53 protein-coding genes, 7 tRNA genes, 1 pseudogene and 1 riboswitch (1 of these 62 cut by a window edge) are annotated in these 54,635 nt (G+C 70.3%); of the genes and pseudogenes, 26 read left to right on the top strand and 35 right to left on the bottom strand.

The features are described 5' to 3' along the window. On the top strand, positions 1–652 hold the 3' portion of the coding sequence (locus FB561_RS27400; protein WP_170284776.1) for a phosphotransferase enzyme family protein. Its footprint begins 359 nt before the window's first position; only the last 652 of its 1,011 coding nucleotides appear in the window; its start codon lies off the left edge, out of view; the stop codon is at positions 650–652. A 4-nt stretch (positions 653–656) separates the two neighbouring features. Here the strand turns inward: FB561_RS27400 and FB561_RS27395 are convergent, their stop codons facing one another. Together FB561_RS27395 and FB561_RS38005 are read right to left on the bottom strand one after the other, a co-directional pair. Beyond that, positions 657–1,256 (bottom strand): TRM11 family SAM-dependent methyltransferase, encoded by a 600-nt coding sequence (locus FB561_RS27395; RefSeq protein WP_238335206.1) that lies wholly within the window; start codon positions 1,254–1,256, stop codon positions 657–659. Continuing rightward, entirely contained in the window at positions 1,253–1,648 is a 396-nt protein-coding gene (locus tag FB561_RS38005) for a hypothetical protein (protein ID WP_170284774.1), read from the bottom strand. The genes FB561_RS27395 and FB561_RS38005 overlap by 4 nt, the downstream gene beginning before the upstream one ends. A gap of 178 nt (positions 1,649–1,826) precedes the next feature. On the opposite strand from FB561_RS38005, the gene FB561_RS27385 reads away from it, so the two are divergent. Continuing rightward, positions 1,827–1,997 (top strand): hypothetical protein, encoded by a 171-nt coding sequence (locus tag FB561_RS27385; protein WP_202880750.1) that lies wholly within the window; start codon positions 1,827–1,829, stop codon positions 1,995–1,997. A 159-nt stretch (positions 1,998–2,156) separates the two neighbouring features. Here FB561_RS27385 and FB561_RS27380 read toward each other — a convergent pair whose 3' ends face one another. Both FB561_RS27380 and FB561_RS27375 read right to left on the bottom strand, forming a co-directional pair. Beyond that, positions 2,157–3,755: a hypothetical protein gene (locus FB561_RS27380; protein WP_145811544.1), complete on the bottom strand. Its 1,599-nt coding sequence runs from the start codon at positions 3,753–3,755 to the stop codon at positions 2,157–2,159. Between the two features lie 135 nt (positions 3,756–3,890). Next, positions 3,891–4,274, bottom strand: a complete 384-nt coding sequence (locus FB561_RS27375; protein WP_238335092.1) for a UTRA domain-containing protein — start codon at positions 4,272–4,274, stop codon at positions 3,891–3,893. Between FB561_RS27375 and FB561_RS38820 the strand changes: the two genes are divergently transcribed. Next, the gene (locus tag FB561_RS38820; protein WP_238335091.1) at positions 4,164–4,655 is read left to right on the top strand and encodes an FAD-dependent oxidoreductase; all 492 of its coding nucleotides are present in this window, start codon (positions 4,164–4,166) and stop codon (positions 4,653–4,655) included. The two genes, FB561_RS27375 and FB561_RS38820, sit on opposite strands and share 111 nt — an antisense overlap. 60 nt (positions 4,656–4,715) lie before the next feature. Here the strand turns inward: FB561_RS38820 and FB561_RS27365 are convergent, their stop codons facing one another. The 6 genes from FB561_RS27365 to FB561_RS27345 are packed head-to-tail and all read right to left on the bottom strand — an operon-like array spanning position 4,716 to position 10,218. Beyond that, a complete protein-coding gene (locus FB561_RS27365; RefSeq protein ID WP_145811537.1) occupies positions 4,716–5,498 on the bottom strand; it encodes a sirohydrochlorin chelatase in 783 nt (260 codons plus the stop codon). Then, positions 5,495–6,781 carry a sulfate adenylyltransferase subunit 1 gene (locus FB561_RS27360; protein WP_145811535.1) on the bottom strand — a complete coding sequence of 429 codons (1,287 nt, stop codon included), beginning with the start codon at positions 6,779–6,781 and terminating at the stop codon, positions 5,495–5,497. The genes FB561_RS27365 and FB561_RS27360 overlap by 4 nt, the downstream gene beginning before the upstream one ends. Then, positions 6,781–7,722 carry a sulfate adenylyltransferase subunit CysD gene (gene cysD, locus FB561_RS27355; protein ID WP_145811533.1) on the bottom strand — a complete coding sequence of 314 codons (942 nt, stop codon included), beginning with the start codon at positions 7,720–7,722 and terminating at the stop codon, positions 6,781–6,783. Before cysD ends, FB561_RS27360 begins: the two co-directional genes overlap by 1 nt. Further along, on the bottom strand, positions 7,704–8,390 hold the full coding sequence (locus FB561_RS27350) for a phosphoadenylyl-sulfate reductase (protein WP_145811531.1): 687 nt from the start codon (positions 8,388–8,390) through the stop codon (positions 7,704–7,706). The genes cysD and FB561_RS27350 overlap by 19 nt, the downstream gene beginning before the upstream one ends. Then, positions 8,387–8,536, bottom strand: coding sequence for a hypothetical protein (locus tag FB561_RS38000; RefSeq protein WP_170284773.1), 150 nt, complete (start codon positions 8,534–8,536; stop codon positions 8,387–8,389). Before FB561_RS38000 ends, FB561_RS27350 begins: the two co-directional genes overlap by 4 nt. Next, positions 8,533–10,218, bottom strand: a complete 1,686-nt coding sequence (locus FB561_RS27345; protein ID WP_145811529.1) for a nitrite/sulfite reductase — start codon at positions 10,216–10,218, stop codon at positions 8,533–8,535. The genes FB561_RS38000 and FB561_RS27345 overlap by 4 nt, the downstream gene beginning before the upstream one ends. A gap of 409 nt (positions 10,219–10,627) precedes the next feature. Between FB561_RS27345 and FB561_RS27340 the strand changes: the two genes are divergently transcribed. Then, positions 10,628–11,194, top strand: a complete 567-nt coding sequence (locus tag FB561_RS27340; protein ID WP_145811527.1) for an ArsR/SmtB family transcription factor — start codon at positions 10,628–10,630, stop codon at positions 11,192–11,194. Continuing rightward, on the top strand, positions 11,191–12,402 hold the full coding sequence (locus FB561_RS27335) for an MFS transporter (protein ID WP_145811525.1): 1,212 nt from the start codon (positions 11,191–11,193) through the stop codon (positions 12,400–12,402). The genes FB561_RS27340 and FB561_RS27335 overlap by 4 nt, the downstream gene beginning before the upstream one ends. 47 nt (positions 12,403–12,449) lie before the next feature. Here FB561_RS27335 and FB561_RS27330 read toward each other — a convergent pair whose 3' ends face one another. Both FB561_RS27330 and FB561_RS27325 read right to left on the bottom strand, forming a co-directional pair. Beyond that, positions 12,450–13,898: a glycine hydroxymethyltransferase gene (locus FB561_RS27330; protein WP_145811523.1), complete on the bottom strand. Its 1,449-nt coding sequence runs from the start codon at positions 13,896–13,898 to the stop codon at positions 12,450–12,452. 41 nt (positions 13,899–13,939) lie between these two features. Continuing rightward, a riboswitch (ZMP/ZTP riboswitch) is annotated at positions 13,940–14,021 on the bottom strand. Positions 14,022–14,033: 12 nt separating this feature from the next. Next, the gene (locus FB561_RS27325) at positions 14,034–15,659 is read right to left on the bottom strand and encodes an acyl-CoA dehydrogenase family protein (RefSeq protein WP_145811522.1); all 1,626 of its coding nucleotides are present in this window, start codon (positions 15,657–15,659) and stop codon (positions 14,034–14,036) included. A gap of 18 nt (positions 15,660–15,677) precedes the next feature. Here FB561_RS27325 and FB561_RS27320 point away from each other — a divergent pair, with 18 nt between their 5' ends. The 3 genes from FB561_RS27320 to FB561_RS27310 all read left to right on the top strand — a co-directional run bounded on the left by FB561_RS27320 (position 15,678) and on the right by FB561_RS27310 (position 19,063). After that, positions 15,678–17,039: a YihY/virulence factor BrkB family protein gene (locus FB561_RS27320; protein ID WP_145811520.1), complete on the top strand. Its 1,362-nt coding sequence runs from the start codon at positions 15,678–15,680 to the stop codon at positions 17,037–17,039. 155 nt (positions 17,040–17,194) lie between these two features. Then, positions 17,195–18,268 carry a ribosome small subunit-dependent GTPase A gene (gene rsgA, locus FB561_RS27315; RefSeq protein WP_145811518.1) on the top strand — a complete coding sequence of 358 codons (1,074 nt, stop codon included), beginning with the start codon at positions 17,195–17,197 and terminating at the stop codon, positions 18,266–18,268. 51 nt (positions 18,269–18,319) lie between these two features. Continuing rightward, positions 18,320–19,063, top strand: coding sequence for an SDR family NAD(P)-dependent oxidoreductase (locus FB561_RS27310; protein ID WP_145811516.1), 744 nt, complete (start codon positions 18,320–18,322; stop codon positions 19,061–19,063). Here FB561_RS27310 and FB561_RS27305 read toward each other — a convergent pair. From FB561_RS27305 to FB561_RS27290, 4 genes are all read right to left on the bottom strand, one after another. Continuing rightward, complete coding sequence (locus FB561_RS27305; protein WP_145811514.1) at positions 19,048–19,605, bottom strand: GNAT family N-acetyltransferase; 558 nt, start codon at positions 19,603–19,605, stop codon at positions 19,048–19,050. The two genes, FB561_RS27310 and FB561_RS27305, sit on opposite strands and share 16 nt — an antisense overlap. A gap of 334 nt (positions 19,606–19,939) precedes the next feature. Further along, positions 19,940–20,011, bottom strand: a tRNA-Val gene (locus FB561_RS27300). An 11-nt stretch (positions 20,012–20,022) separates the two neighbouring features. Further along, positions 20,023–20,093: transfer RNA gene (locus FB561_RS27295), tRNA-Cys, on the bottom strand. Positions 20,094–20,124: 31 nt separating this feature from the next. Next, a tRNA-Gly gene (locus FB561_RS27290) sits at positions 20,125–20,197 on the bottom strand. 215 nt (positions 20,198–20,412) lie between these two features. Here FB561_RS27290 and FB561_RS27285 point away from each other — a divergent pair. Continuing rightward, complete coding sequence (locus FB561_RS27285) at positions 20,413–20,850, top strand: pyridoxamine 5'-phosphate oxidase family protein (RefSeq protein ID WP_145811512.1); 438 nt, start codon at positions 20,413–20,415, stop codon at positions 20,848–20,850. A 321-nt stretch (positions 20,851–21,171) separates the two neighbouring features. On the opposite strand, the gene FB561_RS27280 is transcribed toward FB561_RS27285, so the two are convergent. The 3 genes from FB561_RS27280 to FB561_RS27270 all read right to left on the bottom strand — a co-directional run bounded on the left by FB561_RS27280 (position 21,172) and on the right by FB561_RS27270 (position 21,438). After that, positions 21,172–21,243, bottom strand: a tRNA-Val gene (locus FB561_RS27280). A 19-nt stretch (positions 21,244–21,262) separates the two neighbouring features. Beyond that, positions 21,263–21,333: transfer RNA gene (locus FB561_RS27275), tRNA-Cys, on the bottom strand. Positions 21,334–21,365: 32 nt separating this feature from the next. Beyond that, positions 21,366–21,438 (bottom strand) — tRNA-Gly (locus tag FB561_RS27270). A gap of 345 nt (positions 21,439–21,783) precedes the next feature. Between FB561_RS27270 and FB561_RS27265 the strand changes: the two genes are divergently transcribed. Beyond that, positions 21,784–22,608 carry an aminotransferase class IV gene (locus FB561_RS27265; RefSeq protein ID WP_145811510.1) on the top strand — a complete coding sequence of 275 codons (825 nt, stop codon included), beginning with the start codon at positions 21,784–21,786 and terminating at the stop codon, positions 22,606–22,608. Positions 22,609–22,724: 116 nt separating this feature from the next. Here the strand turns inward: FB561_RS27265 and FB561_RS27260 are convergent, their stop codons facing one another. After that, positions 22,725–23,291 carry a CGNR zinc finger domain-containing protein gene (locus tag FB561_RS27260; RefSeq protein WP_238335089.1) on the bottom strand — a complete coding sequence of 189 codons (567 nt, stop codon included), beginning with the start codon at positions 23,289–23,291 and terminating at the stop codon, positions 22,725–22,727. Between the two features lie 115 nt (positions 23,292–23,406). Between FB561_RS27260 and FB561_RS27255 the strand changes: the two genes are divergently transcribed. After that, positions 23,407–23,478: transfer RNA gene (locus tag FB561_RS27255), tRNA-Val, on the top strand. A gap of 165 nt (positions 23,479–23,643) precedes the next feature. On the opposite strand, the gene FB561_RS38815 is transcribed toward FB561_RS27255, so the two are convergent. From FB561_RS38815 to FB561_RS27245, 3 genes and pseudogenes are all read right to left on the bottom strand, one after another. Further along, positions 23,644–24,216, bottom strand: coding sequence for an MFS transporter (locus FB561_RS38815; protein WP_238335088.1), 573 nt, complete (start codon positions 24,214–24,216; stop codon positions 23,644–23,646). Positions 24,217–24,319: 103 nt separating this feature from the next. After that, positions 24,320–24,919 (bottom strand): annotated as a pseudogene (locus FB561_RS38810) (MFS transporter); the annotation flags it as partial. Positions 24,920–25,015: 96 nt separating this feature from the next. After that, a complete protein-coding gene (locus FB561_RS27245; protein ID WP_145811508.1) occupies positions 25,016–26,506 on the bottom strand; it encodes an ArnT family glycosyltransferase in 1,491 nt (496 codons plus the stop codon). 126 nt (positions 26,507–26,632) lie between these two features. Between FB561_RS27245 and FB561_RS39050 the strand changes: the two genes are divergently transcribed. Beyond that, positions 26,633–28,243 (top strand): LuxR family transcriptional regulator, encoded by a 1,611-nt coding sequence (locus tag FB561_RS39050; protein WP_145811507.1) that lies wholly within the window; start codon positions 26,633–26,635, stop codon positions 28,241–28,243. A 115-nt stretch (positions 28,244–28,358) separates the two neighbouring features. Further along, on the top strand, positions 28,359–29,489 hold the full coding sequence (locus FB561_RS27235) for a flavin-containing monooxygenase (RefSeq protein WP_145811505.1): 1,131 nt from the start codon (positions 28,359–28,361) through the stop codon (positions 29,487–29,489). On the opposite strand, the gene FB561_RS27230 is transcribed toward FB561_RS27235, so the two are convergent. Next, positions 29,479–30,201 carry an SDR family NAD(P)-dependent oxidoreductase gene (locus FB561_RS27230; RefSeq protein WP_145811502.1) on the bottom strand — a complete coding sequence of 241 codons (723 nt, stop codon included), beginning with the start codon at positions 30,199–30,201 and terminating at the stop codon, positions 29,479–29,481. The genes FB561_RS27235 and FB561_RS27230 overlap by 11 nt on opposite strands. Positions 30,202–30,306: 105 nt before the next feature. Between FB561_RS27230 and FB561_RS27225 the strand changes: the two genes are divergently transcribed. From FB561_RS27225 to FB561_RS27210, 4 genes are all read left to right on the top strand, one after another. After that, positions 30,307–31,443: a GntR family transcriptional regulator gene (locus tag FB561_RS27225; protein WP_238335087.1), complete on the top strand. Its 1,137-nt coding sequence runs from the start codon at positions 30,307–30,309 to the stop codon at positions 31,441–31,443. A gap of 46 nt (positions 31,444–31,489) precedes the next feature. Further along, a complete protein-coding gene (locus tag FB561_RS27220; RefSeq protein ID WP_145811500.1) occupies positions 31,490–33,085 on the top strand; it encodes a sensor histidine kinase in 1,596 nt (531 codons plus the stop codon). Beyond that, the gene (locus tag FB561_RS27215) at positions 33,082–33,747 is read left to right on the top strand and encodes a response regulator (RefSeq protein ID WP_145811498.1); all 666 of its coding nucleotides are present in this window, start codon (positions 33,082–33,084) and stop codon (positions 33,745–33,747) included. Before FB561_RS27220 ends, FB561_RS27215 begins: the two co-directional genes overlap by 4 nt. Before the next feature lie 188 nt (positions 33,748–33,935). Then, positions 33,936–35,450, top strand: a complete 1,515-nt coding sequence (locus FB561_RS27210) for an AAA family ATPase (protein ID WP_145811496.1) — start codon at positions 33,936–33,938, stop codon at positions 35,448–35,450. A 69-nt stretch (positions 35,451–35,519) separates the two neighbouring features. On the opposite strand, the gene FB561_RS27205 is transcribed toward FB561_RS27210, so the two are convergent. The 3 genes from FB561_RS27205 to FB561_RS27195 are packed head-to-tail and all read right to left on the bottom strand — an operon-like array spanning position 35,520 to position 37,893. Then, complete coding sequence (locus FB561_RS27205) at positions 35,520–36,323, bottom strand: ABC transporter permease (protein ID WP_145811494.1); 804 nt, start codon at positions 36,321–36,323, stop codon at positions 35,520–35,522. Further along, positions 36,320–36,973 carry a DedA family protein gene (locus FB561_RS27200; RefSeq protein WP_145811492.1) on the bottom strand — a complete coding sequence of 218 codons (654 nt, stop codon included), beginning with the start codon at positions 36,971–36,973 and terminating at the stop codon, positions 36,320–36,322. The genes FB561_RS27205 and FB561_RS27200 overlap by 4 nt, the downstream gene beginning before the upstream one ends. After that, positions 36,973–37,893, bottom strand: coding sequence for an ABC transporter ATP-binding protein (locus tag FB561_RS27195; protein WP_145811490.1), 921 nt, complete (start codon positions 37,891–37,893; stop codon positions 36,973–36,975). Before FB561_RS27195 ends, FB561_RS27200 begins: the two co-directional genes overlap by 1 nt. 221 nt (positions 37,894–38,114) lie before the next feature. Here FB561_RS27195 and thrS point away from each other — a divergent pair, with 221 nt between their 5' ends. Beyond that, the gene (gene thrS, locus FB561_RS27190) at positions 38,115–40,136 is read left to right on the top strand and encodes a threonine--tRNA ligase (protein WP_145811488.1); all 2,022 of its coding nucleotides are present in this window, start codon (positions 38,115–38,117) and stop codon (positions 40,134–40,136) included. Further along, complete coding sequence (locus FB561_RS27185; protein ID WP_145811487.1) at positions 40,133–40,756, top strand: HIT family protein; 624 nt, start codon at positions 40,133–40,135, stop codon at positions 40,754–40,756. The genes thrS and FB561_RS27185 overlap by 4 nt, the downstream gene beginning before the upstream one ends. A gap of 27 nt (positions 40,757–40,783) precedes the next feature. On the opposite strand, the gene FB561_RS27180 is transcribed toward FB561_RS27185, so the two are convergent. Continuing rightward, on the bottom strand, positions 40,784–41,383 hold the full coding sequence (locus tag FB561_RS27180) for a hypothetical protein (RefSeq protein ID WP_145811485.1): 600 nt from the start codon (positions 41,381–41,383) through the stop codon (positions 40,784–40,786). A gap of 83 nt (positions 41,384–41,466) precedes the next feature. Then, on the bottom strand, positions 41,467–42,405 hold the full coding sequence (locus FB561_RS27175; RefSeq protein WP_238335086.1) for a hypothetical protein: 939 nt from the start codon (positions 42,403–42,405) through the stop codon (positions 41,467–41,469). 129 nt (positions 42,406–42,534) lie between these two features. Here FB561_RS27175 and pgsA point away from each other — a divergent pair, with 129 nt between their 5' ends. The 3 genes from pgsA to FB561_RS27160 are packed head-to-tail and all read left to right on the top strand — an operon-like array spanning position 42,535 to position 45,289. Next, positions 42,535–43,323, top strand: a complete 789-nt coding sequence (gene pgsA, locus FB561_RS27170) for a phosphatidylinositol phosphate synthase (RefSeq protein ID WP_145811483.1) — start codon at positions 42,535–42,537, stop codon at positions 43,321–43,323. Between the two features lie 3 nt (positions 43,324–43,326). Next, positions 43,327–44,193 (top strand): phosphatidylinositol mannoside acyltransferase, encoded by an 867-nt coding sequence (locus FB561_RS27165; RefSeq protein WP_145811481.1) that lies wholly within the window; start codon positions 43,327–43,329, stop codon positions 44,191–44,193. Between the two features lies 1 nt (position 44,194). After that, entirely contained in the window at positions 44,195–45,289 is a 1,095-nt protein-coding gene (locus FB561_RS27160; protein WP_145811478.1) for a glycosyltransferase family 4 protein, read from the top strand. Between the two features lies 1 nt (position 45,290). Here the strand turns inward: FB561_RS27160 and FB561_RS27155 are convergent, their stop codons facing one another. From FB561_RS27155 to FB561_RS27140, 4 genes are all read right to left on the bottom strand, one after another. Then, entirely contained in the window at positions 45,291–45,527 is a 237-nt protein-coding gene (locus tag FB561_RS27155) for a zf-HC2 domain-containing protein (protein WP_145811476.1), read from the bottom strand. Next, positions 45,524–46,153, bottom strand: a complete 630-nt coding sequence (locus FB561_RS27150; protein ID WP_145811474.1) for an RNA polymerase sigma factor — start codon at positions 46,151–46,153, stop codon at positions 45,524–45,526. Before FB561_RS27150 ends, FB561_RS27155 begins: the two co-directional genes overlap by 4 nt. A 4-nt stretch (positions 46,154–46,157) precedes the next feature. Next, complete coding sequence (locus FB561_RS27145) at positions 46,158–47,390, bottom strand: MFS transporter (protein WP_145811472.1); 1,233 nt, start codon at positions 47,388–47,390, stop codon at positions 46,158–46,160. Positions 47,391–47,465: 75 nt separating this feature from the next. After that, positions 47,466–47,870 (bottom strand): HIT family protein, encoded by a 405-nt coding sequence (locus tag FB561_RS27140; RefSeq protein WP_145811470.1) that lies wholly within the window; start codon positions 47,868–47,870, stop codon positions 47,466–47,468. A 42-nt stretch (positions 47,871–47,912) separates the two neighbouring features. Between FB561_RS27140 and FB561_RS38800 the strand changes: the two genes are divergently transcribed. From FB561_RS38800 to FB561_RS27120, 4 genes are all read left to right on the top strand, one after another. Next, a complete protein-coding gene (locus tag FB561_RS38800) occupies positions 47,913–48,650 on the top strand; it encodes a VOC family protein (protein ID WP_145811468.1) in 738 nt (245 codons plus the stop codon). A 94-nt stretch (positions 48,651–48,744) separates the two neighbouring features. Then, complete coding sequence (locus FB561_RS27130; RefSeq protein WP_145813411.1) at positions 48,745–49,206, top strand: hypothetical protein; 462 nt, start codon at positions 48,745–48,747, stop codon at positions 49,204–49,206. Next, on the top strand, positions 49,203–50,078 hold the full coding sequence (locus tag FB561_RS27125; protein ID WP_170284772.1) for a tetratricopeptide repeat protein: 876 nt from the start codon (positions 49,203–49,205) through the stop codon (positions 50,076–50,078). Before FB561_RS27130 ends, FB561_RS27125 begins: the two co-directional genes overlap by 4 nt. Further along, positions 50,075–51,313, top strand: coding sequence for a tetratricopeptide repeat protein (locus tag FB561_RS27120; protein ID WP_145811464.1), 1,239 nt, complete (start codon positions 50,075–50,077; stop codon positions 51,311–51,313). Before FB561_RS27125 ends, FB561_RS27120 begins: the two co-directional genes overlap by 4 nt. A gap of 6 nt (positions 51,314–51,319) precedes the next feature. On the opposite strand, the gene FB561_RS27115 is transcribed toward FB561_RS27120, so the two are convergent. Both FB561_RS27115 and FB561_RS27110 read right to left on the bottom strand, forming a co-directional pair. Next, positions 51,320–53,455: an elongation factor G-like protein EF-G2 gene (locus FB561_RS27115; protein ID WP_145811462.1), complete on the bottom strand. Its 2,136-nt coding sequence runs from the start codon at positions 53,453–53,455 to the stop codon at positions 51,320–51,322. A 95-nt stretch (positions 53,456–53,550) separates the two neighbouring features. Then, positions 53,551–54,495, bottom strand: a complete 945-nt coding sequence (locus FB561_RS27110; RefSeq protein ID WP_145811459.1) for a coiled-coil domain-containing protein — start codon at positions 54,493–54,495, stop codon at positions 53,551–53,553. Positions 54,496–54,635: the final 140 nt, after the last annotated feature.

Below are 54,635 nucleotides of genomic sequence, written 5' to 3'. Positions count from 1 at the left end.
GGACGGCGAGGACATCGCCGAGTGGCTCGGCCGGACGATGGCGATGGTCCACCGCCTGGAGCCGACGGGCGAAGTCGGCCTGCCGGAGTGGTGGCGTGGTTCGATCCACTCCGGGTCCACCTGGCGCCAATGGGTTGCCGACGGCAACCGTCTCGGCCGGTCGTGGGCAGCGCCGGCCCGCGATCGTCTGCCGCTCATCCTCGCCATCACGGCCCGGATCGAGGAACTCTGCGCGACGGCACCCGACCCGGTCCGGACGCACGGCGACTTCAAGACCCACAACCTGCTGATGACCGACGAAGGCCCGATCCTGGTCGACTGGGACAGCGTCCGCGTGGACAGCGCTGCCCTCGAGGCCGGCCGCGTCGCCTACCTCTTCGGCGCCGGCGACCCCGAACCGATCAGCCGCATCCTCACCGCCTACACCAGCGCAGGCGGTGACCTCACCTGGTCCGCCGAGAACCTCTTCCTCAGCGTCCTCAGAAACGACCTCCAAACGCTGACCGAACGCCTCCGCGTCTCCCTCGGCGAAACCCCACCCGCCCGCTGGATGCCAGACCGCCGGACCATCGAGCAACAAGTCACCGACTGCCTCCAAGCCCTCCCGGCCAAGACGACCCAGCTCGACCACCTCGCCACCACCCTGATCTGAACCCTCACCGCTGACGGCGCTTCGTCGGGGTGAGCACGAACGCCGTCGGGGTGGCGCCGTTGAAGCGCAGGACGCGCTCGCGCACGATCTTCAGCCCGCCGGTCCGGGCAACCGCATCGCGGAGCAGGCGCTTGTCCTCGGTCAGCAGGACCGCCCGGCCGTCGGGAGTGAGTACGCGTGCGACCTCGTGCAGCGCGGCCGGGTACAAGGTGAGGTTGTCGGCGTGCCTGCCGACCCGCTTGCCGAAAGGGAGATTGGCGATCACGCGATGGACGGTTCGATCGGCGTGAGCCAGCTGTCGCGCCGAGCCGAGGCGGAGCTGGACTTCACCGAGGTTCCGGCGTGCCAGGTCGATCGCCCGGGGGTCGTGGTCGGAGCCGTAGCGTCTCGTACCTCGCGTCCGCACCGCTGCGAGGACGGTGCCCGCTCCGCAGAACGGGTCGAGTACGTGGTCACCCGGGCGGAGCTTGGCGAGCCGGACGAGCACCTCCGCGACGACGGGATTCGTGGACCAGGGGAGTCGTTCGAGCCGGCCGAAACGCCGGGTCCAGTGCAACGCGCCGATCTCGGCCTGCCAGCCGTCGGCGGTCGACGTCAGGTTCACGGACAAGCGCGAGGATCGTTCCGCCACCCCAGGTCGCGCTCGATCCCTGCCACCAGAAGCTGACGGAGCGACGGTACGGCGGTCCCGACGCGGAACGTGATCGGTTTGCCGGTCAACGCGGCCAGGACGCCGTGGTCCTCCGAGTGGCGCAGCGGGGTGAGGAAGTGCTCGTGATCCGGCGTCCCGGCGAGCGGGATCGCGGCGGACCAGTACAGCCGGCAGGCGTGGACGGCGGCGAGTTCGTCGCCGCACAGACGCAGGCCGAGCGCCGCCAGGTGGCGGGTACGGAGATCGTGGGTTTCGAACTCTTCGGCCAGCAGGTCGACCGCGCCGCCGGCGGTGCGCAGGATCAGGTGGTCGTCAACAGAACGGGAAAGGGACAGCGGATACATTCCGTGGCTCCTGAGGTCGCTTCGATGGATTGAGATCGAGGCGCGACATGCGGCAGTGCCACGGCGCGGCGGCCGTGGTCACGCATGTCGTTCAGGAACGGTTCACTGGGACGAGAGTCTAGGGGCGAGACCTCGAGCGCTCACCTGGTTATTGGGTCGACGCGTATCGTGCGGCGGGGTGGAGACGATCGGCAAGGACGTCGTGGTGGTGGGGCTCGGGGCTTTCGGGTCGGGTGCTTTGTCGCGACTTGCGGAGCGTGCGGTCGATGTGGCGGGGATCGAGCGGCAGGGGATCGGGCATCAGCTCGGTCCTTCGCACGGGGCGACGCGGTTGTTCCCGATCGCTTGACCGGTGATCGAACTGGATCGGGACGGGTTGCGGGAACGGCAGCCGCAGTACGGCGTACTCGCCGAGGACCAGGTCGCGGCGGCGCAGGAGCGTGGGGCCGATGTGTACGCGCACACGCTGGTGACCGCGATCGAGTCCGACGCCAGGCTGCGCGGCCGCTCACATCCGTTGCTGATGCGAGTCGGTCCGGTGGGTGCCGGTGTGGTCGACGTCGAAGGTGAAGCCGTGGGGGCTGGTCCATTCCAGGGCACCGTCGGTCACGCGGCTGACCTTCCATCGGCCGTGGGTCTTGACCCGGTGGCTGAAGCGCCGCAGCGGGACGAGTTTCGTGGTGCTGGTCTGCCCCGGTGGCCCGTGCGGGTCGTAGGGCTGGATGTGGTCGAGGTCGGTGGCGAGCGTGGTCTCCGCGGTCCCGTAGGGGAACTGCTCGACGGGGTGGATGAGTTTGAGTTGTTCACGTAGCCGGCGGGGGATTTCGTAGGCGTCGACGCTGATGGTGTCGTTGAGGTCGATCACCGGCCGGACCGAGTACGGGCGGTGGCCGATCAACTCGGTCAACTGGGAGGCGAGGAGCGGGCCTGCACCTTCGACCCGGGCGACGCCGTGGCCGGTGGCGAGGGTGTGGTCGGTGAGGTGGACGTAGATGGTGGTGCGGCTGGTGCGGGAGCCGGTGATGCCGTCGAGGTTTGCCAGGTCGGCGTTGACCATCTGGCGTGTGGGCAGGCCGTCGTCGACCGGTGTCTGCTCGGTGGCGGCATGGGTGTCCCACGGCTCCACGTCCGCATCGACCGGGGTGGCCGCAGCCGGTGTCCCGACGGTGGGGCCTGATGCCGCCTGCTGCGGTGGAGTCTCAGGTGGGACCGGTTCGAGGTGAGGAGGCTCAGGCCGCGGCGCGTTCTCCTGCTCTCTGGATCCTGGCTGAGCGGCCGTCACGCTGTCGGCGGAGACCGTCACGGAAGCGGTGGCCGCCGCTTGGGCGACGATGCCGGTGCGGCCGGCGGTGAGGATGGCTTGGGCGTGGGCCGGGTCGGCGAGGATGCCGAGCGCACGGGCGCGCCGCAGCCGCAGTGGATCCGGGTCGCCGAGGGTCTTCAATGCCTCGGCGAGGGCGTCGATGGTGGCGTCGAAGCGCAGGACGTCGCCGGTGGCGGCCAGGATCCATACCGATTTTGTGCCGTGGTCGTCGGCGCGGCCGACGTACACGCCTCGCTCGCGGGCTTTCTGTTCGGCGGCGGTGCGGGCGGCGTCTTGGTCGGCGCGGTAGCGGGCGGCGGTGACGATCTTGCCCAGGCGGATCGGGGTGACGGTGTCGACGAGACCGGCGACTTGTTCGTCGACGATCGCGGCGGCTTCTTCGGACAGGTCCAGGCAGGCGGTGGCGACCTTGCACGCCTTCCACGGTGTCGCCTCACCGTTCAACACTGTCGCCCAGATCCGCGGGAGCCGGTGCCGTAACGCCAACGCCTGCCCGATGTAGGCCGCAGCGCTACCGGCCGACGTGCCGATCATCGCCCCGAACTCCGCCGGAGCGAACTCGGCGATCGCGGGACATCCCGCGCCGCCGTAGACCACGCCGCGCTCCCACCCGGGCCGTCCCTCCCCACCCGCAGTAGGCAATCCATCGGCACTGTGCAGATCGGCGAACACCTGCGCGTGCACCAACAGCCGGGCCTCGAGCCGATCGATCTCAGCGCGATGCGCCGCAGCCGAGGTCAGCACCCCGGTCGCGTCGAGCTCCGCTACATCGCTATCGAACATATGATCGACTATAGATCAACCAACCGGCAGGAAAGCAAATCGACTATCCACAGATTCCCTTGTGGATAAGGGATCTGGCAACACGGGGATGATGTACGTTCCCTGGCATGAGTATCGGAGAGAACCACAAAGCCCTCACGACATCGCATGCAGCAACACCTCGTTGGAGGCGGTCCGAGGAGCCGACGTGATGACGAGGCAGGGCGTGGTCGGGTCGATGGCCAGCAGAGCCGCGTCTTCGGGAGTGTCCGGGGGCGCCGCGATGATGGACGCGGAGACCAGGCCGAGGGTGACGCCCCAGCGGACTGTGAGCTCGTCGTAGAGGGACTGCTCCGCGAAGTCCAGCTCCTCCAGGCCGGGGCGTGGCTGGGCAAGCTGGTGCCCGGGTTGCCGCTGGCGCCGAGGCGGGTGCCGTTGTACTGGTTCCAGCCGCGGGATCAGGCGTCCACGGAGTATCGGCTTGAGCGGTTCCCGTCGTTCATCTGGGAGCTCCCGAACGGCGACGGGTTGTGGGGTCACGGGTCCGGTGACGGGTTCGGGATCAAGATCGGCATCGACCACCACACCACCGAGGTCGGCCAGGTGCAGGTCGACCCGGACGAGCTCGACCGGTACATCCATCTCCGGGAGGACATCGAGCTGCTGGCCTCGGCGGTCGAGCGGGCGTTCCCGGGAATCGACCCGCGGCCGGACAAGGTCCTGCCGTGCATGGTGACCGACTCGCCCGACGGACAGTTCCTGGTCGGACGGCCGGGCGGTCACCCGCGACTCGTGGTCGCGGGTGGCGACAGCGGACACGGGTTCAAGCACTGCGGCGGTCTCGGCGAACTCCTCGCCCAGCTGACCGTCGGCGAGACCCCGTACTGCGAGACCGGCTTCCTCGACCCTGACCGCTTCTGACAAAGAAGAACGGCACAGAGATCACGATGATCTCTGTGCCGTTCTCGCGACTGGTAGGGATCAGGCGGTGCGTACCAGCTGCGGGCGCGGGGCCGGGGCAGCAAGCGTCAGCAGGTCCAGGCCGGCCACGCCGTAGCGCAGCAGGACGAGGCGGGCGACCTCGAGGCTCACGCCCAGTGGACGGGAGACCGCGACAGCGCCGGCCTTGCGAGCCGTCGACTCGGCCCGGTCGGGCAGGATGCCCGGCGCCAGGAAGAAGGCGCCCACGGCAACGTGACGGCGTCCTTCCAGTCGCCACTGCAGGACGGCTTCGGCCGGGCTCGGCGACGCCGCGGTCGTGAAGGCGGCCGTCACCGGGAGTTTGTGCCGCTGGCCCCACAGCCGCGCGAGCCGGGAGACGGCCGCGTTCGCCTGCGGGTCGCTCGAACCGGCGCAAGCCAGCACCAGCGCGTCCAGCTCCCGGACCCGGCCGTCCTTCAGCTCGGCCCGCATCCGCCGGTCGAGCACGTCGAGCAAGGAGTCGTCGTAGCCGAGCACGTCGGCCGAGATGATCCGCAGGTCGGGGAAGCGGGCCCGCGACTCGTCCACGACCGCCGGGACGTCGACCTTGGCGTGGAACGCGCCGGACAGCAGCAGCGGCTGGATCACGATCTCCTCGACACCTTCGGCGGCGAGCTTGTCGATCACCTGGTACGGCGCCGGCGGGCAGTGGTCGAGGAAGGAGGCTTCGATCCGCAGGTCGTCGCGCAGCTCGCGCAGGCACTTCACGAGCGAGTGGACGGTGGCGGCCGAGCGCGGGTCGCGGCTGCCGTGGGCGAGGATCACGAGTGCTGGAGCGGTCACAGCGGTTCCCCTTCTGCTTCGTCGATCATGCCGGCCGCGAGCGTCCACCCGTCGTGGGCGTCGATCAGCAGGAACGATCCGGTGATGGTGTTGCGGGCGTACGGATCGGCGGCCAGCGGTGCGGCGATCTTGAGTTGCACCTTGCCGATGTCGTTCAGGTCGAGCCCGGCGGCGTCGATGACTCCGAGCGTGTCCAGGTCCAGCGCCCCGTCGATCCGGGTGACGATGGCCTGGGCCGTGGTGGTGGTGTGCTTGATCAGCAGCCGGGCGCCCACGGTCAGTGGGCGGTCGGACAGCCAGCACACGGTGGCGGACAGTTCCCGGCGGGTGCCGGGGGAGGCGTCGGCAGCGACGATCACCGAGCCGCGGGCGACGTCGATGTCGTCGGCCAGCCGGACCGTGACGGCCTCACCGGCGACCGCGGACGGGCGCTCGGCGACGGCGGTCGCGGTCGCGCCGACCACGGGCCGGTCGATCCCGGCGATCGAGGTCCGCCGGCCGGCCGGCAGCACGACCACCTGGTCGCCCACCGAAACGGTGCCGGAGGCAACGGTGCCGGTGTAGCCGCGGTAGTCGCGGTACTCGTCGTCGGTCTGCGGCCGGATCACGTACTGGACCGGGAAGCGCAGCGGCTGCCCGGACACGTCCGTCCGCCCGGAGGCGTTCTCCAGGTACTCCAGCAGGGTCGGGCCGTCGTACCAGGAGGTCGCCGCGGAGCGCTCCACCACGTTGTCCCCGACCAGCGCCGAGACCGGGACGGCCTGGACATCGGCGATGCCGAGCTGGTCGGCGAGCTGCGCGACGTCCTTGGCGATGCCCTTGAAGACCGCCTCGTCGTAGCCGACCAGGTCGATCTTGTTCACCGCCAGCACGACGTGCGGGACCCGGAGCAGGCCGGCCACGGCGAGATGCCGCCGGGTCTGCTCGAGGACCCCGTGCCGGGCGTCGACCAGGATGATCACCACGTCCGCGGTGGACGCGCCGGTGACCGTGTTCCGGGTGTACTGCACGTGGCCCGGGCAGTCGGCCAGGATGAACGACCGCTTGTCGGTGGCGAAGTACCGGTAGGCGACGTCGATCGTGATGCCCTGCTCCCGCTCGGCCCGCAGGCCGTCGGTCAGCAGCGCGAAGTCGAAGTCGCCGCCGCGGGCCTCGGAGACCGTCTTCACGTGCGCGATCTGGTCGGCGAGGATCGCCTTGCAGTCGTGCAGCAGCCGACCGACCAGGGTCGACTTGCCGTCGTCCACCGAACCCGCGGTGGCGAGTCGCAGCAGTGTGCTCATCAGAAGTAGCCCTCCCGCTTGCGGTCTTCCATCGCGGCCTCGCTGACCCGGTCGTCGGCCCGGGTCGCGCCCCGTTCGGTCAGCTCGCTCGCCGCCACCTCGACCACGACCTCCGCCGGGGACGCCGCGGTCGACGCGACCGCGCCGGTGCAGGACATGTCGCCCACGGTCCGGTACCGGACCACCCGCCGGCCGACCTCCTCGCCGTCCCGTGGCTGGGAGTACGGGCCGACGGCAAGCAACATGCCGTCGCGCTCGAACACGTCCCGCTCGTGCGCGTAGTAGATGCTCGGCAGCGGGATCTCCTCGCGGGAGATGTAGTTCCACACGTCGAGCTCGGTCCAGTTCGACAGCGGGAAGACCCGGACGTGCTCGCCCGGCCGGTGCTTGCCGTTGTACAGCGACCACAGCTCCGGCCGCTGGTTCCGCGGGTCCCACTGGCCGAACTCGTCGCGCAGGCTGAAGATCCGTTCCTTGGCCCGGGCCCGCTCCTCGTCCCGGCGACCGCCGCCGAACACCGCGTCGAACTTGTGCCCGTTGATCGCGTCCAGCAACGGCACCGTCTGCAGCGGGTTCCGGGTGCCGTCGGAGCGCTCCCGCAACCGGCCGTCGGCGAGGTAGTCCTCCACCGACGCCACCTCGAGCCGCAGCCCGAGCGCGGCCACGGTCTCGTCGCGGTAGGCCAGTACCTCGGGGAAGTTGTGCCCGGTGTCGACGTGCAGCAACGTGAACGGCACACCCGCCGGCGCGAACGCCTTCCGGGCCAGGTGCAGCATCACGATCGAGTCCTTGCCACCGGAGAACAGGATCACCGGCCGCTCGAACTCGGCCGCCACCTCGCGGAAGACGAAGATGGACTCGCTCTCCAGCGCGTCCAGGTTGCTGACGGTCGTGATGGCCGGCTCCGTCCCGATCGTGGCGGTCACGTGTGCAACCCGCATTCGACCTTGCCCTGGCCGGACCAGCGGCCACTGCGCGGGTCCTCGCCGGGCGCGACCTGCCGGGTGCACGGCTGGCAGCCGATCGACGGGTAGCCGTCGTACTGCAGCAGGTTGACCAGGACGCCGTTGTCGGCGATGTACCCGTCCAGGTCCTCCTGGGTCCACGGCGCGATCGGGTTCAGCTTCACCATGTCGCGCTTGGCGTCGTACTCGATCACCTGGGTGTTGGCCCGCGTCGGCGCCTCCTCCCGGCGTACCCCGGTCACCCAGGCCTTGTAGCCGGACAGCACCCGGTTCAGCGGCTCGACCTTGCGGAGCGCGCAGCACTGGTCGGGGTTGGTCGCGAACAGGTCCTTGCCGTACTCGGCGTCCTGCTCGGCGACGGTCTGCTTCGGGGTCGCGTTGATCAGGTTGATCGGCAGCGTCGCGGCGACCGCGTCCCGGGTCCCGATCGTCTCGGCGAAGTGGTAACCGGTGTCGAGGAACAGCACGTCCACTCCGGGAGCCGCCTCGGCCGCCAGGTGGGGGAGCGCACCGTCCGCCATCGAAGCGGTCACCACCAGGTCGTCCCCGAAGGTCTCCCGCGCCCACGCCAGCAACTCCTGCGCCGAGGCGTCGGCCAGTCGTTCGTTCGCCTCCTCGGCGAGCGTCTTCAAGTCTGTGCTCATTCCACCGTCACCCGCAGTCCGATCATCTTCAGCTGGAACACCCGTGCGCACGGCCGGCACTCCCAGGTGCCGTGCCCTTCCTCGGAAGGACGGAGATCCTCGTCTCCGCAGTAGGGGCAGTACAGCGGTGCAGCGCGTTCACTCATTGCAGTGCCTCCTCATCCGCACGGACGACCCACTGAGCGAACCGCTCGCCCTCGGACCGTTCCTTCAGGTAGTTCTGGGTGACTCGCTCGACGTAGTCGGCCAGCTCGGCCGAGGTGACCTTGTGACCGCGCAGCTTGCGGCCGAACCCGGCGTCCAGGCCGAGCCCGCCGCCGAGGTGGACCTGGTACCCGGGGACCTGGTTGCCGTCGGCATCGCGGACCAGCTGGCCCTTCAGGCCGATGTCGGCGACCTGGATCCGGGCGCAGGAGTTCGGGCAGCCGTTCACGTTCACCGTGATCGGCACGTCCAGCTCGGGGATCCGCTGCTCCAGCTCGTCGATCAGCTCGGCCGCGCGGGCCTTGGTCTCGACGATCGCCAGCTTGCAGAACTCGATCCCGGTGCAGGCCATCGTGTTCCGCCGCCACGCCGACGGCCGCGCCTGGTACCCGAGCTCGCCGAGCTGCTGGACCAGCGACTCGACCTTCGACTCCTCGACGTCGAGCACGATCAGCTTCTGCTGCGCGGTGGTCCGGATCCGGTCCGACCCGTGCGCCGCGACCACGTCGGCCACCTTGGCCAGCGAGCTGCCGGACACCCGGCCGACGACGGGCGCGACGCCCACGTAGAACCGGCCGTCCTTCTGCCGGTAGACGCCGACGTGGTCGCCCTGGACCGCCGGGATCTCCGGCGCCGGTCCGTCGATCAGCTTGCGCTTCAGGTACTTGGATTCGAGAACCTCACGGAACTTCTCCACGCCCCAGTCGGCGACCAGGAACTTCAGCCGGGCCCGGTTCCGCAGCCGGCGGTAGCCGTAGTCGCGGAAGATGCTGGTCACGCCCCACCAGGCCTCGTGCACCTCGTCGAGCGGGATCCAGGTCCCGAGCCGCTGGGCGAGCATCGGGTTGGTGGACAGGCCGCCGCCGACCCACAGGTCGAACCCGGGGCCGTGCTCGGGGTGCTCCACGCCGACGAACGCGATGTCGTTCACCTCCGGCACCACGTCGTGCGACGGGTGGCCGGTGATCGCGGTCTTGAACTTGCGCGGCAGGTTGGAGAACTCGGTCGAGCCGATGTACTTCTCGACGATCTCGTCGATCGCCGGCGACGGGTCGATGATCTCGTCGGCCGCGATCCCGGCGACCGGGCTGGCGATCACGACGCGCGGGACGTCACCGCACGCCTCGGTGGTGTAGAGACCGACCGCCTCGAGCTTCTGCCAGATCGCCGGCACGTCCTCGACCCGGATCCAGTGCAGCTGGATGTTCTGCCGGTCGGTGATGTCGGCGGTGTCGCGCGCGTACGTGCTGGACACCTCCGCGATCACCCGCAGCTGCTCGGTGCTGAGCTGGCCGCCCTCGATCCGGACCCGGAGCATGAAGTACTTGTCGTCCAGCTCCTCCGGCTCCAGCGTCGCGGTCTTGCCGCCGTCGATGCCGGGCTTGCGCTGGGTGTACAGACCCCACCAGCGGAACCGGCCGCGCAGGTCGGCCGGGTCGATCGAGTCGAAGCCGCCGTGCGCGTACACGTTCTCGATCCGGGCCCGGACGTTCAGGCCGTCGTCGTTCTTCTTGTTCTCTTCGTTCTTGTTCAACGGCTCGCGGTAGCCGAGCGCCCACTGGCCCTCGCCCTTGCCTTTACGCGGGCGGGCAGGCTTGCGGGGAGCAGAGGTGACGCCAGTCATCTCGAACGTGTCCTTGTCTACTGGAGACAGGTGCGTCCGCGGGGGAGGGTCCGAAACGTCGTCGGTTCGACCCGTTCTGCGCGGTGCGCACCCAGCGGTGATCAGGTGATCAGGGGGCCGTCAGCGGGCCCGGCGGGGTGGCTGTCAGAACGTCGAAGGACAACAGATGGCGCTGCGCATCCGCCCGAGGTCGACGTGGATGCGACCTACGAGGTGGGTGGTCAGGGCAGCGAGCATGTCCCCAACGATCAGCGCCGACGCCTGACAAATCAACTCCCAATCCTGCTCTGTGAGATGAGATCTCAGGATACGGATATGTCTACCAGTCTGGTCGGGATTGTTTCGCGCTCAATCCGCAACCGACAAGAACTCTTGTTCAAGAAGTCTTGTTATAGCTAGGCTGCCCGGCATGAGCCCTGCGAACCGGCGTTCCGCGGACGCCTCCGTGATCGCCGCGATCCATCATCCGCTCCGCCGCCGGCTGATCGACCACCTCGGCGTGAACGGCCCGTCGACCGCGTCCCGGCTGGCCGGCGCGACCGGCGAACTGGTCGGAAACGTCAGCCACCACTTGAAAGTGCTGGCCGCGGCCGGCGTGATCGAGGAGGCGCCGGAGCTGGCCAGGAATCGCCGGGAACGCTGGTGGCGGACGGCCAAGGTGTCGTACTCGTGGTCGATCGCGGACGCCGGCGGGGACCCGGCCGGCGAGCTGGTGGCGGCCACCGCCGAGGAGGCGAACCTGGGCCATCACGCCACCAAGGTGCGGCAGTGGTTCGAGCGCCGGCACGCCTACGACGACGCCTGGATCCGGGCCGCGTTCTCGACCGAGAGTTGGGTCACACTGACCCCCGAACGGCTCACCGAGCTCGGCGACCGCATCGGCGCGATCATCCAGGAGTACGTCGACGCGCCCGACTCCGGCGACGAGGTGGAGACCGTCTTCGTGTTCGCGCACGGCGTCCCGGCCCGGCCGTGACGACCACCGACGAGTACGCCGAGGTCGCGTTCCCGCCGTTGGGCCGGGACCGCCGGGTGCAAGGGTGGATCTTCTCGGCGGCGGTGTCGCAGATCGGGGATGTCGCCTGGTACGTCGGGCTGGCGTGGAGCGCGGCCCAGGTGACCACGCCGGCCGGCGCGGGCCTGGTGATGGGGATCGGCGCGTTGCCCCGGGCCTTGGTGCTCCTGTGGGGCGGAGCGCTGGCCGACCGGCTCGACGCCCGGCGGACGATGATCCTCGCCAACCTCGGCCGGATCGTCGTCCTGGCCACCGCGGGCGCGATCGTGCTGACGAGCGGCGTCACGCTGCCGCTTCTGCTGACCGTCGCGGTTCTCTTCGGCGTGATGGACGCGATCTACACGCCGGCCGCGGGGACGATTCCACGCCGGATGGTCCGCGGCGAGGACCTGGTGAAACTCGCCGCCGGGACCCAGCTCGCGAATCGGCTGGCCGTCTTCGTCGGCGCACCCCTGGGCGGCCTGCTCGTTGCGCACGGCGGGCTGGCCGCGGTGATGCTGGTGGACGCGCTGTCGTTCGCCGTGATCGCGGTCGCGCTGGCCTGGGTGGTCCGTCCCCGGTTGCCGCAACCGTCGTCGAGCGGCGCGTCGATCCGCGCTGACCTGCGCGACGGCTTCGGGTACCTGCGCCGCGACGTCTCGGCCCGGACCTTGGTGATCGCCTTCTTCGGGTTGAACCTGTGTGTCGGCCCGGTCATCGCGGTCGGCCTGGTGCAACGGACCCACGTCGACGGCTGGGGTGCCGGTGCACTCGGCTGGTTCCAGGCGTGCTCCGGGATCTCGGCCGCGCTCGGCGCCGTGATCGCGCTGCGCTGGAAACCACGCCGCCCGGCCCGGACGGGGTTGCTGCTGCTGATCCCGCAGGCGGCCGGGTGCGTCATGATTGGAGCCGTCCCGCGGGTCGTCGTGTTCGTGGCGATGGCGATGATCGGGATGACGGCCGGCCTGGCTTCCGCGCAGTTGTCCGGCGCGTTCCAGCAAACGATCGAGCCGGCGTTCCTCGGCCGGACGTCGAGCATCGTCAGCCTGTCCGACGAGGCCCTGATGCCACTGGCGATGACCGGCTTCGGCGCCCTGATCTCCCTGACCGACGTCACCTTCGCCTGCGCGGCACTGGGTACGGCGTTCGCGGTCCTGATGCTGTGGTCCGCCGCCCGCCTGAAGGGCTGACAGCGGTCGCCTCCCGGCATCGGGAGGCGACCGCGGTGGTCCGTAGATCAGCTGAGCTCGAGGCCCGGGTACAGCGGGTGCTTGTCGAGCATCTCGGCCGAGGCGGCGCGGGTCTTGTCGGCCACGCCGGCGGCCAGCTCGTACTTCGCCTTCGACGGCGCGCCGGCCGACGTGGTGGTCGGGGTGACGCTGGACAGCACGTCGGTGATCAGCTCGGCCACCCGGTCGAACTCGTCGGCGCCGAACCCGCGCGTGGTCAGCGCCGGCGTACCGATCCGGACGCCCGAGGTGTACCAGGCGCCGTTCGGATCGCGCGGGATCGCGTTCCGGTTGGTGACGATGCCCGCGTCCAGCAGCGCCGACTCGGCCTGCCGGCCGGTGATGCCGTACGACGAGACGTCCAGCAGCACCAGGTGGTTCTCGGTACCGTCGGTGACCAGCTTGACGCCACGCTTCATCAGGCCCTCGGCCAGGCTGACCGCGTTGTCGGCGACGGCCTGCGCGTAGGTCTGGAAGGACGGCTGCCGCGCCTCGGCCAAAGCGACGGCCTTGGCCGCCATCACGTGGCTGAGCGGACCACCGAGCACCATCGGGCAGCCACGGTCCACCGAGTCGGCGTACTCGGGCTGGCAGAGCACCATGCCGCCGCGCGGGCCGCGGAGCGACTTGTGCGTGGTGGTCGTGGTGACGTGCGCGTGCGGGATCGGGTCGAAGTCGCCGGTGAACACCTTGCCGGCGACGAGCCCGGCGAAGTGCGCCATGTCGACCATCAGGGTCGCGCCGACCTCGTCCGCGATCTCGCGCATCTTGGCGAAGTTCACCTTGCGCGGGTACGCGGAGTACCCGGCGATCAGGACCAGCGGCTTGAACTCACGGGCCGTCCGGGCGACCTCGTCGTAGTCCAGCAGGCCGGTCTCCGGGTCGGTGCCGTACGAGCTCTGGTGGAACATCTTGCCGGAGATGTTCGGCCGGAAGCCGTGGGTGAGGTGGCCGCCGGCGTCGAGCGACATGCCGAGCATCCGCTGGTCGCCGAGCGCCTTGCGGAGCTTGGTCCAGTCTTGTTCGGTCAGGTCGTTGACATGCTTGGCACTCGCCTCGGCCAGTGCCGGGGCCTCGATCCGCTGGGCCAGGATCGCCCAGAACGCGACCAGGTTGGCGTCGATCCCGGAGTGCGGCTGGACGTAGGCGTGCGGGGCGCCGAACAGCGCCTTCGCGTGGTCCGCGGCGGTCTGCTCGACGATGTCGACGTTCTGGCAGCCGGCGTAGAAGCGGTGCCCGATGGTGCCCTCGGCGTACTTGTCGGACAGCCAGTTGCCCATCGTCAGCAGGGTCGCGGGGGAGGCGTAGTTCTCACTCGCGATCAGTTTGAGCGAGGACCGCTGGTCCTCCAGCTCGGACCGGATGGCGCCCGCGATGGTGGGCTCCACCGCGCCGATCACCTCGAGGGCGCTGCGGTACGCCGCCGACGCGGCCGCGGCGTCGAAGGGTTGAGTCATCGTTGTCTCTCCTGAGGTTTGCACTGGGTCATCCCGTGGGTCGCCGGCACCCAGGCGCACGGTGCCCGCGTCTTCTCGCTCCCCGGTGGTTCTCCACCTCACGCGCCAGTCGCGACGCGGTAACCCTAGCGCGTCTCAGATCACCCGGTCGACGACGGTCGAGAACCGCGTGGTCCGCGGCAGCGTCCCGAACACGCCACCCCAGTCACCCGCGAGCCGGGACGCCACGAAAGCGTCGGCGACGTCGGGTGTCGAGTGGCGGACGAGCAGTGACGCCTGCAGGCACGCGGCCATCCGCGCGGCCAGCCGGCGAGCGCCCGCTTCGGCCTCGGAAACGTCGGCGAGCGACTCCAGGACGTCGGTCACCGCGGCGTCCAGGCGATGGTCGGCTCCACTGGCCGCACCGACCTCGGTCAGCCAGGCCTCCAGCGACTCCGGCCGGCGGAGCGCGCGGAGTACGTCGAGGGCGTTGACCGTGCCGGAGCCTTCCCAGATCGAGTTCAGCGGCGACTCCCGGTACAGCAACGGCAGCCCCGACTCCTCGACGTACCCGTTGCCACCGAGGCACTCCAGCGCCTCCGCGACCGTCATCGGGGTGCGCTTGCAGACCCAGAACTTCGCCAGCGGCAACGCGATCCGCCGGAACGCCGCGGCCTGTTCGTCCCCGGCCAGTGCGGCGTCGACCGCGGCCGCGAGCCGGATCGCGAGTGCGGTCGCCGCCTCGCTCTCGATCGCGAGGTCGGCCAGGACGTTCCGCATCGCCGGCTTGTCGCGCAGCAACCCGCCGAACGCGCTCCGGTACGACGTGTGCCAGGTCGCCTCGACCAGGGCGCGACGCATCAACGCCGCCGAGCCGAGGACACAGTCCAGCCGGGTCGCGGCGACCATCTCGATGATCGTCCGGACGCCGGCGCCCTCGTCGCCGAGCCGGTAGCCGAGCGTGTTGTGGAACTCGACCTCGCTGGACGCGTTCGACCGGTTGCCGAGCTTGTCCTTGAGCCGTTGCAGGGCAAACGTATTCCGGTTGCCGTCAGCAAGGACCCGGGGGACGACGAAGCAGCTGAGTCCCTCCGGCGCCTGGGCGAGTACGAGGAACACGTCCACCTGGGGGGCCGAGCAGAACCACTTGTGCCCGTTCAGCAGGTACTCGTCGCCGTTGCCCGACGGCGTCGCCGTGGTGAGGTTGGCCCGGACGTCGGATCCGCCTTGTTTCTCGGTCATCCCCATCCCCGCGAGCACGCCGGCCTTCTCCGCGGCGGGCAGCCGGCGCACGTCGTACGCGGTGGCGGCGAGGCCGGGGATCCACTCGGCGGCGAGGTGTTCGGAGGCGCGCAGGGCCGGGACCGCGGCGTACGTCATCGAGATCGGGCAGCCGTGGCCGGGCTCGACCTGGGACCACAGGTAGAAGCCGGCGGCGCGGGTGAGGTGGGGCGACGCCGCGGTACTCGTCCAGGGGGCCGCCTGCAGGCCGAAGCCGACGGCTCGCTCCATCAGCCAGTGCCAGGACGGGTGGAACTCCACCTCGTCGATCCGCCGGCCGTAGCGGTCGTGGGTCTTCAGGACAGGCGGGTTCTGGTTCGCGGGCAGCGCGTGCGCGAGGGCCTCCGGTGATCCCGCCAGCGCCCCGATCGCGGTCAGGCCGGGGTCGGCGGTCAGGTCGGCGAACGGGCGCAGAGCGTCACCGAGTGCCGTGTCCTGCGTGAAGAAGTTCACTCCCCGGAGTGGGGGAGCCTGATTCGTTACCGCGAAAGGGTCCGCCATGTCAGTACGGTAAGCGGTATGGCACGCTCTGGGTCAGCGCACGACGGAGGGACGTCGGTCTCCTTCGCGTGGGCCCGCAAGATCCCCGCGACGACCTGGAAGCTGATCACCCAGACCGTCGGTACCTGTCTGCGCTACCGCGTCACCGGCCTGGCCGCCGAGGCCGCGTTCTTCGCGATCCTCTCGCTGCCGCCGCTGATCTTCGGGCTGGCCGGCTCGATCGGTTACATCGCCAGCCGGTTCTTCGAGGTCGAGACGATCGGCGACATCAAACAGCAGATCGCCGAGCTGGCCGCTCGCGCGCTGACCGACGAGTCGGTCCAGGGCGTGATCGTGCCGACCCTGAACCAGGTCCTCGACGGTGGCCGGCCGGACGTCATCTCGATCGGTTTCGTGCTGGCGCTGTGGTCCGGCAGCCGCGCGCTGAACGTCTTCGTCGACACCATCACGATCATGTACGGGATGGGCGGCAAGCGCGGCATCGTCCGCACCCGCGCCTTGTCCTTCAGCCTGTACTGCGCGGCCCTGGTGATCGGCGTCATCGTGCTCCCGCTGGTGCTGGCCGGCCCGGACGCGGTCGACGCCGTGCTCCCGCAACGGGTCGACTTCCTGAACCAGCTGTACTGGCCGGTGGTCACGATCCTGTCGGCGGGCTTCCTGAACACCCTGTACCACCTGTCGGTCCCGGTGCGGACGCCCTGGGTCTCCGACCTGCCCGGCTCGTTCCTCGCGCTCTCGATCTGGATCCTGGGCAGCTTCGTGCTGCGCTGGATCCTGCAGAGCACGGTCGGCGGGACGTCGATCTACGGTCCGCTGGCGGCGCCGATCGCGGTCCTGATGTGGCTCTACATGACCGCGATCGCGGTCCTGATCGGCGCGGCCCTGAACGCGGTCGTCGACCGGCTGTGGCCGCACAAGTCCCGGCCGGACCGCGACGAGGCCGCGGCCGAGCCGGTGATGAAGGCCGAGTCCGACCACCACCAGGACCAGGTGATCAAGCCGGGCGAGCAGCGTCCCGAGATCCAGGTCGCCCGCGTCGTCGAGGGCCTCGGCGTACGGCCGGTCGCTCCTTCGGCCGAATCGCCGCCGGACGCGTCCGCCGAGACCGCCCCGGCTGAGCCGGCTCCGGTCGAGAAGGCCCCGGCGGAGAAGGCTGCGGCGGACAAGGAAGCGGTGGAGAACGCGCCGGAGAAGGTCAAGCATCCGAAGAACGCACCGCCGGAGCGCCCGGCCCCGGACAGCACGCGCCCGCGGCCGTCGACCCTCACACCGATGCCGGAGCGGGACGGCGAGCGGCCGGAGCGGAAGCGGGCCACGGACCGCAGCGGGGCGTCGGCCGGAAAACCCGGTGCGCCCACCGACGGTGAGAACCTACGCTGAACCCATCGCGACAGTCCGTCCCACCGACGGCAGGACAACAGAAGGGAGTTGAGCCAGCCATGAGCTTCGACCAGGCCACCAGGGCCGCCAACTCCCGTACCGTCCGTCCGCTGAGCTGATCTCGCGGCCGGACCTCCCGAAAGGTTCGTGGCACGATGTCAGCAAATCTTCAGGCCCTCGGTCTCGACGAGTCCACGACCGAGTTCCTCACCACCCTGCCGGGGTCCGCCGAACTGGTCCCCGGCCGCGTCAGCCGCGTCGACAAGGGCGTCTGCACCGTCCTCACCGAGGACGGTCCGGTCCGGGCCACTTGGTCCGGCACCATCCTGTCCGCGATCGCCGCCGACGTGCAGGCGATGCCCTGTACCGGCGACTGGGTCGCGTTGCGCTGGTGGCCGGACGACCGGATCACCCTCGAGGCGGTCGCGCCGAGGAAGTCCGCGATCGTCCGTGCCGAGGTCGGCGGCTCGTCCCGCGGCCAGGTGCTCGCCGCGAACGTCGACGTGATCGCGATCGTCGTCGGCCTCGAACCCGAGCCCAACATCGGCCGGATCGAGCGCTTCCTCGCCCTCGCCTGGGAGAGCGGCGCCCGGCCGGTCGTCGTCCTCACCAAGGCCGACCTCGTCGGGGACGCGGACGCCGTCGCCGAGGACGTCGCCACGGCCGCTCCCGGGGCCGATGTGCTGGTCTGCAGCGCGACCACGGGGGAGGGGCTGGAGGAAGTCCGGGCCCTCCTCGCCGGCGACGCCACGATGGCTCTGCTCGGCGTCAGTGGCGCCGGCAAGTCGTCCCTGGTGAACGCGCTCGCCGGAGTCGAGCTGCTCGACGTCCGGTCCATCCGCGACGACGGCAAGGGCCGGCACACCTCGGTACGCCGCGAGCTCATCCAGCTGCCGCAGGGCGGGGTCGTCATCGACACCCCGGGACTGCGGGGCGTGGGCCTGCAGGAGTTCGGGGAGGGCGTGGATGCCGCGTTCCCGGACATCGCCTCGCTGGCCGAGCAGTGCAAGTTCAAGGACTGCGTGCACGTCACCGAACCAGGTTGCGCGGTGCAGGCCGCGCTCGAGGACGGCACGCTGCCGATCCGCCGGTACGAGAGCTGGCAGCGGTTGCAACGCGAGGCCGCGTTCATGGCTCGGCGGTCGGATGCACGGCTCCGCGTCGAGGCGAGGAAGCAGTGGGTCCGCCAGACCAAGGAGTACCGCCGCGACATCAAGCCGCGACCGTAGACCCGCCGGTCCGGGCCCGGTGGTGCTGTGCCTGAATGAAAGACTTCCGGCATGGATCGTCGGGTATTGGTGACCGGGGCATCGCGGGGGATCGGTGCGGCTACGGCGAAGGCGTTCGCGGCCGTGGGGGATCGCGTCGCCGTGCACTACGGCAGTTCCCGCGAGGCAGCGACCGCGGTGCTGAAGGAGTTGCCGGGTGATGGCCACGCCTTGGTCCACGCGGATCTCGGCGACCCGGCCGCCGTCGAGCGGATGGTCGACGAGGCCGCCGCGGAGCTCGGGCGGATCGACGTCCTGGTGAACAACGCGGCCGTGTACGAGCCGCACCCGATCCGCGCTTCGTCGTACGAGGAATGGCAGCGGGCGTGGGCCACGACGCTCGGGGTGAACCTGGTCGGCGCCGCGAACGTCACCTGGTGGACGGTACGCCACATGGGCCGTGGCGGCCGCATCGTGAACGTGTCCTCGCGCGGCGCGTTCCGCGGGGAGCCGAACCAGCCCGCGTACGGCGCGAGCAAGGCCGGCCTGGTGTCGTTGACCCAGTCACTCGCGCGGTCGCTGGGTCCGGAAGGGATCGCGGTGACGGCGATCGCGCCGGGCTGGACGACGACGGACATGGCGGCCGGCGCGTTGGCGGGGGACGGGTACGAGCGCCGGCGGATGGAGAGCCCGTTGGAACGGGTGGCCTCGCCCGATGAGGTGGCGGCCGCGATCGTCTATCTGGCGTCGGCGCAGGCGGAGTTCGCGACGGGGACGGTGCTGGACTTCAACGGTGGGTCTCACTTGCGCATGTGAAGCTGCGCGAACTCGTCGGCGGTCATCCCGAAGACGATCAGGTCCTGGTACGCACCGTCGAGGAACTCGTGGTCGCGCAGGCACCCTTCCTGCTGGAACCCGAGCCGCTCGTGCAGCGCCAGGGAAGCCTTGTTGTACGCGTAAACGCCGGCCTCGGCCTTGTGGTACCGGCGCTCGTTGAACATGTACCGGAGCAGGATCTTCACCGCGTCGGTGGCGTACCCGCGCCGGTGGTAGTCCCGCCCGATCGCGACCCCGTAACTGAACCGCCCGGCGCGCAGATCCGTCTCCCCGGTGGACAGCGCGCCGACCAGCGTGTCGGTCTCGAGCGCCTCGATCGCGAGCTGCATCCGATCCTGCTCGATCTGCCGGGTCGACTGCTCCTCGGCCCAAGCCAGCGAAGCAGCGGCGGACCGCGGCGGATGAATCATGTCGGCGTCCCGCTGCACCTCACTGTCCTGATCGAACCGCTGGAAATCACTCCAGTCCTCAGCCTCGATCCCGCGCAACCGAACCCGCTCCCCAGCCCAGATCAACCCCATACAAAAGATTCAAGCACCCGACCCCCACCCGGTCCACGGGATATGAACCCGCAAGCCCGCACGAAGAGGGGCGACTGGAGAGATCAACCACAGCTGAAGAGATAACGCGACACCAGCCACGGGCGGAAGGCGGCCGCGATATCAGCCGCGGGGGGAAGGGTGGCCGCGACATCAGCCGCAGGGGGAAGGATGGCCGCGACATCAGCCGTAGGCGACCGAAAGGGGGTGTGGGTGGCGAAGCCCCCACCCCGCGCCAAGCGAAGCGCAGGCGCCAAACAAAAAGGAAGCGGCGAGGCTCACGCATTCCGTGAGCACACGCCGCCTGCCGCTTCCGTGGACGATACTGGGATCGAACCAGTGACCTCTTCCGTGTCAGGGAAGCGCGCTACCGCTGCGCCAATCGTCCGAGCTGAATCGAGGTGGAGACGGGATTCGAACCCGTGTACACGGCTTTGCAGGCCGTTGCCTCGCCTCTCGGCCACTCCACCACAGAGTCTCAAGGCCTGCTGACCTCGTCCGAGCGGACGACCGGGTTCGAACCGGCGACCTCAACCTTGGCAAGGTTGCGCTCTACCAACTGAGCTACGTCCGCATTCGCTTCGAGCTGTTCTGCTCGGTGCGAGAGCAGAACAGTAGCGCACTTTCGGCCACTTCAAAAACCGAGTATCCGGGGTGTCGCGCTCAGCTCCCGCCGAGCGGCGAAAATGTCACACGGGTCACACCAGCCCCACCGATCCCGCCACACCAAACCCCCGCGAACCGCACAATGTCTGACACCGGACCACCACCGACCAGGAGGACCCAGCAGTGACCGACCCGGCACGCCCACCAGCGACCCGCAAGGCCGACACCCTGGCCCGTCTCACCAAGGACGTCGACGCCTGGATCTCGACCGCCAACGAGGACGGCAGCCCGTACCTGATGCCCCTGAGTTTCCTCTGGAACGGCGAGACGCTCCTGATCTCCACGGCCCGCAAGAACCCCACCAGCCGCAACCTCCTGCGCACCGGCCAGGTCCACCTCTCCCTGGACGGCACCAGGGACGTCATCCTCATCACCGGCACAGCAGAACAAGCCCACCCCACCGACCAAGAAGCCGAAGCCTTCGCCACCAAGGCCGGCTTCGACCCCCGCCAGAGCAACTACCCCTACTTCAAGATCACCCCGCTCACCATCCAAGCCTGGCGAGAAGTCAACGAACTCCAAGCCAGAAACCTGATGAAGGATGGAACCTGGCTCGTCTAGTCACGCCAACCATGGCCGGCCACAGCCGCAAGGCGACCGGCCAGGGACAGGAGCAAGACCGCGGCGATCATCCAAAGCGAGGAAGGCGGACCGCAACATCAGCCAGGGCCGGGAGGGTGGGCACGACAACAGCCAGGGCCGGAAGGGTGGGCACGACAACAGCCAGGGCCGGAAGGGTGGGCACGACATCAGCCACAGACGGCCGAAAGGGGGTGTGGGTGGCGAAGCCCCCACTCCGCGCCAAGCGAAGCGCAGGCGCCAAACAAAAAGGAAGCGGCCCTGCTCGCGCACTCCGCGAGCACAGACCGCCTGCCGGTTCCGTGGACGATACTGGGATCGAACCAGTGACCTCTTCCGTGTCAGGGAAGCGCGCTACCGCTGCGCCAATCGTCCTAGCTATTGAGGGATGTCGAGGTGGAGACGGGATTCGAACCCGTGTACACGGCTTTGCAGGCCGTTGCCTCGCCTCTCGGCCACTCCACCAGTGAGAAAGCTGGCCTGCCGAACCCTCTCCGAGCGGACGACCGGGTTCGAACCGGCGACCTCAACCTTGGCAAGGTTGCGCTCTACCAACTGAGCTACGTCCGCGTTGCGACCGGGTTTTTCTTTCCCCCGGCGCGAGAAGAACATTAGCCCATCGGGGCCCCAACACAAAAATCGGGGGTCCCCTTCTGGCCCACGTCCCGTCACCGGACGATCACCCCACGACAGCCTCGGAGACCCCGAATCCCAAGCCTGTAAGACGAAACGCGACGCCCGCCCCGGACGGTACCGGCGTACGGAAGTGATCGAGGGGTGAGAAGCGGGTCCGAACCGGCCTTCACGGCGGACACTGGAAGGAACGTCGGCAGGGCGTTCGCGCGACGAGTGGCACCGCGGGCGGGCCGTCGACGGGGGAGCACTAAGGTGTCCCCGGGTTTGGAAGGAGTGCCGATGATCGTCTGGCTGAACGGCGCGCTGGTCGAGGATCCCGCGATGGCGGGGATCTCCCCGTTGGACCACGGAATCACCACGGGTGACGGGGTGTTCGAGACGCTGAAGATCGTGGCCGGGCAACCGTTCGCGGTGACGCGGCATCTGCGCCGGCTGGTCTCTTCGGCGACCGGGCTCGGGTTGCCGGAGCCGGACGTCGGTCAGGTCGAGCAGGCGATCGCCGCGGTGGTGAAGGCGGATCCCGACATCGCGTTCGGCCGGCTCCGCATCACGTACACGGGTGGCGTCTCGCCGTTGTCCTCGGACCGCGGCAAGGACGGGCCGACGGTGGTGGTCGCGTCCCAGGCGATCCAGCCGCCGGCGCCGACGACCGCGGTCGTCACGGTCCCGTGGGTACGCAACGAGCGCAGCGCCGTCGCCGGGCTGAAGACGACCTCGTACGCCGAGAACGTGCGCGCGCTCGCCTATGCCAAGGAGCGCGGCGGCACCGAGGCGATCTTCGCGAACACGGTCGGGCAGCTCTGCGAAGGCACCGGCACGAACGTCTTCTGCGTGTTCGACGGTGAACTGGTCACGCCGCCGCTGGAATCCGGGCCCCTGGCCGGGATTACGCGCGCCCTGGTGATCGAGTGGGCGGGCGCCGTGGAGCGCGACGTACCGCTGGAGGCGCTGTACGAGGCGGACGAGCTCTTCCTGACGTCGACGACGCGGGACGTCCAAGGGATCCACCGGGTCGACCAGCGCGACCTGACCGCGCCCGGGGAAGTCACGGCGGCGGTCGCGAAGGTGTTCGCGGACCGGTCGGCCGAGCACCTCGACCCGTAGATCGCCCAAGTAGAAGAACCGGCCGGCGACCTCGCGGTACGTGGTCGGCTGGACCGGTTCAGTGAACGGGCGAGCGGATTCGCCGGACGGCTCCCGCGCGGTGATGGGGGAGCTGGCTACTCGCCGGAGGCCTTGCGGCGCTCGCGGTACGCCGCGACGTGCAGGCGGTTGCCACACGTCCGGGCGTCGCAGTAGCGCTTGGAACGGTTCCGCGACAGGTCGATCAGCGCGTCGTCGCAGTCCGGCGCCTCACAGCGGCGGAGCCGTTCGCGTTCGCCGGCCGAGATCACCTGGGCGAGCGCGATCCCGCACTCCACCGTGATCCGGCAGGTCAACGACGAACCGTCCCGCGAATAGTGGATGTGCCACGGATGACCGTCGTGGTTGGTCAGCCGTGGAGTCGTCGTCCCGCGCGCCACGATCGCGTTGATCATCGCGGCGGCCTCGGCGTCGGAGGTCGTCGTGAAGACCGGCGCGAACAGTGGCCGGAGCGCCCGGACCTCCTGCAGATCCGTGTCGGTCAGAGTCCCGACCGCGCTGAACTCCCGCTCCTGGACGAACTTCTCCAGCTCCTCGAGCTCCTCCAACGTGTCGACCTGGCTGTTCGGCCCGGGCAGCGTGTTCACCAGCCGGACCAGCGTGCCGAGCGCGTGCTCGGTGTCGTGCGAAAAAGTCACAATCACGTCTCCAACGCGACGGGGTCTCCGTCTTGCAGCAAGAGTAGCCCGACCCGATTCGTACGTCGCGGAATCATGCGCTATGGTTTCACCCGCAAGGCAACACCAGCACCACCCGTAAGGGCGATTGGCGCAGTGGTAGCGCGCTTCGTTCACACCGAAGAGGTCACTGGTTCGAACCCAGTATCGCCCACGGAATCGGCAGGCGGCGTGTGCTCACGGAGTGCGTGAGCCTCGCCGCTTCCTTCATTTTTGCGCCTGCGCTTCGCTTGGCGCGTTGCGGGGGCTTCGCCACCCGCACCCCCTTGTCTGGGGCTGGTCGCCGCGGTGGTCCTCCCGCTTCTGGCTGATGTCGCGATCACCCTTCCGGTTGTGGTTCTGGTTCTTTTGCTCCTGCGTATTGCTTCGTGAGGAGCTTGTATTGGGGGGTTCTGAGGGCTGCTGCTGCCAGGAGGATGCAGGCTAGGCCGGCTGTGAGCATGATGAGGGCTATTCCTCGGGAGTCGCCTGTGCCCAGGAGCCAGGACCAGGTTTCTTGGCGGGGTTCGGATTGGAAGGCCGGGATGATCCAGAGTTCGGCCAGGGGGGCTATGAGGAGGGCTGTGATGGGGGCTGAGGCGGCTTCGAAGGTCATGGCGAAGCCGAAGACTCTTCCTTGCTTCTCGTAGGGGACCACTCGCTGGATGACGGTTTGCTCTGCTGCTTCCACTGCGGGCATCAGGGCCATGGTGAGCCAGAGGCCGGCTACGAAGAGCCAGCCCCATTCGCGGATGGTGAAGAGGGCGCTGATGGCGCCGATGGCGGTGACCATCAGGAGCATGGTTCTGATCGGGTTCTTGCCGAGGCCTTTCGTGGCGACGAGGGCGCCACCTACGAAGATGCCTGTCGAGGACGCGGCGAACCAGATGCCCCAGCCTTGGACGCCGTACATGTCGATGCCGTACGGGGTCCATGAGGGCCATGGAGACGCCGCCGAAGAGGTTGTTCAGGGTGGTGAAGAGGACCAGGGCAAGCAGGCCGGGGACGGCGATGAGGGCCAGCCAGCCGCCGCGGACGTCGACCCAGCGGAGTTGCTGATCGCCGTGGACGATCTCGGGTTCGGGGATGCGCAGCGCGATCAGGTGGAGCAGTGTGAGGGCCAGCGCGGAGACGCCGATGACGAGGGTCCAGCCCATACCGAGGAAGCCGACCGACAGGCCGCTGAACACGCTGGTGACGAGCATGGCGACGCCCTGGACGGTACCGACCAGGCCGTTCGCGTTGGCGTGGCGCTCGTCGGGGACCAGGAGCGTCACCGTGGTCGAGAGGGCGATGCCGCGGAGTTGCTCGACGACCGCGCCCGCGAGCATGACGACGGCGAAGATCCAGAACCACGGCTGGGTCAGGTCGGCGATGCGGTCCTCGCCCATCGCGAAGAAGAACGCGGAGTCGAGCAAGAAGACCACCAAGGCGGCCAGGGTCGCCCACACCATCACCGCCTTCTTGCGGAAGCGGTCGACCAGGGTGCCGAAGAACAGGCTGAACACCGAGACGAACAGCATGTACGACGCGCCGCTCACCCCGGTCGCGATCACGTTGCGGGTCTCCGCGTAGATCCAGAACGTCAGCGCGAACCAGAGGAAGCTGGTCGTCACGTTCGCGATCGCGGTGTTGACCAGGACCTGCACGAAGATGCGGAATCCGTTCGGCGGCCGGGTGGGTGGCACAGCTGCTCCTCCTGGGCGAGGTGATCAGTAGTAGCGGCGGAGTTCCGGCCAGAGGGCTGACCAGGGTTTGGTGGGGCCGGTACAGCGGACGATCACCGAGCCTTGCTCCTGGTTGTCCACGTCCTGGCCGTTGGCGATCTCCGCCACCGGGGTGCAGGTGCCGAAGTGCGCTTCGTAGCCAGGGCTGCGTTCTTGCAGGAGCAGGAGTACCGGGCCGGTCTTGTCGTCCGGGGGAACGGCCCAGTCCGCGAAACTCATGTGGCCCGAGTACGGCCGCGGAAGGCCTTCGGCCGGGCCGTACTTGATCAGGGCACCGGCCTGCCCGTAGTTGGTGGCGAACAGGACGGCGGTCTGCTGCTCGGACTCGGGGAGCTGGTTCCAGGTCTGGGCGACCGTGCTGACCAGTTCGGGCCAGCCGATCTGCTCGCCCTGTTCCGCGTTGATGGGAAGGACGAAGTTGACGGCCGAGGCAGGGAGGACCGGGAGCGTGAAGGCCGCCGAGGTGATCGCGGTGAGGACAGCCGCGGCTCCCAAGGCGGTACGACGAGCCTGGGTGCGGCCGCGGTTCAGCCAGCCGATCGTCGGTTGGGCGCCCGCGGCAACGAGGATGAGCAGCAGCGGGAGCGCGTAGTACGGCTTGCCGCCGGTGGCGAGGACGATGACGCACAGCACCGGGTACGCGAGGGCGACCGGCCGGGACCAGCGCAGCGACGGGGTCCGCCAGAGGTGGAGGAACCCGGCGACCCAGATCGGGACCAGGAACGGCGAGAGCTGGGCGATCTGGAGCGGGACGAACATGATCCGGTTCTCGGTCCCGTCGTCCGCGCTGATCCCACCGGCCACGGTGAGCTGGGGCCAGCCGTTGGCGGCTTGCCAGATCAGGTTCGGGGCCGCGATCACGGCGGCGACCGCGATCCCGGCCGGGAGCCACCAGGTCTTCAGGACCGATCGCGGCCCGACGGCGACGACCGCGATCAGCAGAGCCGCCAACGGCAGCACCACGAGGTACTTGTTCTCCAGGGCGATCCCCGTGGTCAGGCCGAGCGCGAGCCACCAGCGGCCCTCGCCGGTCCGGAGCAGGCGGATCGCGAAGAGGCCGATCAGCATCCAGCCGAGCAGGTCGAAGGTGGCCGTGGACACCATGTGCCCGACACCGAGGACGAAGCCGGCCAGCGCGGTACAGCCCGCGGCGAGTACCTGGGCGCGTCGTTCGGCGCCGAACTCCCGGGCGATCAGGGCGACCACCACGATCGTCGCCGCGGCGGCCAGGGTGGCGACCACACGGAGTCCGGCAGGCGTGTCGCCGAAGACGGCCGTGGACAGCCGGGCCAGGAGCGGGGTGAACGGCGGCTGGTCGACGTATCCCCAGGCCAGGTGATCGCCGGCGACGAGGAAGTACAGCTCGTCGCGGTGATATCCGTAGCGGCCGGACAGCGCGGTGAGAACGGCCGCGACCCCGGCGGCCAGGACCAGGACAGGGACGGTGGCGAAGCCGGGAACCGACGGGCGCGTCATGACGGAATGCTGCCAGCCCGCCGGGTCTCACGGGCAGCATTTCCGGGCAGCAGGTTCGGGGGACGGTGGAACGGTTTCGTTTCGCGGAGCCCGCGCCGATACTGAGACGGAGGCAGGGGGAAGCCGATGGATCAGCTCGCGGTGGCCCGGCAGTCGTTCGACCGGCACAACTGGACGGAGTGCTACCTCACGCTCTCCGCCGCCGACGCGCGGACCCCGCTCGACGCCGACGACCTGCAGCGACTCGCCTCCGTCGCCCACCTGCTCGGCCGCGAACCCGAGAGCCTCGACGCCTGGACCCGCGCGTACGGGGCGTTGGCCGAGGCCGGCGCTGCGCCGAGAGCGGCGAGATGCGCGTTCTGGCTGGCGTTCCAGCTCTTCAATGCCGGCGAACACGCGCGGGGTGGCGGCTGGCTGACTCGGGCCCAGCGGCTCGTCGAAGGCCTGGACTGCGGGGACCGTGGCTATGTCCTCTGTGCCGCGGCGCATCAAACGCTTGCCATGGGCGACCCCGCCGGGGCGTACGCGATGTTCGGCGAGGCGATGGAGCTCGGGGAGAGGTTCGGGGAGCGGACGCTGTACGCGCTGGCCACGCTCGGACGCGGTCAGGCCGCCGTCGTGCTCGGGCGCACGGACGAGGCGATGGGGCTGCTCGACGAGGTGATGGTCACCGTGACCGCGGACGAGGTCGCGCCGGTCATCGCGGGGCTCGCGTATTGCGCGGTGATCATCGTCTGCCAGGAGACTTTCGACCTGCGGCGCGCGAACGAGTGGACGAACGCGCTGAGCCAATGGTGCGAGGTGCAGCCGGACGTGGTCGCGTACCGCGGGCTGTGCCTGGTCCATCGCGCCGAGGTGATGCAGTTGCACGGTGCGTGGTCGGACGCTCTGGCGGAAGCCGGGCGCGCTGCCGAGCGGTTGTCCGATCCGCCCCGACAGGAGGCCGTCGGGATGGCGCTCTACGTGCTGGCCGAGCTGCATCGGCTGCGCGGTGAGTGGCCGGAAGCCGAGGACCTGTACCGCCAGGCGAACCGGTCCGGGCGGCATCCCCAGCCCGGTCTCGCCCTGCTCCGGCTGGCCGAAGGGCGCGTCGACGCCGCGACGAGCGGGATCAAGCGAGCGCTCGACGAGGCCGCATCACCGCTCGACCGGGCGAAGCTGCTGCCGGCCGCCGTCGAGGTACTGCTGGCCGCCGGAGATCTGCAGGCCGCGAGCTCGGCGGCGGACGAGTTGACCGCGATCGCCGAACAGCTGGATCGGCCGTACCTCACCACGGTCGCCGCCCACAGCACCGGCGCGGTACTGCTTGCTGAGGGCAACGGGAGGGCCGCGCTCACCGAACTCAGGACGGCGTGCAGCGGCTGGCAGGAGTTGCAGGCCCCGTACGGCGTGGGTCGCGCTCGGGTCCTGCTCGCCCTGGCCTGCCGCGCGGCCGGCGACGAGGAAGGCTGCGAGTTCGAGCTGGACGCGGCCCGGGACTGCTTCGAGCAGCTCGGTGCGGCGCCGGACCTGGCCCGGCTGCCGGTGGTTGCCGCAGGCCCTCAATGCGGACTGACCGCGCGCGAGGTCGAGGTGCTCGCGTTGCTGGCGACCGGGGCGACCAACCGGGCGATCGCGACCGAGCTGGTGATCAGCGAGAAGACGGTGGCCCGGCACGTCAGCAACATCTTCGCCAAGCTCGACCTGTCCTCCCGGGCCGGCGCCACCGCGTACGCGTACGAACACGGGCTGGCCTGAGCCGCCTGGGTATTCCTACCCACGGGACGCGGTGCCGGATGGGCAGTTCGGCCGAAGCACGGGCACCGGGCGCGCTCCTACCGTCGGGGTCATCAGCACTCCGAGGGGACAGACCATGACCAACCAGTTCGAGGTTCGCGACCCGACCACGGCGGGCCGCCAGGAGCACATCGACACCGTGGTGATCGGCGCCGGACAGGCCGGGCTCGCGCTCGGCTACCACCTGGCGCGCAAGAGACAGCAGTTCGTGATCCTCGACGAGAACGCCCGCGTCGGCGACGGCTGGCGACGCCGGTACGAGTCGCTCCGGCTGTACTCGCCGGCGAAGTACGACGCGTTGCCGGGTGGGCGGTTCCCGCTGGACCGGTACGAGTTCCCGACCGGCCTGCAACTGGCCGACTACCTGGAGGGGTACGCGGCGGAGCACCGGTTGCCGGTGCGCTCCCGCGTCTACGTGGACGGGCTGCGCCAGGACGGGACGGGATACGTGGTGTCCACGAACGAGGGCGAGGTCGCGGCGGATCAGGTGGTCGTCGCGACCGGGGGACAGCACCTGCCGCACACACCCGAGTTCGCGGCCGAGCTGGACCCGGGGATCCGGCAGCTGCACTCCTCGGAGTACCGGAATCCGTCGCAGCTCCTGCCGTGTGACGTCCTCGTCGTCGGCGCGAGCCACTCCGGCGCGGACCTGGCCCTGGAGATCGCGAGGTCGGGGCACCGCACCACGCTGTCCGGGCCGGTGCACGGTGAGCTCCCGTTCCAGCTGGAGGGCAAGCCGGCTCGGCAGGTCCTCAAGGTGCTGTGGTTCCTCGCGAACCACGTCCTCACCGTGCGCACGCCGATGGGCCGGAAGATGCAGACCGGCGTACGTAGCGAGGGCGGCCCGCTGCTGCGGGTGAAGACCGTGGACCTCGACGAGGCCGGGGTGGACCGGACCGAGGGCAAGGTGGTCGGTGTCCGGGACGGGCTGCCGGTACTCGCCGACGGCCGGGTGCTCGACGTGGAGAACGTGATCTGGTGTACCGGCTTCCGCCGCGACTTCGGCTGGATCGACGGCCCCGTCCTCGGCGAGGACGGCTGGCCCGCGCAGTACCGCGGTGTCTCGTCGACGATGCCGGGGCTGTACTTCCTCGGCCTGCTCTTCCAGTACGCCTTCGCCTCGATGCTCACCGGAGGCGCCGGCCGCGACGCCGCCTACGTCGCCCACCACATCGCCACCCGCACCAAGACCGAACTCAAGGTGTAGGGGACAGCACAGGAGCCTCTCCGCGATCGAGCCGCAGTACTCGACCGGCGAGGCTCTCGTCCGTCACGAACCGCACGACCGCGTCGGTGAGGACGGCGAGCGGTACGAGATCGGGTCCGCGTTCGTTCGCCGGAAGCGCGGCCTGCTCGGCGAGTCCGCGGTCGGTCGCCACCCAGTCGGGCACGATGCAGTTCACCCGCACCCCGTGGCTCTCCCGCAGTCCGGCGAGCGTCGTGGTGAAGCGAATCAGGCCCGCCTTGGCGGCGCTGTACTCCGGCGAGACGTGCGGACCGTAGCCGGCACCGGCGGTGGAGCCGATGTTGATCACGGCTCCACCGCCCGCCCTCCGCATCGATTCGAGCACCAACTGCGTGGCCAGCATCGGGGCCCGCAGGTTGAGCTCGAGTGAGGCGGTCCAGCGCTCGGGATCCGCGTCGGGGAAGCAGGGCCGGAGCTGGGGGCCGCCGCCTGCGTTGTTCACCAGGATGTCGGGCTCGCAGCCGAGCAGGGCCGAGACGGCAAGGTCGTCCCGCAGGTCGGTCCGGACGAACCGCGCCGCAGGTCCGATCGCGGCGGCCACCTCCGCCCCGGCCTTCGCCTGCACGTCGGCGAGGACGACCTCCGCGCCCTCCGCGGCCAGGCGCTCGGCGATGGCTCGTCCTGTCCCGACCGCGGCGCCCGTGACGACGGCTCGCTTGCCGGCGATCCGCATGGTCGATCACCTCCGTGTCGCATCCTGCCGCGGCGCACCGACAGACCAGCCGACACATGCTGACTTGCGGCTCGGGCTTGTTGGCTGATTTGGTATATCAACCCGATGCCCAGGGAGGTCCGGATGGCGCTGCTGTACGAGCGGATCAGCACGCACGTGCTCGACGAGATCAAGGCCGGGATGCTGAAGCCGGGGGACCGGGTTCCGTCCGAGATGGAGCTGGCGGCGCAGTTCGAGGTCAGCCGGATCACGTCGAAGCGGGCGCTCGAAGTCCTGCGTGAGGCGGGGCTGATCGAGCGGATCCGCGGCAAGGGATCGTTCGTGGTCCAGCAGTTGCCCGAGCTCGACGGCGTCACCGTGCCGCTCAAGGGCCGGATCGCGCCGCGGCCGCGGTCCCGGCAAGGTCCCGGCGCGATCGCGTTGGTGGTGCCGGATGTCTCCGAGGCGTACGGGCTGGAGTTGTTGCGCGCGATCGAGGAGCGCTGCGCCGAGCACGGGCTGCACCTGCTGGTCCGGCGGACGCGCGGCCGGCAGACCGACGAGGAGCAGGCGGTCGAATCGCTGGTCGCGTCGGGCGAGGTGGACGGGCTCATCGTGTTCCCCGTACATGGTGACTTCTACAACGCGAGCCTGCTGAGACAGGTCCTGGACGGGTTCCCGCTGGTACTGATCGACCGCCATCTCTCCGGCATCCCGGTCTCGGCCGTGCACACCGACAACGTGGCCGCGGCTCGGGCGTTGACCGAGCGGTTGCTCGATCGCGGGCACCGGCACATCGCGTTCGTCTCGCCGCCGCCACAGAACACGTCGAGTATCGAGGAGCGGCTCGAGGGTTTCCGGGCCGCCTTCGCCGAGCGGGAACCAGGGAACTACCAGGCGCACCAGCTCACCACGTTGCGCAGTACGCTGCCGGGCCTGTTCTCGCCGGTGAACGTCCGCGCGGACATCGACCGGATGCGCGAGTTCCGGGACCGGATGCCCGAGGTGACCGCGTACGTCGCCTGCGAGTACAACCTGGCCCGGATGCTGGAGCGGGCGCTCGGGGGAGCGGGGGAGCCGGTGATCAGCTGCTTCGACTCGCCGGGGGACCCGATCTCGGGATCGCCGTTCCTGCACGTCCGGCAGGGACAGCGGGAGATGGGGCGGCAGGCGGTCGACCTGCTGCTGGCCCGGTTGCGCGGTGAGTCGGTGCCGAAGTTGTCCACCGTGCCGTTCGAGATAGTCGATGCCGAGCGCAACTGACTTTCGGCAGTACTGCGGTCCGCGGCCGGCTGTGTAGCGTCTGGGTGTGAACTGGCAGCGCGCGGGGGACCTCGGCCTGTGGGCCGCGCTCGGGTTCCTGGTGATCGTCGAGGGCGGGTCCCGCGGCGATCCGTACTGGCTGATGGCGGGCTGCCTGGCGGCGCTCGCCGCCGCGGTGCTGCTCCGGCGGCGCCGGCCGATCACCGCGCTGGCCGTCGTCGCGGCGCCCGCCATCGTGATCCTGGCCGTCTCGCTCAACACCCGGTTCGGCGTACCGGTCGCGCTGGTGCCCGCGGTTTCGTACTTCGCCTACTCGGCCGGCCGCCGCGATTCCCAGCTCAAGCACTTCGTCCTGGTGGTCTGCTGGTCGATGGTCGCGTTGCTGGCACTCGGCCTCGGCATCCACCGCAAGGTCTCGGCCGGCGAGGCCGTGCTCAGCTGGCTCGCGATCGTGCTCTTCTCCCTCGTCCTCGTCGTGCTGCCCTGGCTGATCGGCCGGTACCGCGCGCAACAGGCCCAACTGGCCGCGGCCGGGTGGGAACGGGCGGAGCGGATCGAGCGGGAACACCAGCTGGCCCTGGACCGGGTCCGTCTCCGCGAGCGCTCCCGGATCGCCGAGGACATGCACGACTCGGTCGGGCACGAGCTGAGCCTGATCGCGCTGCGCGCCGCCGCCCTCGAAGTCGACGCCGGCCTGCCGGACCGCCACCGTCACGCCGCGACCGAACTCCGCGAAGCAGCCGCCACCGCGACCGAGCGCCTCGGCGAGATCATCGGCGTCCTCCGCGACGCCGAGGCGGACGCGCCCGTGCTCCCGGCCCACGAGAGCGTGACCGAGCTGGTCCGCCGGGCGGCCGCGTCCGGGCTCGCGGTCGAGCTGGACCTGGACGACGTGGAACTGTCGCCGATGGTCGACCGCGCGATCCACCGGGTCGTCCAGGAATCGCTGACCAACGTCGGGCGGCACGCGCCAGGTGCTCGGGTGAACGTGACGCTGCGGGCCGACGGTGCCGACGTCCTGCTCCGGATCGAGGACTCGGGCGCCCCGTCACCGGCCGAGGTGGTGGGGTCGAACGGCAGCGGCCTCACCGGTCTGACCGAGCGGGTCCGCCTGGTCGGCGGCACGTTGACGGCGGGACCGCGATCCGAGGGCGGCTTCGCCGTGGTCGCGCGGATCCCGCGGACCGGGGGCCGTCCGGAGAGCCCGCCCGCGAGCGAACCGATCGGCGGGACGGCGACGGCCGCCGAGCGGGCCGACGTGCACCGCCGGGCCCGGCGCGGACTGATCAAGGCGATCGCGGTCCCGGTGGCGATCGGCGCCGTCGTCGGTACGGTTGCCCTCGGCTACTACTTGGTGGCCGGTTACAGCTCGATCCTGCCACCGGACGAGTACGACAGCTTGCGGATCGGGCAGGACGAGAGCGAGGTCGAGCTGGTGCTGCCCGCGTTGCAGATGCTCGATCCGCCGGTGGAGCGGACGACCCAGCCGGACGGTTGGGACTGCCGGTTCTACCGACCGGACGGTCCGTTCTCCATCACCTACGCGTACCGGCTGTGCTTCGTCGACGGCCGGCTGGTCGCGAAGGACGTGGTGCAGACCGGATCCGTCCGACCCACCAACGAGAGCGAGACCCCGCGATGATCCGTGTACTGCTGGCCGACGACGAGGCGATGGTCCGCGCCGGGGTGCGCGCGATCCTCGGTTCGGACGAGGCGATCGAGGTCGTCGCCGAGGCCGCGGACGGCGCCGAGGCGGTCGACCTTGTGCACCTGCACCGGCCCGACGTGGCCGTCCTCGACATCCGGATGCCCAAGCTGGACGGCCTCGCGGCGGGCGCGGAGATCCGGCGGACGGCCCCGGAGACCGCGGTGGTGATCCTGACGACCTTCAGCGAGGACGCGTACATCGCGCGGGCCATCGGCGACGGGGCGAGCGGGTTCCTGCTGAAGTCGGGGGATCCGCGCGAGCTGATCGCCGGGCTGAAAGCCGTCGCGGAAGGAGCCGCGTACCTGTCGCCGAAGATCGCGCAGCGGGTGATCGCGGAGCTCGGCGCGGGCTCCGGTGGTGGCCGGATGAGCCGGGCGGCCGCGGCGAAGGAGCAGGTGGACGTGCTCAGTCCGCGGGAGCGGGAGGTCCTGGCGCTGGTCGGCGAGGGGCTGTCGAACGCCGAGATCGCGGGCCGGCTGTTCCTGGTCGAAGGTACCGTCAAGGCGTATGTCAGCGCGGTCCTCACCCGGCTCGGGGTGAAGAACCGCGTCCAGGCCGCCATCGTCGCCTACGAAGCCGGGCTCGTCGGTGGCTGACCACTGGCAGGAACGGGTCGCCCGACGCTCCGGCCGGTGACACCGCGTGGACACTTGGTCATGCGATAGTGGACCTTCCTCCGGGGGTACCAGCCCGGGAAGGACAGTTCAGCCGGGGCCCAGCGCCCCCACCGAAAGCTCCGGGGCGGCCGGCGCCGCCTCGCTCAGAGAAACAGGGGATCCAGGTCGTGACCGACTCGCACAACTCCGGACAGCACAAGGACCGGGAAGCGGCGGCGGCCGAGGTCCGGAGAATGTGGCAGCCCACGCCCTCGTGGAGTCAGCCGGATCCCGCCTCCGAGCCGCAGCCGGCCGACGACCGCGCGGACGACCGCACCGAGGACGACCAGGCGGACGGTCTCGCCCAGGAGTTCCCGGGCGACTCGTGGTCCCGCCCGGCCGCGTCGACCGACGACGCGCAGGGCTCCAGCCACTTCAGCTCGTCCTCGTACGGCTCCTCCCCGCACACCCCGTCCACCGCGAGCGGGTACACGTCGACGGGGCACACCTCGACCGGGCAGAGCTCGCCGGGGCACGGCTCTTCGGCGCACGGATCTTCGGGGCAGGACTCGGCCGGGGCCGGCGAGCAGGGTCCGGCGCAGCACGGGTCCGCCCAGGCGACGCCCGCGCAGCACGCCGGGGCGGGTTCGGACGCGTGGACGCAGCCGGCCCGGGAGCCGGAGGAGCAGCCCTCCCAGCTGTCGCCGACCGCCCAGCAGTTCTTCCCGCAGGGCATTCCCAATCAGCACGCCCCGCAGCCGCAGCGCGAGGTGTCGTACCGGGCCGACGAACTGATCCAGGCACTGCCGTTGCCGCGGGAGGCTCCGGCCGAGCGCGGAATGCGCAGCATGTTGCGGATGCGCCCCGGCACCGGCGAGCGGGCCGAGCGGATCGCCCGGGCGACCGCGGCGACCGCGTTCCGCCGGCCGGTGACGATCACCGTCGCGAACCCGAAGGGCGGCTCCGGCAAGACGCCGACGACGCTGCTGCTGGCCGGCGCGCTCGGGCAGGCCCGGGGTGGCGGCGTGGTCGCGTGGGACAACAACGAGCTCCGCGGCAACATGCACCTGCGGACCCACGACACGAACGCGCGCTCCACGGTCACCGACATGCTCCAGGCGATGCCGATGCTGACCCAGCCGGACGCCCGGCTCGGCGACGTCGCGGCGTACCTGCGGCACCAGGTCGCCGGTCAGTACGACGTGCTGACGTCGGCGACCACCACGTACGCGCAGATCGAGGCGCGCGACTTCGACCAGATCCACCGGCTGCTCAGCCGCTTCTACAAGGTGCTGGTGATCGACACCGGCAACAACGAGGGCTCGAGCAACTGGCGGGAGGCGATGAAGGCGTCCGACGCGCTCGTCATCCCGATCAAGTGGAAGAGCCTGTCCTGCGCCGCCGCCGTGCAGATGCTGGAGGAGCTGGACAACCAGGGTCCCGAGGCGCAGCGGCTGATCCGGCGCGCGGTGATCGCGGTCAGCAACGGCCCCGGTGACGTGAACAAGGAGGTCGAGAAGCAGCTCCGCCCGTACTTCGAGTCGCGCGCGGCCGCCGTCGTCGACATCCCGACCGACCAGCACATCGCCGCCGAGGGACCGCTCGACCACTCCGCTCTGCAGCCGGCCACCCGCCGTGCCGCCCTGGACCTGGCCGCCAAGGTCGCCGAGCAGATCACCAACGCGCTCAATACGCCCCGCTGATCGGCAACACCCCGCGCTGAAAGGCCGGGCCTGGCTCGATGCCGGGCCCGGCCTTTTCGTCGTCCGAGCTCAGGCGTCCCGGCGGCCGAGGACCTTGAGCCCGAGCACCAGCCCGCCGATCGCCCACGCCGCCAGAACGAGCAGGCTGACGACCGGGGGTACGGGATCGGTCGATCCGCTCAGCAGGCCCTGCCCGGCTCCACCCGGGAGCAGCGCGGCGAGCCACATCAGTGGGCGCAGGCTGCTCTGCGACAGCATCAGCGGAAGCACCAGCAACAGCAGGAACGCGGCTGTCAACGTGCCCGCCGTCGTCCGGATCACGAACGCGATCCCAGCGGTGAACAACCCGGCCAGCGTCGTGTAGGCAGCGATCGCCACCAGGTCCTTCACCAGTTCCGCGAGGTCCCAGTCGGCCCACTGGCCGGCCGTGAGTCCGCCGGCGACGGCCGCGATCAGCCCGACCAGCAGGCCGTACCCGAACAGCACCGGCGCGAGCACGATCGCCTTGCCGGCCACCACGTCCCGGCGTACCGGTGTCCATTGCAAGGTGCTCCGGATACTGCCGGTCGCGTACTCCGAGGTGATCGGCAGCATCGCGAACGCGGCGACGAGAACCTGGACGATCAGCACCACGTTCACCGCGATCGCCCCGACCTGCGTGGTCTCGGCGAGTTCACCCGGTGGCAGGTGGGTCTGGTCGTAGGCCGTGCTGAACCCGTACTGGACCCCGAGCAGCGCGGTCATCAGGGCAGCGGCGACCAGGTTGAGCCAGGTCGAGCGGACGGACCACAGCTTCGTCGACTCCGCGCCGACCGAGTCGCGCAGCCGGGTGAGGCTCGACCTCGGCCGGACCGTGAGGGTTGCTGTGCTCATCGCTCGCCCGCCTCCACGAGGTCGGCCTCGACCTCGACCTCAGGTTGAGCGGTCCGCCGCTTGCGCAGCTGGTGCCGGACGACCTCGACGATCAGCGTCACCGCGAGGGCCAGGCCGATGCCGAGGATCACGCCCTTCAACGGGTTGTCCTCGAACGCCTTGCCACCGATGAACCCGACCAGTGAGCAGTACAGCCCCCAGCTGATCGCGGCCAGCGCGGCGAAGAAGGAGAACTTGCGGACCGGGTACCGCACCGCGCCCATCGTCAGCGTCACCGCGGTCCGGCCGCCAGGGACGTACCGGGCGACGACGAGGACGAGGCCGCCGCGCTCGGCCAGAGCGTTGTGGGCCCAGCTCGTCATCGCGTGCCGTTTGGTCCCCGGCTTGGTCCGGTCGATCATCCGGCCACCGGCGCCGCGGCCGAGCAGGTACGAGACGTGGTCACCGATGAACGCGCCGACGGCGGCCATCGCGATCACGCCGTACAGGTTGGGCTCGCCGGTCGCGGCGAAGACCCCGGCTGTGACGACGAGGGTCTCGCTCGGGACGGCCGGGAAGAACCCGTCCAGCGCGGCGAAACCGAGCAGGGTCACGTAGATCCAAGGAGACGCCATCAGCTCCTCGGCGAAGTGAAGGATCGCGTCGCCCATCAGGCCACCGCCTCCGCCACGCCGTACTGGACGCTGTCGGCGGTGAGTTCCATGTAGGCCTCCTCCAGAGACGCGTGATTGGTGCGGAGCTCGTGCAGCCGGACGCCGAGCTCGTGCGCGAGGTCGCCGATCCGCTCGACTGGGACCCCGGTCACGATCAGTCGGTCCAACTGGGTGTCGACGCGGTCCGCCTCGGTGGCGAGCCGGTCCTTGAGCGCGGTCAAGCCGGCGGTCTCGGGCACCCGGACGTGCACCGTGCTGCGCGACGACATGGCGATCACGTCGGCGATGGGCGCGTCCGCAATCAGCCGGCCGCGGCCGATCACGACCAGCTGGTCCGCGGTCAGCTGCATCTCGCTCATCAGGTGGCTGGAGACGAACACGGTCCGGCCCTCGGCGGCGAGCGAGCGCATCAGCCGCCGGACCCAGCGGACCCCGTCCGGGTCGAGCCCGTTCACCGGCTCGTCGAACAGCAGCACCTCGGGATCGCCGAGCAGGGCACCGGCGATGCCGAGCCGCTGGCCCATCCCGAGCGAGAACCCGCCGGCCCGGCGGCGGCCGACACTGTCGATCCCGACGATCGCGAGCACCTCGTCGACCCGGCTGACTCCGATCCCGTTGCTGCGGGCCATCGCGACCAGGTGGTTCCGCGCGCTGCGCCGGGGATGCAGCGCCTTCGCGTCGAGCAGGGCGCCGGCCTTGGCCAACGGCACCGGCCACTCGGCGTACGGGCGGCCGTCGACGAGGGCGGCGCCCGCGGACGGGGTGTCGAGGCCGAGGATCATCCGCATCGTGGTCGACTTGCCGGCGCCGTTCGGGCCGAGGAAACCGGTGACCCGGCCCGGAGCGACGGTGAGATCGAGCGCGTCCACGGCGGGGGTGTCGCCGTACCGCTTGCTGAGTCCTTCGAGGGTGATCACACGAGGGCCCTTCCGGTTTCTGGAGTGTCACCACCGAACCTAGAAATCCGGACCGGGTCCGCACATCGGACTTCAGGCGCGTTCGACCCCCGACTTTCGTCAGGTCTCACCTAAGGGTCGTCAGTCCTGTGGATGGCGGACGCGGCCGATGGCGGCGGAGTCGATACCATCTGCGGTGAGATGCCGGTCCGCGGTGGACCGGCCGACCCGAGGAGTGCAACGTGTCGGAAGTCAAGGTCCATCTGATCGGCGTCGAGGGCGAGGCTGAGCGGAGCGTGACCGAGACGACGACGATCGGGGAGTTGTTCGCCGGGATCTTCGGCCAGGACCGCTCCGCCATCGCCGCCCGGGTCAACGGCGAGCTGCGCGACCTGTCCAGGGTGGTGGCCGACGGCGACGAGATCGAGCCGGTCAAGGCGGGCTCCGACGACGGCCGCGCCATCATCCGGCATTCCACCGCGCACGTGCTCGCGCAGGCGGTCCAGGAGCTGTTTCCGGCGGCCAAGCTGGGCATCGGCCCGCCGGTCGAGAACGGCTTCTACTACGACTTCGACGTGCCCACCCCGTTCACCCCGGAGGACCTGGGCAAGCTCGAGAAGAAGATGCAGCAGATCATCAAGGAGCGGCAGCGGTTCAGCCGCCGGGTGGTCTCCGACGACGACGCCCGCGACGAGCTCGCCGCCGAGCCGTACAAGCTCGAGCTGATCGGGATCAAGGGCTCCGCGGCGGACGCCGCCGAGGGCGCCTCGGTCGAGGTCGGCGGCGGCGAGCTGACCATCTACGACAACGTCCGGCGCGACGACTCGGTCGCCTGGAAGGACCTGTGCCGCGGCCCGCACGTCCCCGCCACCGGGTACCTGGGCAACTTCAAGCTGATGCGGACCGCGGCCGCGTACTGGCGCGGCAGCGAGAAGAACCCGCAGCTGCAGCGGATCTACGGCACCGCCTGGGAGTCCCGCGACGAGCTGAAGGCGTACCTGACCCGGCTGGAGGAGGCCGCCAAGCGCGACCACCGCAAGCTCGGGACCGAGCTGGACCTGTTCAGCTTCCCGGACGAGATCGGGTCCGGGCTCGCCGTCTTCCACCCCAAGGGCGGCGTGCTGCGCAAGGTGATGGAGGACTACTCCCGGCAGCGGCACGTCGAGGACGGGTACGAGTTCGTCTACACCCCGCACATCACCAAGGCTCACCTGTTCGAGACCTCCGGGCACCTGGACTGGTACGCCGACGGCATGTACCCGCCCATGCACCTGGACGAGGAGCGGGACGCGGACGGGCAGCTCCGCAAGCAGGGCCAGGACTACTACCTCAAGCCGATGAACTGCCCGATGCACAACCTGATCTTCGACGCCCGCGGCCGGTCGTACCGGGAGCTGCCGCTGCGGTTGTTCGAGTTCGGCACCGTGTACCGGCTGGAGAAGTCCGGTGTCATCCACGGGATGACCCGGGCCCGTGGGTTCACCCAGGACGACGCGCACATCTACTGCACCCGCGAGCAGATGCGCGACGAGCTGCGCAACCTGCTCACGTTCGTGCTCGGCCTGCTCGCCGACTACGGCCTGGACGACTTCTACCTCGAGCTCTCGACGAAGAACCCGGACAAGTTCGTGGGCTCCGACGAGGTCTGGGAGGAGGCGACGCAGACGCTCCGCGAGGTCGCCGAGGGCTCCGGCCTGGAGCTGGTCCCGGACCCGGGCGGCGCCGCGTTCTACGGCCCGAAGATCTCCGTCCAGGCCCGGGACGCGATCGGCCGGACCTGGCAGATGTCGACGATCCAGCTGGACTTCAACCTGCCCGAGCGGTTCGAGCTGGAGTACACCGCGCCGGACGGGTCCCGGCAGCGTCCGGTGATGATCCACCGGGCCCTGTTCGGCTCGATCGAGCGGTTCGTCGCGGTGCTGACCGAGCACTACGCCGGGGTCTTCCCGCCGTGGCTCGCGCCGGTCCAGGTGGTCGGGATCCCGGTGACCGACGGGCACGTGGACTACCTGTTCGAGGTGGCCGCGCGGCTCAAGGCGCAGGGGATCCGGGTCGAGGTCGACGCCTCCGACGACCGGATGCAGAAGAAGATCCGGAACGCGCAGAAGAGCAAGGTCCCGTACATGCTGATCGCCGGTGACGACGACATGGCGGCCGGCTCGGTCTCGTTCCGGTACCGCGACGGCTCCCAGAAGAACGGCGTGCCGATCGACGACGCGGTCGCCGAGATCGTCGAGGCCGTCGAGAAGCGCGCCCAGGTATGACGGACCGTCCCGGCGACCACCCGACCGGCGCGGAGCAGTCGTCCTCCCCGGAGTCGCCGGGATCGCCGTACCTGCCGGACGAGCTGGCCGAGCAGGACGGGGTCGGGGTGCCGGACCCGTTCCTGCGGTTGTGGACGCCGCACCGGATGGCGTACATCGCCGGTGAGAACAAGCCGACCAGTACCGAGGCGGGGTCGGGGTGCCCGTTCTGCCGGATCCCGACGCTGTCGGACGCCGACGGGCTGATCACGGCGCGCGCCGACGCGGCGTACGCGGTGCTGAACCTGTACCCGTACAACCCCGGGCACCTGATGGTGGTCCCGTACCGGCACGTCGCCGACTACACCGAGCTCACGCCCGCGGAGGTCGGCGACGTGGCGCGGCTGACCCAGCAGGCGATGGAGGCGGTCCGGATCGTGTCGTCGGCGCACGGGTTCAACATCGGGATGAACCAGGGCGTCATCGCGGGGGCCGGGATCGCGGCGCACCTGCACCAGCACGTGGTCCCGCGCTGGGGTGGCGACACGAACTTCATGCCGGTCATCGGCCAGACGAAGGTGCTCCCGCAGCTGCTGTCCGACACCCGGGCGCTGCTGGCGAAGTCCTGGCCGACCGACTGACCTTGCCGACGGCCCCTGGTGCGGGGGTCAGCGGGTGGCCAGGCGAGGAGCTTGGGCCGTCCGGCGCCAGATCTCGCGCCAGGTCTTGTCGAGTTCACGGGCCAGGTCGCGGGGGAGTGCGGCCGAGGGACCTCGGGGATCGACGCCGCAGGTGGTGCAGTACTGGCTGACCGGCCGGGACGTCCCACAGACGGCGCAGGCGGGTTGGGGCTGGACCTCGGAAAGGTTCGCGTCGACCAGCCGGTGCAGCACGGTGATCAGGCGTTCGTCCGGATGCCGGCGCGGATCCGGGCAGTAGGCCAGGCTTGTTGCCGAGAGCCACTGATCGCCGCGGGTCGGTTGCCGTTGGCCCTCGGCCTTCTCCCGGCGGCGCCGCTCGGCGAAGGTGGTGCGGAGCAACAACCAGTGCCGGCGGGCCTCCTCCAGCTCGTCGACCGCTCGGGTGAGCGACTCCGGGTCGTCCACCAGCCGGCCCGGGACACCGGCCGCTTCGGTGACGTGGTGCCAGGTCGCCCGGAAGCCGTAGAGCGGGAAGTGCAGCGAGCACTCGCGCAGCGCCCAGAAGCGCGCGACAGGATCCGCTGCGCTGTCGCGCACTCGTCTCGCAGCGGCCGGGAAGCTGCTCACAGTCGGCAATGTATCGCGGGGGAGCCGCCCTCCACCTCCCCTCGGCCGCAACTATTTTCGCCCGCCCGGCACCGTGGCCCACGTCAGCGGATGAACAACGGCATCAGCGGTTCGACGAGGTCGATCAGCGTGTCCATCGGTACCGCGCGGGCCGGATCGGTGATCCCGCTGACCCGTACCACCCGGCGTCCCTGCCGGAACACGAGCTCGCCCCGCTCGGGCAGGTAGTACCCGGGCAGCCCGATCGGCGCCGACCGCGGCGGCGGGGTCTGGCGCGCCTCCGGGATCGAGTCCGGGTGGAAGGACTCGACGATCGAGACGGTCGCGTCGTACGTCCCCCAGATGCAGGTGAGCGCGCCGTTCACCCGGTAGTCGCGGCGCAGCTGGACCAGGGCGCCGATGAACTGCTCGGCCTTCGAGTTCGACACCTGGCATGCGGCGTCGGACCGCCTCGCGTTGCGCAGGACCTCGGGGACGATGGCGCGGACGGCTTCGGCGAGAGCGAGCAGGTCGGCCGGGGCCAGCGCGCCCTGGGTGGTGATGCGGACGACCCGCTCGTTCACCCGGAAGACGACCCCGTGGTCGCCGGAACGCGCTTCGGGGCCGAGGGTGTCCGCGGTCGCGCCGAGGTCGACCGCCGGGTCGTCGAAGCCGGCGGCGTCGGCGAGCCGGGCGAGTGAGTCGGGTTGGGCGGGGAGTGCGCTCACGCCGATCTGGACCGGCCACGAGCCGACCATCAGCGTGCAGAGGTCGAGGGCCGGCAGTCCGCCGTCGTTCCAGGGGAACTTCTTCGCCGTCCACCGTGCGCCGGGTGTCGATCGCTTGGCCACGGCCGCACACGCGTGGGCGGCGGGTTCGCCCGCGGACCCGTCCAGCCCTTCCGCCTGCGGAGGCGCGACGGCCGTCGGCAGAGGCACGCTGCGCGGCGTGACCGGGAGCTGGTCAGCCCGTCGCGCCACCGAACACCCGGCCGCGAACACAGCCAGGACCAGCAGGGCGATGGCGGTGCGCTGTCCGGTCATCGGTCCTCCGCAGCCGGCTGGTGGAGGTGCGGCTGATGCCATCCTCCGCCACCCGATCCGGTCCGGGGAAGGGGTTCCGGGTGGCGCCGTCACCCGATGGTGCCCCGGCTGGACTACGATCGCGTCGCCATGCTTAACAGATTCCGGCAGTTCTGGACCAGGGTGATCACGCCGATCGCCAACCTCCTGCTCCGGCTCGGGGTGAGCCCGGACGCGGTCACCCTGGTCGGCACCATCGGCGTGTGCGCCGGTGCGCTGATCTTCTTCCCACGCGGCCAGCTGTGGCTGGGCGTGCTGGTGATCACGCTGTTCGTGTTCTCCGACCTGATCGACGGCTTCATGGCCCGGTCGTCGGGCACGTCGTCGAAGTGGGGGTCCTACCTGGACTCCACCCTCGACCGGCTCGGCGACGGCGCGATCTTCGGCGGGTTGGTGCTGTACTACGCCAACTCGCGCGAGGGCGACTCCACGCTGATGGCGTCGGTGACGTTGTGGGCGCTGGTGATGGGCGCGACCACCTCGTACGCCCGGGCCAAGGCGGAGAGCCTCGGGTTGCAGGCGAGCGGGGGTCTGGCCGAGCGCGCCGACCGGCTCGTCCTGGTGCTCGTGGTCGGGTTCTTCTCCGACCTGTTCGATGTGCCGATCCTGCTGCAGATCGTGCTCTGGTACCTCGCGATCGCCAGCACGATCACGGTCGTCCAGCGCACCCTGTCGGTCCGCAAGCAGGTCCTCGCCGATCCCGCCAACGCCGGCCTCGGGACGCCGCCGGCGACGGGCACCAACGGGTCGAGCCCGGGGACCGGCGGGTCGAGCGCGGCGACCAACGGGTCGACCGCGGGGGCGGACGGGGCGAGCGCCAAGCCGGAGCAGCCGGGGACGGATTCCAAGGGCGGGCCTGACGGCTCGGCTTCGTCCTGAGCTGTGGACGGGCTGCGGCACCGGGCGGTCGATCTCGGGTTCGCGCTGGCCTGGGGGCTGCTGCGCCGGCTGCCGGAAGCGGTGGTCACCTGGCTGTTCACCCGGGCCGCCGACGTCGTCTTCCGCCGGGACGGGCGCGGTGTGCAACGACTGCGGAGCAATCTGGCCGTGGTACGCCCGGACGCGGGTCCCGCTGAGCTCGACGCGCTCACCCGGGCGGGGATGCGCTCGTACCTGCGGTACTGGCAGGAGGCGTTCCGGCTGCCCGAGTGGTCCCCGGAGCGCATCGTCGGCCGCGTTCGTACGGTGAACGAGCACCTGCTCCGCGATGCCCACGCGGCCGGCCGCGGCGTGATCTGCGCGCTGCCACACCTCGCGAACTACGACCACGCGGGCGCCTGGGCCGGACTCACAGGGATGCCGGTGTCGACCGTGGCGGAGCGGTTGCGCCCGGAGTCGCTGTTCGACCGGTTCGTCGCGTACCGCAAGCAGTTGGGGATGGAGGTTCTCCCGCTCACCGGGGGTACCGACGACGTGTTCGCGATCCTCGCCGACCGGCTACGGGCCGGCGGGTTCGTCTGCCTGGTCGCGGACCGGGACCTGTCCGAGCGCGGGGTCCCGGTGACGTTGTTCGGCCGGAAGTCGCGGATGCCGGCCGGACCGTCCGCGCTCAGCGTCCGTACCGGGGCGCCGCTGGTACCTGCGACACTGCATTACGACGGGCCCGATCTGGTCATCACGTTCCACGAGCTGATCGAGCCCACCGGCGGTGCGGCCGCGATGACGCAGCGCTGCGCGGACGCGTTCGCCGCCGGGATCGCCGCGCACCCGGAGGACTGGCACATGCTGCAACGGATCTTCCTGGACTGAGATGAGGATCGGGGTCGTCTGCCCGTACTCGCTCGGCACCCCGGGCGGGGTCCAGAACCACGTCCGCGATCTCGCCGAAGCGTTACTCGCCCGTGGCCACGAGGTGTCCGTGCTCGCGCCGAGCGACGACCACGACGTCCCCCAGTACGTGGTGTCGGCGGGCCATGCTGTCGGCGTCCCGTACAACGGCTCGGTGGCCCGGGTGACGTTCGGCCCGCGGACGGCGTCGCGAGTACGCGCATGGCTTGCTGACGGCGACTTCGACGTGGTCCACGTGCACGAGCCGACCACGCCGAGTGCGGCGCTGCTCGCGTTGTGGGCCGGGGACGGGCCGTTCGTCGCGACCTTCCACACCTGGCAGGTGCGCTCGCGGGCGATGAGCGCGGCCGCCGGATTGCTGCGTCCGTGGCTGGAGAAGATCGACGCCCGGATCGCGGTGTCGGAGAACGCCCGCTCGATGATGGTCCAGCACATCGGTGGCGAGGCGGTGGTGATCCCGAACGGCCTGTATGTCGATCGCCTGGCCGGGCGGCCGCGACCGGAGTGGCAGGGTGCCGACGGCACGATCAGCTTCCTCGGCCGGATGGACGAACCGCGCAAGGGCCTGGCCGTCCTGCTCGCTGCGGTCCCGGCTCTCGTCACCCAACGCCGCGACCTCCGTGTCCTGGTCGCGGGCACGGGTCAGGCGGACGAGGCGCGCCGGTCGCTCCCGGAGTACTGCCGGGACAACGTGATGTTCCTCGGGGCCGTGGACGACGCGGCGAGGGCCGACATGCTCGCCGGGTCCGACGTGTTCGTGGCACCGCATCTCGGCGGCGAGAGCTTCGGCATCGTGCTGCTGGAGGCGATGGCGGCCGGGGCACCCGTCCTGGCGAGCGACCTTGCCGCGTTCCGGCAGGTCCTCGACGGCGGGCGGCTGGGGGAGTTGGTCGAACCAGGGGACTCGGCCGCGTTGGCGAGGGCGTGTTCGCGGCTCCTCGGGTCCGTCGACGAGCGCGACAAACTCCGCGAGGCGGGCCTGCACGCCGTCCGCCGGTACGACTGGTCAGCGTTGATCGACGAGATCCTCGCCGTGTACGAACTGGTCGCGCGCTGAGTCACTCGGTCCTGGCGCGGAAGGCCTCCAGCAGAGCGGCCCGGGTCTCGTCGGGGAGCGCGTCGGCGGGGAGGTCGCGCAGGTCGGTGACAGAACGGCGGACCTGGTCGAGGTAGCGCTCGCAGCCGTCGCACAGGGCCAGGTGATCCACCAGGCGCTGCTCGGCCTCCGGGTCCAGCGCGTGCTCGAGGAACGCCGTGACCTGCTCCACGAACTCCCTGCAGTCGAGGTCGTTCACCGGTTCGCCTCCTGTGTGTAGTACTCCTCCAGTTTGCCGCGGACGAACGCGCGCGCCCGGTGCAGCAGGACCCGCTGGTTCGCGGCCGTGATGTCGAGCAACGCGCAGACCTCCTCCGAGCCGTACCCCTCCACGTCCCGCAACGTGATCACCAACCGCTGCCGCTCGGGCAGCTCACCCAGTGCGGTGCGCAGCTGAGCCTGTACCTCGTGGCGCAGCATCCCCTGTTCGGGCGTCGGCCACAGCGGCGGGAAGTCCCACCAGTGGCCCGGAAACGGATCACCGGCCGGCCGGAACCGACTCGGGTCCACCGTGGGACCGCTGTCGTCGACACTGCTCATCGGTACGACCCGGTGCTCGCGGAGGCCACGCCGCTTGGCCGTGTTGGTGAGGATCCGGTAGACCCACGTCTTCAACGAGGAGCGGCCCTCGAACCGGTCGAGGCCTTCGATCACCGCGACCCACGTCTCCTGAACCACCTCGGCCGCCGACGCCTCGGTGGACACGAACGACCGAGCCAGCCGCAACAGGCCGCCGGACCACCGATCCAGGACGAGCGCGAACGTCTTGTCGTCCCCGTCCCGCAACCGCGCGACGAGTACGTCGTCCGGCGGCAGCTCCTCCATCGGCTCAGCGTAGCCAGCTGCGAGACCGAGGGCGGAGCGTCACCCAGCTGATCGCCGCGCCGGCCAGGACGGTCACGGCAACGAGCAGCCAGTTCGCGCTGTGCACCCCGGCGTCCTTGCTCACCGCACCGAAGGTCAACGCGAACGGCAGGAACACCATCCAGGACAACGCGCTCACACCGGAGGCGACCCCGGTCCGCACGGTCGAGTCGACGGCGTCGTGCAGCAGGCGATTCACGTGGATCCCCGCGACCACCATCACCGTCGCCAGCACCATCATCGCCGCGGTGAGGACGGCGAGGTCGCGGCTGAAACTCAGGACGACGGCGGCCGGGATCGCGATCACGACGAGACCGGCCACGATCGGCCGGCGGTCCAGGTGGAGCCGCCCGGCGAGGAACCCGCCCAGGCTCAACGTCAGCATCAGTCCGGCCCAGAACGGTCCGTACAGCACGGCCGCCGAGGACAGGTCGATCAACCAGAGCGGCCCGAACTCGAAGATCCCCTGCAGGATCACCGCGGTACCGACGGCCGCGACCGCGATCGGTACCAACCGGCCCCGGCGCAGCACGGTCGACACCGTGACCCGGAGGTGCTCGCGCAGGGACCGGCGCTCGTCGAGCTGGTGCAGCCGTGGTTCGCGGAACCGGGCGACCGCGATCAGGAAGCCGACCGTGAACGGCAGCGTCAGGAAGTACGTGAGCCGGCTCGACGTCACCTCGGCGAGCCATCCGCCGGCGAGGGCGCTGAGCACGAGCGCGGTGCCTTCGAGGACCCGGATCCGGCCGAGCTCCTTCTCGTACCCGGTGCTGCTGCCGGTCTCCTCGAGCACGGTGTCGTAGACCATCGCCTCGACCGTGCCGGAGTACATCGCGAAGTACACGCCGAGGATGAGGGCGGCCACGATGTAGGTGGTGACGTTCTGGCTCAGCCCGGCCACGAGGACGCTGAGCAGCAGGGCGACTCCGGACAGGATCAGGACGCCTCGGCGGGACCAGCGATCCGCGAGGACACCGGAGAACACCTCGACCAGCGGAACCACCGCGGCGTACGCGGCGGCCATCAGCCCGATCGTCGCGGCGTCGAACCCGATCTCGGTCATGAACAGCTTCTCGACCGGGACCCACAGCCAGAATCCCTGCAGGAACACCCCGACCCGCAGGCTCACCAGGCGCCGCTGCAACCCGGCGGCGGGCACCGTCGGTGGGGTACGGACGGTGCTGGTCAGCTCTGACATCGACTTCCCCAGGTGCGCTCGGCGAGATCCTTTCGCCGGTGCAGTGTCAGAGCACCCGTCAGGCGTTACACGCGATCAGCGCAGCAGTTCGGCCGTCTTCGCGATCTCGTCCGAGTCACCGGAGGCCGGCTGCCAGGGGAGCCGCAGCGGGTCGTCCTGGTAGCGGGGGATGACGTGCAGGTGGGTGTGGAAGACGCTCTGCCAAGCGTCGGCGCCGATGCAGCTGAGCAGGTTCGCGCCGTCGGCGTCGAGGCGCTCGATCACCCGGCCGACCAGGGACTGGGCCAGCAGAGTGGCCGCGGCGAGGTCCTCGGGATCGCTCTCCCGCAGGTCGGTCGCGTGCGCCCGGGGAACGACGAGCAGGTGTCCGCGGGTGGCCGGGTTGATGTCCATGAAGGCGATCGCCCGCTCGGTCGAGGCGACCTGCTGCGACGGAATGCTGCCGGCCACGATCCCGCAGAAAAGACAGTTCTCGGTCATCGCCCCAGCCTAGAACCCCGCCCCGTGCTTAGGATCTAGGCCATGGCGACACGACTGGTGCAGGTGGCGATGAACGCCGGCGACAACTCCGCCGTCGGCCGGTTCTGGGCGGAGGCGCTCGGCTGGAAGGTGACCGGCGACCAGCCCGGTGAGACCAACATCGAGCCCGAGGGCGTCACCTATCCCGACCCCTCCGCGATCGTCATCGACGTACTGGCCGTCCCGGAGCCCAAGACGGTGAAGAACCGCGTCCACGTCGATCTCGCCACCACCTCGGCGGCCCACCAGGCCGAGCTGGTCGCGCGGCTGCGGGCGCTCGGCGCAACCCCCGTCGACATCGGCCAGGGCGACGTCCCGTGGACCGTGCTCGCCGATCCCGAGGGCAACGAGTTCTGCGTCCTGGAGCCGCGCGAGGTCTACCGCGACACCGGGCCGATGGCCGCCGTGGTGGTCGACTGTGGGGATCCTCGGGAGATGGCGCGGTTCTGGGGCGAGGCGATGGACTGGACCGTGCACGAGGTGACCGACGACCACGCCGTCCTGCGGTCGGCGCGGGGCGTCGGGCCGTACCTGGAGTTCCTCCGCAACCCCGATGTGAAGACCGTGAAGAACCGCGTCCACCTCGACGTGCGGCCGTACCCGGGTGACGATCAGGCGGCCGAGGAGGACCGGATTCGCGCGCTCGGCGCGACCGACGTCGATCTCGGCCAGGGCGACGTCGCGTGGACGGTCCTCGCCGACCCGGAAGGCAACGAATTCTGCGTCCTGCAGCCGAGCTGACCCGAGTCACCGGCCACATCCGGGCAACGTGGGGACAGCGGCCTGAGGCCTGCCCTAGACTGCGCGGGCCCGGGTGAGCGAGCAAGGGGAGAGCATGGCGGACGAGTTGCTGCGGCCGACGATCGCGGCGGACGTCGACCTGACGGTTCGGCCCTGGCGGCAGTTGTCGCAGGCGTACGTCGCGTTCTTCGGCGGAGTGATCGCCTCGACCGTGATCGCCTTCGTCAACGCTCGCCGGCTCGGCGTGGACCGCGCGAAGCAGCGCCTGATCCTGCTCGTCGGTACCGGCTCGCTGATCGTCGCGATCGCCGTCGCCACGCTGCTCACCGACCACAGCACGGGCACCAGCACCGGCTCCGGTCTCCGGCTGGCGACCCGGATCGTGGCCGTCCTGTGCTGCCTGGTCCTGCTGCGGATCCAGCGGCCGATGGATCGCGCGTTCCAGCTGCGCGGCGCGGACTACGGCTCGCTGTGGGGACCGGGACTCGCCGCCGTGATCGGCGGAGCCGTGGTGGAGGCGCTCCTGATCGCGTTCGTCGTGGAGGTGGCGCTGTGACCGAACCGGCCGAGGCCCGGATCCAGCTCGCCGCCCACTGGCTGCAGATCGGCCACCCCGAACGCACCCTGGACGAGCTCCAGGGCCTGTGGGGTGACGCGGCCGTCGACTTCCGCGCATACCTCTTCCGCGGTGCCGCGCTGCACGCCCTCGACCGGAACGCCGAGGCGATCGACGTACTCCGGGACGGCCTGGCCCAGCACGGTCCGTTCCTGCCGCTGCTCCAGGTCCTCGGCTCGGCCCTGCGCGCGGAAGGCCGGCTGACCGAGGCGGAGTCGGCGTACCTGCAGGGGCTGAGCCTTGATCCCAACGAGCCGGACCTGCTGATCGGGTACGCGCTGGTCTGTCTGACCGCGGGTCAGGCGGAGAAGGCGAGCGCGTTGGTCGAGCGGGCGGCGTCGCAGGCGCCGGAGAGTCCGGCCGTGGACGCGGCCCGGGCCCAGGTGGCGTTTGCCCTGGGCAAGGACAAGGACATGCACCGGCACGCCGAGTCCGTGCTCTCCCACGATCCCGAGGACCCGCACTCGCGGGCGTTGCACGGGACCGCGTCGATGCTCACCGGTGACTCCAAGGCGGGCTACCGCTCGCTCGCGTCGGCGGCGGCCGCGAACCCGGGCGACCGCGATCTGCGGGACGCGGCCCGGGAGGCGAGACTCGCGAACCACCCGCTGATGCGCCCGCTCCGGCCGTTCCAGCGGTTCAACCCGTTGGTGATCTGGATCGCCGCCGTCGCCGTGATCTACGGTCTGCGGCTCGCCGGACTGGCCCCGCTCGCGGCCGTCGTCGCGGTCGGCTGGTTCGGGTTCTGCGTGTACTCGTGGGTGGCGCCGCCGTTGCTGCGGCGCTGGCTCAACCGGAAGTGGGGTTCATGACGAACGACCGGATCACCGCCTTGCGCAAGGCGGTCGAGGCGAACCCGGACGACGTCCTGCTCCGGCTCGTTCTGGCCGAGACGCTCGTCGCCGCGGCGGAGATCGAGTCCGCGCTCGACCAGTACGTCGTGTTGCTGGACCAGGACGGACTGCCGGACGACCAGTACATCGTGGTCGGTGAGCTGGCGGCCGCGAACGGACGGCTCGCTCTGCTGCGGAGTTGCCTGGAGGCGGCCCGGCAGGCGGGAGTCGTCGAGGGCACCGGCCGGTTGCAGCAACTGGTGGACGAGATGATCAGCTCGCGCAGCGGCGTCAAGGTGAAGGTCGGGCGGCCCGAGGACGAGTTCGTGGTCAGCGACGCGCCGCAGGAGCCGACCACGTTCGACCAGGTCGGCGGCATGGAGGAGATCAAGCGCGTCATCCACCGGATGGTGATCCTGCCGCTCAGCCGGCCCGAGCTCTACCAGAAGTACGGCCGCCGGTCGGGCGGTGGCGTGATGCTCTACGGTCCGCCCGGGTGCGGGAAGACGCTGCTGGCCCGGGCGACCGCGGGGGAGTGCGGGCTGCCGTTCGTGAACGTCCGGATCGAGGACGTGATGGACCCGTACCTCGGTGTCTCCGAGCGCAACCTGCACACCGCCTTCGAGCGTGCCCGGGCGAACTCGCCGTGCGTGCTGTTCCTCGACGAGCTGGACGCGCTCGCGTTCGCCCGGCACAAACACGGTGGTTCCGAGGCGCGGCGCCTGGTCGACGTGCTGCTACAGGAGCTGGACGCGATCGGCTCCGAGAACGACGGCCTGCTGGTGCTCGCGGCAACCAACGCGCCGTGGGACGTGGACGAGGCGATGCTGCGGCCCGGCCGGTTCGACCGGGTGCTCTTCGTGCCGCCGCCGGACGAACCCGCCCGCGCCGACATCCTCTCGGTCCTGCTGAAGGAGATCCCGTCGGCCGCGCTGGACCTGAAGAACCTGGCCGCCCAGACCCCGATGTACAGCGGCGCCGATCTGCGCGCCCTGGTCGAACGCGGCGTGGACGCGGTGATCGACGAGGCCCTGACGACCGGGGGAGAACCGCCACTCGCGATGAGCCACCTGGAGCGCGCCCTCCCCACGGTCAAGCCGTCCACGCTGGACTGGCTCCACCGCGTCCGCTCGTACATCGAGTTCGCGAACCAGTCCGAGCGCTACGTAGCCGCGTACCTCCGGACCAAGGACGTCAGACGCCGCCTGTCCTGAACCAGCTCACACACCCGCCTTGTGCTTGGCGGCGGTCGCGTCCGGCATCGCCTCGTACCGCGAGAAGGACCGGGTGAACGAGGCCGCGCCGTGCGAGAGCGAGCGCAGGTCGATGGCGTACCGGGTGATCTCGATCTGCGGGACCTCGGCCTTCACCAGGGTCCGGTCGTCGCCGACCTTCTCGGTACCGAGCAGGCGGCCACGCCGGCCGGACAGGTCGCTCATCACCGCGCCGACCAGGTCGTCCGGGATCAGTACCGAGACCAGGTCGACCGGTTCGAGCAGGTTCACCCGGGTCGCGTTGGCGGCCTCGCGGAGCGCCAGCCCACCGGCCATCTGGAACGCCATGTCGGACGAGTCGACGCTGTGCGCCTTGCCGTCGAGCAGGGTGACCCTGATGTCGACGACGGGATAACCCGCGCCGACGCCCTTCTCCATCTGGGCCCGGATCCCCTTCTCGACGCTCGGGATGAACTGCCGCGGCACCGCGCCGCCGACCACCTTGTCGACGAACTCGAAGTGCGAGCCCTCGGGCAGCGGCTCCACCTCGATGTCGCAGACGGCGTACTGGCCGTGGCCGCCGGACTGCTTCACGTGCCGGCCGTGGCCCTTGGCCTTGCCGCCGAAGGTCTCCCGGAGCGGGACCCGCAGTTCCACGGTGTCGACCGTCACGCCGAACCGGTTGGCGAGCGCGTCCAGGACGACGTCGGTGTGCGCCTCGCCCATGCACCACAGCACGATCTGGTGGGTCTCCGGGTTCTGCTCGATCCGGAGCGTCGGGTCCTCGGCCGCGAGTCGCTGGAGTCCGCCGGACAGCTTGTCCTCGTCGGTCTTGGCGTGGGCCTGGACCGCGATCGGGAGCAACGGTTCGGGCATCGTCCACGGTTTGAGCAGCAGCGGTTCGGCCTTGTCGGACAGCGTGTCCCCGGTCTCGGCCCGGGTCAGCCGGCCGATCGCGCACAGGTCACCCGCGATCACCTCGGCGGCCGGCCGTTGCTGCTTGCCGAGCGGGAACGACAGGGTGCCGATCCGCTCGTCCTCGTCGTGGTCGGCGTGGGTGTTGTGCTCCCCGAAGAAGGACGTGAAATGGCCCGACACGTGAACCGTCGCGTCGGGCCTGATGGTGCCGGAGAACACGCGCACCAGGCTGACCCTGCCGACGTACGGGTCCGACGTCGTCTTCACCACCTCGGCGAGCAGCGGGCCGTCCGGGTCACAGCCGACCTTGTCCTTCGGGACCCCGTGCGGGGTGAAGACCTCGGGGAGCTGGTGTTCCGGGGGAGCGGGGAAGCCGCTGGTCGCGACCTCGAGCAGTTCGTGGGTGCCGACGCCGGTGCCGCTGCAGACTCCGATCACCGGGAAGAAGGATCCGCGCGCGACCGCCCGCTCGAGATCGTCGATCAGCACCGCCTGGTCGATCTCCTCGCCGCCGAGGTAGCGCTCCATCAGCGACTCGTCCTCGGACTCCTCGATGATCCCCTCGATCAGGCTGCCGCGGTGCTCCTCGATCTGGTCCGCGTACGCCGGGTCCGGTGGATGCACGGTGCGTCGGCCGTCGGCGTACTCGTAGTGCTGCTGGCTGAGCAGCCCGATCAGCCCGCCGCCGGCCGGGAAGTACAGCGGGAGCACCTTGTCGCCGAACGCCTGCTGCGCACCGGTGAGGGCGCTCTCGTAGTTGGCCCGGGCGTGGTCGAGCTTGGTGATCACCACGGCGCGCGGCATGCCGACCTGGTCGCACTCCTGCCAGAGCGCCTTCGTCGGTTCGTCGACGCCCTCGTTCGCGGCGATGACGAACAGCGCGCAGTCGGCGGCGCGGAGTCCGGCCCGCAGCTCGCCGATGAAGTCGGCGTACCCCGGGGTGTCGATCAGGTTGACCTTGATGTCGTTGTGGAAGAGGGGCGCGAGGGCGAGGCCGACGGACCGCTGCTGCCGGATCGCGGCGTCGTCGCTGTCGCACACCGTCGTGCCGTCCACGACGGTGCCGGGTCTGGACAACACGTTGGAGGCGACCAGGAGGGCCTCGACGAGGGTGGTCTTGCCGGCGCCGGAGGGTCCGACCAGCACCACGTTGCGGATGGCGGCCGGCGATTCCGCGGTGGGAGCGGCCCCGGCGCCCTGGGAAGTGTTCGTCTTGTCTGCCATGACGTTCCTCCTAGTTAAGCCACCATTCCCCCTAGCGCCCGGTCAGCACAAGACCAACTTTCCCCGCTGATGCGGTGCGGGTGGTCGCGCCGGCGTCAGGCGGGCCGGGAGGCGAGGGCCCGCAGGAGGATTTCGAGGTCCTCGGGGTGGAGACGAGCGGCCGGTTGGCCGGCTCGGAGGCCCGCCAACTCGGCCGCCGAGGCTGCGGCTTTCGCGGCTTCGGCCTCGGCGCGGGCGGTGACTTCGGCCAGTTGTGCGCTGACGGTTTCCAGGTCGGCGCGCAGGGTCTCGGTCGCTCGATCGGCCTCGTGCCGGGTCGCGCGTTCGGCTTGGAGCTCGGCCTCGTGGGAGAGCTTCTGGTGGCGGGCCGCCTCGTCGGCGGCTTCCAGGGCGGCCACTGCCTGAGTACGCGCGGACTCCGCGGTCCGGCTCGCGTCGCGCTCCGCCGCCAGGTCCACGCGCAGCGATTCGGTCTCGGCTCGGTACTCGGCTGACGTGGCGCGTGCTGTGTCCCGCTCGACCTGGGCGCGTTCGGTGGCGACGGCCAGTTCCTTGAGCTGACGGTCCAGGCCGGCAGACCGCTCGGCCTCCTTCGCGGCGTACGCCTCGGCCGCTCGGCGGGCAGTCACCGCGTCCTCGGCCTGTTGCCGCGCCGCCCCCAGCGACTCGGTGGCCTCCATCGCCTGCCGAGCCGCGGCGGTCGCCCGCTCGACGGCCTCGGTCCGCTCCTTCGCGGCCCGTTCAGCCGTCGCCGCACTCGCCCGAGCCCGCTGGACCGCCTGCTCCCGCGCTTCCTCGGCCGCGACCCTCGCGCGCTCGGCTTCGGCGACCTGCGCGTTCGCGGTCTCCACCGACGCGACGGCTGCCGCTTCCACCTCATCCAGCCGGGCAGTCACGGCCGCCAACGCGGCGGTCAGCGCGTCCACCGGCCCCCGTACCGCGTCCAGTTGCTCGCGGAGACGGTCGGCGTCCAGGCGGAAGGTCGTGCTGCCGGCGTCCAGGCCCAGGGCGCCCAGAGCTTCTCGTTCCGCCCGCGCCATCTGGGCGCAACTCCGGCCGCCTTCCCAGCGGGTTTCGCGACAGAAACTCCTCGGCCGTCCGCCCTGGACTCCCGGTACCGGCAACTCCGCCCGGCACTTGCTGTAGCCGCATCTTCCCGCCTCCACGATCATGCTCAGGA

Source organism: Kribbella amoyensis (genome assembly GCF_007828865.1).
In the GTDB taxonomy this organism is placed as follows: Bacteria; Actinomycetota; Actinomycetes; order Propionibacteriales; family Kribbellaceae; genus Kribbella; species Kribbella amoyensis.
The sequence above is the reverse complement of the archived record's forward strand: the minus strand, read 5'-3'. Positions and strand labels throughout refer to the sequence as shown.

What these genes read in the sequence shown, in the direction of transcription:
- FB561_RS38005 (WP_170284774.1), bottom strand. Translation starts at nt 1,648, where the DNA reads ATGTATCCGCTGTCCCTTTCCCGTTCTGTTGACGACCACCTGATCCTG.
- FB561_RS27380 (WP_145811544.1), bottom strand. Translation starts at nt 3,755, where the DNA reads ATGTTCGATAGCGATGTAGCGGAGCTCGACGCGACCGGGGTGCTGACC.
- FB561_RS27360 (WP_145811535.1), bottom strand. Translation starts at nt 6,781, where the DNA reads ATGAGCACACTGCTGCGACTCGCCACCGCGGGTTCGGTGGACGACGGC.
- cysD (WP_145811533.1), bottom strand. Translation starts at nt 7,722, where the DNA reads ATGCGGGTTGCACACGTGACCGCCACGATCGGGACGGAGCCGGCCATC.
- FB561_RS27350 (WP_145811531.1), bottom strand. Translation starts at nt 8,390, where the DNA reads ATGAGCACAGACTTGAAGACGCTCGCCGAGGAGGCGAACGAACGACTG.
- FB561_RS38000 (WP_170284773.1), bottom strand. Translation starts at nt 8,536, where the DNA reads ATGAGTGAACGCGCTGCACCGCTGTACTGCCCCTACTGCGGAGACGAG.
- FB561_RS27345 (WP_145811529.1), bottom strand. Translation starts at nt 10,218, where the DNA reads ATGACTGGCGTCACCTCTGCTCCCCGCAAGCCTGCCCGCCCGCGTAAA.
- FB561_RS27340 (WP_145811527.1), top strand. Translation starts at nt 10,628, where the DNA reads ATGAGCCCTGCGAACCGGCGTTCCGCGGACGCCTCCGTGATCGCCGCG.
- FB561_RS27330 (WP_145811523.1), bottom strand. Translation starts at nt 13,898, where the DNA reads ATGACTCAACCCTTCGACGCCGCGGCCGCGTCGGCGGCGTACCGCAGC.
- FB561_RS27325 (WP_145811522.1), bottom strand. Translation starts at nt 15,659, where the DNA reads ATGGCGGACCCTTTCGCGGTAACGAATCAGGCTCCCCCACTCCGGGGA.
- FB561_RS27320 (WP_145811520.1), top strand. Translation starts at nt 15,678, where the DNA reads ATGGCACGCTCTGGGTCAGCGCACGACGGAGGGACGTCGGTCTCCTTC.
- rsgA (WP_145811518.1), top strand. Translation starts at nt 17,195, where the DNA reads ATGTCAGCAAATCTTCAGGCCCTCGGTCTCGACGAGTCCACGACCGAG.
- FB561_RS27310 (WP_145811516.1), top strand. Translation starts at nt 18,320, where the DNA reads ATGGATCGTCGGGTATTGGTGACCGGGGCATCGCGGGGGATCGGTGCG.
- FB561_RS27305 (WP_145811514.1), bottom strand. Translation starts at nt 19,605, where the DNA reads ATGGGGTTGATCTGGGCTGGGGAGCGGGTTCGGTTGCGCGGGATCGAG.
- FB561_RS27265 (WP_145811510.1), top strand. Translation starts at nt 21,784, where the DNA reads ATGATCGTCTGGCTGAACGGCGCGCTGGTCGAGGATCCCGCGATGGCG.
- FB561_RS38815 (WP_238335088.1), bottom strand. Translation starts at nt 24,216, where the DNA reads ATGTACGGCGTCCAAGGCTGGGGCATCTGGTTCGCCGCGTCCTCGACA.
- FB561_RS27245 (WP_145811508.1), bottom strand. Translation starts at nt 26,506, where the DNA reads ATGACGCGCCCGTCGGTTCCCGGCTTCGCCACCGTCCCTGTCCTGGTC.
- FB561_RS39050 (WP_145811507.1), top strand. Translation starts at nt 26,633, where the DNA reads ATGGATCAGCTCGCGGTGGCCCGGCAGTCGTTCGACCGGCACAACTGG.
- FB561_RS27235 (WP_145811505.1), top strand. Translation starts at nt 28,359, where the DNA reads ATGACCAACCAGTTCGAGGTTCGCGACCCGACCACGGCGGGCCGCCAG.
- FB561_RS27230 (WP_145811502.1), bottom strand. Translation starts at nt 30,201, where the DNA reads ATGCGGATCGCCGGCAAGCGAGCCGTCGTCACGGGCGCCGCGGTCGGG.
- FB561_RS27225 (WP_238335087.1), top strand. Translation starts at nt 30,307, where the DNA reads ATGCCCAGGGAGGTCCGGATGGCGCTGCTGTACGAGCGGATCAGCACG.
- FB561_RS27215 (WP_145811498.1), top strand. Translation starts at nt 33,082, where the DNA reads ATGATCCGTGTACTGCTGGCCGACGACGAGGCGATGGTCCGCGCCGGG.
- FB561_RS27205 (WP_145811494.1), bottom strand. Translation starts at nt 36,323, where the DNA reads ATGAGCACAGCAACCCTCACGGTCCGGCCGAGGTCGAGCCTCACCCGG.
- FB561_RS27200 (WP_145811492.1), bottom strand. Translation starts at nt 36,973, where the DNA reads ATGGGCGACGCGATCCTTCACTTCGCCGAGGAGCTGATGGCGTCTCCT.
- FB561_RS27185 (WP_145811487.1), top strand. Translation starts at nt 40,133, where the DNA reads ATGACGGACCGTCCCGGCGACCACCCGACCGGCGCGGAGCAGTCGTCC.
- FB561_RS27175 (WP_238335086.1), bottom strand. Translation starts at nt 42,405, where the DNA reads ATGACCGGACAGCGCACCGCCATCGCCCTGCTGGTCCTGGCTGTGTTC.
- pgsA (WP_145811483.1), top strand. Translation starts at nt 42,535, where the DNA reads ATGCTTAACAGATTCCGGCAGTTCTGGACCAGGGTGATCACGCCGATC.
- FB561_RS27160 (WP_145811478.1), top strand. Translation starts at nt 44,195, where the DNA reads ATGAGGATCGGGGTCGTCTGCCCGTACTCGCTCGGCACCCCGGGCGGG.
- FB561_RS27150 (WP_145811474.1), bottom strand. Translation starts at nt 46,153, where the DNA reads ATGGAGGAGCTGCCGCCGGACGACGTACTCGTCGCGCGGTTGCGGGAC.
- FB561_RS27145 (WP_145811472.1), bottom strand. Translation starts at nt 47,390, where the DNA reads ATGTCAGAGCTGACCAGCACCGTCCGTACCCCACCGACGGTGCCCGCC.
- FB561_RS27140 (WP_145811470.1), bottom strand. Translation starts at nt 47,870, where the DNA reads ATGACCGAGAACTGTCTTTTCTGCGGGATCGTGGCCGGCAGCATTCCG.
- FB561_RS38800 (WP_145811468.1), top strand. Translation starts at nt 47,913, where the DNA reads ATGGCGACACGACTGGTGCAGGTGGCGATGAACGCCGGCGACAACTCC.
- FB561_RS27130 (WP_145813411.1), top strand. Translation starts at nt 48,745, where the DNA reads ATGGCGGACGAGTTGCTGCGGCCGACGATCGCGGCGGACGTCGACCTG.
- FB561_RS27120 (WP_145811464.1), top strand. Translation starts at nt 50,075, where the DNA reads ATGACGAACGACCGGATCACCGCCTTGCGCAAGGCGGTCGAGGCGAAC.
- FB561_RS27115 (WP_145811462.1), bottom strand. Translation starts at nt 53,455, where the DNA reads ATGGCAGACAAGACGAACACTTCCCAGGGCGCCGGGGCCGCTCCCACC.
- FB561_RS27110 (WP_145811459.1), bottom strand. Translation starts at nt 54,495, where the DNA reads ATGGCGCGGGCGGAACGAGAAGCTCTGGGCGCCCTGGGCCTGGACGCC.